The 56,025-nt window shown below is 62.7% G+C and carries 54 protein-coding genes and 2 tRNA genes (2 of these 56 running past the window's edge); 23 read left to right on the top strand and 33 right to left on the bottom strand.

The window, feature by feature from the left end:
• The 3 genes in view from IFT76_RS19225 to IFT76_RS19215 are tightly spaced (each overlapping or abutting the next) and all read right to left on the bottom strand, a layout consistent with a single transcriptional unit that may run on beyond the window.
• On the bottom strand, positions 1-84 hold the start of the coding sequence (locus IFT76_RS19225; RefSeq protein WP_122477383.1) for a PqiB family protein. Its footprint begins 1,599 nt before the window's first position; 84 of the gene's 1,683 nt are visible here — the first part of the coding sequence; its start codon is at positions 82-84; its stop codon lies beyond the left edge, outside the window.
• On the bottom strand, positions 77-691 hold the full coding sequence (locus IFT76_RS19220) for a paraquat-inducible protein A (RefSeq protein ID WP_192059842.1): 615 nt from the start codon (positions 689-691) through the stop codon (positions 77-79). Before IFT76_RS19220 ends, IFT76_RS19225 begins: the two co-directional genes overlap by 8 nt.
• A complete protein-coding gene (locus IFT76_RS19215) occupies positions 688-1,299 on the bottom strand; it encodes a paraquat-inducible protein A (RefSeq protein WP_192059840.1) in 612 nt (203 codons plus the stop codon). The genes IFT76_RS19220 and IFT76_RS19215 overlap by 4 nt, the downstream gene beginning before the upstream one ends.
• 282 nt (positions 1,300-1,581) lie before the next feature.
• Here IFT76_RS19215 and IFT76_RS19210 point away from each other — a divergent pair, with 282 nt between their 5' ends.
• Positions 1,582-2,778 (top strand): aminotransferase-like domain-containing protein, encoded by a 1,197-nt coding sequence (locus IFT76_RS19210; protein WP_192059838.1) that lies wholly within the window; start codon positions 1,582-1,584, stop codon positions 2,776-2,778.
• Positions 2,779-2,888: 110 nt separating this feature from the next.
• On the opposite strand, the gene IFT76_RS19205 is transcribed toward IFT76_RS19210, so the two are convergent.
• The 4 genes from IFT76_RS19205 to puuE all read right to left on the bottom strand — a co-directional run bounded on the left by IFT76_RS19205 (position 2,889) and on the right by puuE (position 5,972).
• Positions 2,889-3,392, bottom strand: coding sequence for an ureidoglycolate lyase (locus IFT76_RS19205; protein WP_192059836.1), 504 nt, complete (start codon positions 3,390-3,392; stop codon positions 2,889-2,891).
• Positions 3,393-3,465: 73 nt separating this feature from the next.
• On the bottom strand, positions 3,466-4,461 hold the full coding sequence (gene alc, locus IFT76_RS19200; protein ID WP_122477391.1) for an allantoicase: 996 nt from the start codon (positions 4,459-4,461) through the stop codon (positions 3,466-3,468).
• Positions 4,462-4,530: 69 nt separating this feature from the next.
• Entirely contained in the window at positions 4,531-5,046 is a 516-nt protein-coding gene (uraD, locus tag IFT76_RS19195) for a 2-oxo-4-hydroxy-4-carboxy-5-ureidoimidazoline decarboxylase (protein WP_192059835.1), read from the bottom strand.
• A complete protein-coding gene (gene puuE, locus IFT76_RS19190; RefSeq protein WP_192055561.1) occupies positions 5,043-5,972 on the bottom strand; it encodes an allantoinase PuuE in 930 nt (309 codons plus the stop codon). Before puuE ends, uraD begins: the two co-directional genes overlap by 4 nt.
• Before the next feature lie 328 nt (positions 5,973-6,300).
• On the opposite strand from puuE, the gene uraH reads away from it, so the two are divergent.
• Positions 6,301-6,654 (top strand): hydroxyisourate hydrolase, encoded by a 354-nt coding sequence (gene uraH, locus IFT76_RS19185; RefSeq protein WP_122477396.1) that lies wholly within the window; start codon positions 6,301-6,303, stop codon positions 6,652-6,654.
• A gap of 28 nt (positions 6,655-6,682) precedes the next feature.
• On the opposite strand, the gene ligD is transcribed toward uraH, so the two are convergent.
• The gene (ligD, locus tag IFT76_RS19180) at positions 6,683-9,271 is read right to left on the bottom strand and encodes a DNA ligase D (protein ID WP_192059833.1); all 2,589 of its coding nucleotides are present in this window, start codon (positions 9,269-9,271) and stop codon (positions 6,683-6,685) included.
• A gap of 33 nt (positions 9,272-9,304) precedes the next feature.
• Positions 9,305-11,452 (bottom strand): ergothioneine biosynthesis protein EgtB, encoded by a 2,148-nt coding sequence (gene egtB / locus IFT76_RS19175; protein WP_192059831.1) that lies wholly within the window; start codon positions 11,450-11,452, stop codon positions 9,305-9,307.
• 630 nt (positions 11,453-12,082) lie between these two features.
• On the opposite strand from egtB, the gene IFT76_RS19170 reads away from it, so the two are divergent.
• Positions 12,083-12,967 carry a LysR family transcriptional regulator gene (locus IFT76_RS19170; protein ID WP_122477402.1) on the top strand — a complete coding sequence of 295 codons (885 nt, stop codon included), beginning with the start codon at positions 12,083-12,085 and terminating at the stop codon, positions 12,965-12,967.
• A 206-nt stretch (positions 12,968-13,173) separates the two neighbouring features.
• Here the strand turns inward: IFT76_RS19170 and IFT76_RS19165 are convergent, their stop codons facing one another.
• From IFT76_RS19165 to mexE, 4 genes are all read right to left on the bottom strand, one after another.
• A complete protein-coding gene (locus tag IFT76_RS19165) occupies positions 13,174-13,743 on the bottom strand; it encodes a GNAT family N-acetyltransferase (RefSeq protein WP_192059829.1) in 570 nt (189 codons plus the stop codon).
• 146 nt (positions 13,744-13,889) lie between these two features.
• Positions 13,890-15,302 (bottom strand): efflux transporter outer membrane subunit, encoded by a 1,413-nt coding sequence (locus tag IFT76_RS19160; RefSeq protein ID WP_185793057.1) that lies wholly within the window; start codon positions 15,300-15,302, stop codon positions 13,890-13,892.
• Positions 15,299-18,478, bottom strand: coding sequence for an efflux RND transporter permease subunit (locus IFT76_RS19155; protein ID WP_122477407.1), 3,180 nt, complete (start codon positions 18,476-18,478; stop codon positions 15,299-15,301). Before IFT76_RS19155 ends, IFT76_RS19160 begins: the two co-directional genes overlap by 4 nt.
• A 12-nt stretch (positions 18,479-18,490) precedes the next feature.
• Positions 18,491-19,720, bottom strand: a complete 1,230-nt coding sequence (gene mexE, locus IFT76_RS19150; protein ID WP_192059827.1) for a multidrug efflux RND transporter periplasmic adaptor subunit MexE — start codon at positions 19,718-19,720, stop codon at positions 18,491-18,493.
• Positions 19,721-20,091: 371 nt separating this feature from the next.
• Between mexE and IFT76_RS19145 the strand changes: the two genes are divergently transcribed.
• Positions 20,092-21,648, top strand: coding sequence for a TerC family protein (locus tag IFT76_RS19145; protein ID WP_185793058.1), 1,557 nt, complete (start codon positions 20,092-20,094; stop codon positions 21,646-21,648).
• A 15-nt stretch (positions 21,649-21,663) separates the two neighbouring features.
• On the opposite strand, the gene rarD is transcribed toward IFT76_RS19145, so the two are convergent.
• From rarD to IFT76_RS19120, 5 genes are all read right to left on the bottom strand, one after another.
• Positions 21,664-22,548, bottom strand: coding sequence for an EamA family transporter RarD (rarD, locus tag IFT76_RS19140; RefSeq protein WP_192059825.1), 885 nt, complete (start codon positions 22,546-22,548; stop codon positions 21,664-21,666).
• 76 nt (positions 22,549-22,624) lie between these two features.
• Positions 22,625-24,160, bottom strand: a complete 1,536-nt coding sequence (locus IFT76_RS19135; protein WP_192059823.1) for an EAL domain-containing protein — start codon at positions 24,158-24,160, stop codon at positions 22,625-22,627.
• 87 nt (positions 24,161-24,247) lie between these two features.
• Positions 24,248-24,400: a hypothetical protein gene (locus IFT76_RS19130; protein ID WP_163007546.1), complete on the bottom strand. Its 153-nt coding sequence runs from the start codon at positions 24,398-24,400 to the stop codon at positions 24,248-24,250.
• Positions 24,401-24,502: 102 nt separating this feature from the next.
• Positions 24,503-25,618 carry a 3-deoxy-7-phosphoheptulonate synthase gene (locus tag IFT76_RS19125; protein WP_122477412.1) on the bottom strand — a complete coding sequence of 372 codons (1,116 nt, stop codon included), beginning with the start codon at positions 25,616-25,618 and terminating at the stop codon, positions 24,503-24,505.
• A 50-nt stretch (positions 25,619-25,668) separates the two neighbouring features.
• Positions 25,669-25,818 (bottom strand): hypothetical protein, encoded by a 150-nt coding sequence (locus tag IFT76_RS19120; protein WP_185793061.1) that lies wholly within the window; start codon positions 25,816-25,818, stop codon positions 25,669-25,671.
• A gap of 337 nt (positions 25,819-26,155) precedes the next feature.
• On the opposite strand from IFT76_RS19120, the gene IFT76_RS19115 reads away from it, so the two are divergent.
• Positions 26,156-26,599: a GNAT family N-acetyltransferase gene (locus IFT76_RS19115; RefSeq protein WP_192055543.1), complete on the top strand. Its 444-nt coding sequence runs from the start codon at positions 26,156-26,158 to the stop codon at positions 26,597-26,599.
• Between the two features lie 10 nt (positions 26,600-26,609).
• On the opposite strand, the gene IFT76_RS19110 is transcribed toward IFT76_RS19115, so the two are convergent.
• Positions 26,610-26,831, bottom strand: coding sequence for a DNA-binding protein (locus IFT76_RS19110; protein WP_122477415.1), 222 nt, complete (start codon positions 26,829-26,831; stop codon positions 26,610-26,612).
• Positions 26,832-26,912: 81 nt separating this feature from the next.
• On the opposite strand from IFT76_RS19110, the gene IFT76_RS19105 reads away from it, so the two are divergent.
• The 8 genes from IFT76_RS19105 (at position 26,913) to IFT76_RS19070 (ending at position 32,140) form a co-directional block, all read left to right on the top strand.
• On the top strand, positions 26,913-27,296 hold the full coding sequence (locus IFT76_RS19105) for a helix-turn-helix domain-containing protein (RefSeq protein WP_192055541.1): 384 nt from the start codon (positions 26,913-26,915) through the stop codon (positions 27,294-27,296).
• A gap of 112 nt (positions 27,297-27,408) precedes the next feature.
• On the top strand, positions 27,409-28,053 hold the full coding sequence (gacA, locus tag IFT76_RS19100; RefSeq protein ID WP_122477418.1) for a response regulator transcription factor GacA: 645 nt from the start codon (positions 27,409-27,411) through the stop codon (positions 28,051-28,053).
• 2 nt (positions 28,054-28,055) lie between these two features.
• Positions 28,056-29,879: an excinuclease ABC subunit UvrC gene (uvrC, locus tag IFT76_RS19095; RefSeq protein WP_122477420.1), complete on the top strand. Its 1,824-nt coding sequence runs from the start codon at positions 28,056-28,058 to the stop codon at positions 29,877-29,879.
• Between the two features lie 32 nt (positions 29,880-29,911).
• A complete protein-coding gene (gene pgsA / locus IFT76_RS19090; protein ID WP_122477422.1) occupies positions 29,912-30,472 on the top strand; it encodes a CDP-diacylglycerol--glycerol-3-phosphate 3-phosphatidyltransferase in 561 nt (186 codons plus the stop codon).
• 67 nt (positions 30,473-30,539) lie between these two features.
• Positions 30,540-30,615, top strand: a tRNA-Gly gene (locus tag IFT76_RS19085).
• Between the two features lie 38 nt (positions 30,616-30,653).
• A tRNA-Cys gene (locus IFT76_RS19080) sits at positions 30,654-30,727 on the top strand.
• 307 nt (positions 30,728-31,034) lie between these two features.
• Positions 31,035-31,874: an undecaprenyl-diphosphate phosphatase gene (locus IFT76_RS19075; RefSeq protein WP_342365585.1), complete on the top strand. Its 840-nt coding sequence runs from the start codon at positions 31,035-31,037 to the stop codon at positions 31,872-31,874.
• 83 nt (positions 31,875-31,957) lie between these two features.
• Entirely contained in the window at positions 31,958-32,140 is a 183-nt protein-coding gene (locus IFT76_RS19070) for a hypothetical protein (protein WP_122477426.1), read from the top strand.
• 45 nt (positions 32,141-32,185) lie between these two features.
• Here the strand turns inward: IFT76_RS19070 and IFT76_RS19065 are convergent, their stop codons facing one another.
• The 3 genes from IFT76_RS19065 to IFT76_RS19055 all read right to left on the bottom strand — a co-directional run bounded on the left by IFT76_RS19065 (position 32,186) and on the right by IFT76_RS19055 (position 36,169).
• Positions 32,186-34,615, bottom strand: coding sequence for a TonB-dependent siderophore receptor (locus IFT76_RS19065; RefSeq protein WP_446731110.1), 2,430 nt, complete (start codon positions 34,613-34,615; stop codon positions 32,186-32,188).
• Between the two features lie 85 nt (positions 34,616-34,700).
• The gene (locus IFT76_RS19060) at positions 34,701-35,657 is read right to left on the bottom strand and encodes a FecR domain-containing protein (RefSeq protein ID WP_192059819.1); all 957 of its coding nucleotides are present in this window, start codon (positions 35,655-35,657) and stop codon (positions 34,701-34,703) included.
• Positions 35,654-36,169 carry a sigma-70 family RNA polymerase sigma factor gene (locus IFT76_RS19055; RefSeq protein WP_192059817.1) on the bottom strand — a complete coding sequence of 172 codons (516 nt, stop codon included), beginning with the start codon at positions 36,167-36,169 and terminating at the stop codon, positions 35,654-35,656. Before IFT76_RS19055 ends, IFT76_RS19060 begins: the two co-directional genes overlap by 4 nt.
• Before the next feature lie 281 nt (positions 36,170-36,450).
• Between IFT76_RS19055 and IFT76_RS19050 the strand changes: the two genes are divergently transcribed.
• On the top strand, positions 36,451-37,671 hold the full coding sequence (locus tag IFT76_RS19050) for a GGDEF domain-containing protein (RefSeq protein WP_192059815.1): 1,221 nt from the start codon (positions 36,451-36,453) through the stop codon (positions 37,669-37,671).
• A 16-nt stretch (positions 37,672-37,687) separates the two neighbouring features.
• On the opposite strand, the gene IFT76_RS19045 is transcribed toward IFT76_RS19050, so the two are convergent.
• Both IFT76_RS19045 and IFT76_RS19040 read right to left on the bottom strand, forming a co-directional pair.
• The gene (locus tag IFT76_RS19045) at positions 37,688-37,930 is read right to left on the bottom strand and encodes a hypothetical protein (RefSeq protein WP_122477434.1); all 243 of its coding nucleotides are present in this window, start codon (positions 37,928-37,930) and stop codon (positions 37,688-37,690) included.
• 50 nt (positions 37,931-37,980) lie between these two features.
• A complete protein-coding gene (locus tag IFT76_RS19040) occupies positions 37,981-38,841 on the bottom strand; it encodes a DHH family phosphoesterase (protein WP_192059813.1) in 861 nt (286 codons plus the stop codon).
• 196 nt (positions 38,842-39,037) lie between these two features.
• Between IFT76_RS19040 and IFT76_RS19035 the strand changes: the two genes are divergently transcribed.
• On the top strand, positions 39,038-39,259 hold the full coding sequence (locus IFT76_RS19035) for a hypothetical protein (protein ID WP_122477437.1): 222 nt from the start codon (positions 39,038-39,040) through the stop codon (positions 39,257-39,259).
• A 55-nt stretch (positions 39,260-39,314) separates the two neighbouring features.
• Positions 39,315-40,160 (top strand): NAD-dependent protein deacetylase, encoded by an 846-nt coding sequence (locus tag IFT76_RS19030; RefSeq protein ID WP_192055532.1) that lies wholly within the window; start codon positions 39,315-39,317, stop codon positions 40,158-40,160.
• Here IFT76_RS19030 and IFT76_RS19025 read toward each other — a convergent pair.
• Positions 40,152-41,069, bottom strand: coding sequence for a ZIP family metal transporter (locus tag IFT76_RS19025; protein ID WP_185793125.1), 918 nt, complete (start codon positions 41,067-41,069; stop codon positions 40,152-40,154). The genes IFT76_RS19030 and IFT76_RS19025 overlap by 9 nt on opposite strands.
• 188 nt (positions 41,070-41,257) lie before the next feature.
• Here IFT76_RS19025 and IFT76_RS19020 point away from each other — a divergent pair, with 188 nt between their 5' ends.
• The 3 genes from IFT76_RS19020 (at position 41,258) to IFT76_RS19010 (ending at position 43,131) form a co-directional block, all read left to right on the top strand.
• Positions 41,258-41,794, top strand: a complete 537-nt coding sequence (locus tag IFT76_RS19020) for a DUF3455 domain-containing protein (RefSeq protein ID WP_185793126.1) — start codon at positions 41,258-41,260, stop codon at positions 41,792-41,794.
• A gap of 96 nt (positions 41,795-41,890) precedes the next feature.
• Positions 41,891-42,427, top strand: coding sequence for a sigma-70 family RNA polymerase sigma factor (locus IFT76_RS19015; RefSeq protein WP_192059810.1), 537 nt, complete (start codon positions 41,891-41,893; stop codon positions 42,425-42,427).
• A 26-nt stretch (positions 42,428-42,453) separates the two neighbouring features.
• The gene (locus tag IFT76_RS19010; RefSeq protein ID WP_192059809.1) at positions 42,454-43,131 is read left to right on the top strand and encodes an anti-sigma factor; all 678 of its coding nucleotides are present in this window, start codon (positions 42,454-42,456) and stop codon (positions 43,129-43,131) included.
• A 16-nt stretch (positions 43,132-43,147) separates the two neighbouring features.
• Here IFT76_RS19010 and IFT76_RS19005 read toward each other — a convergent pair whose 3' ends face one another.
• Together IFT76_RS19005 and IFT76_RS19000 are read right to left on the bottom strand one after the other, a co-directional pair.
• Positions 43,148-43,438 carry a YkgJ family cysteine cluster protein gene (locus IFT76_RS19005; protein ID WP_185794146.1) on the bottom strand — a complete coding sequence of 97 codons (291 nt, stop codon included), beginning with the start codon at positions 43,436-43,438 and terminating at the stop codon, positions 43,148-43,150.
• Between the two features lie 110 nt (positions 43,439-43,548).
• Positions 43,549-45,450, bottom strand: coding sequence for a DNA topoisomerase III (locus IFT76_RS19000; RefSeq protein ID WP_192059807.1), 1,902 nt, complete (start codon positions 45,448-45,450; stop codon positions 43,549-43,551).
• A 156-nt stretch (positions 45,451-45,606) separates the two neighbouring features.
• On the opposite strand from IFT76_RS19000, the gene IFT76_RS18995 reads away from it, so the two are divergent.
• Positions 45,607-47,973: a DNA polymerase II gene (locus IFT76_RS18995; RefSeq protein WP_192059805.1), complete on the top strand. Its 2,367-nt coding sequence runs from the start codon at positions 45,607-45,609 to the stop codon at positions 47,971-47,973.
• 2 nt (positions 47,974-47,975) lie between these two features.
• Here the strand turns inward: IFT76_RS18995 and IFT76_RS18990 are convergent, their stop codons facing one another.
• The 4 genes from IFT76_RS18990 to IFT76_RS18975 all read right to left on the bottom strand — a co-directional run bounded on the left by IFT76_RS18990 (position 47,976) and on the right by IFT76_RS18975 (position 51,748).
• Positions 47,976-48,494 (bottom strand): sigma factor-like helix-turn-helix DNA-binding protein, encoded by a 519-nt coding sequence (locus tag IFT76_RS18990; RefSeq protein ID WP_192059803.1) that lies wholly within the window; start codon positions 48,492-48,494, stop codon positions 47,976-47,978.
• 366 nt (positions 48,495-48,860) lie between these two features.
• Positions 48,861-49,328 (bottom strand): Lrp/AsnC family transcriptional regulator, encoded by a 468-nt coding sequence (locus IFT76_RS18985; protein ID WP_122477453.1) that lies wholly within the window; start codon positions 49,326-49,328, stop codon positions 48,861-48,863.
• Positions 49,329-49,439: 111 nt separating this feature from the next.
• A complete protein-coding gene (locus IFT76_RS18980; RefSeq protein ID WP_122477455.1) occupies positions 49,440-50,306 on the bottom strand; it encodes a pirin family protein in 867 nt (288 codons plus the stop codon).
• Between the two features lie 68 nt (positions 50,307-50,374).
• Positions 50,375-51,748 (bottom strand): aldehyde dehydrogenase family protein, encoded by a 1,374-nt coding sequence (locus IFT76_RS18975; protein ID WP_192059801.1) that lies wholly within the window; start codon positions 51,746-51,748, stop codon positions 50,375-50,377.
• A 100-nt stretch (positions 51,749-51,848) separates the two neighbouring features.
• Between IFT76_RS18975 and ptrR the strand changes: the two genes are divergently transcribed.
• Both ptrR and sthA read left to right on the top strand, forming a co-directional pair.
• Positions 51,849-52,760, top strand: coding sequence for a putrescine utilization regulator PtrR (gene ptrR / locus IFT76_RS18970; protein WP_192059799.1), 912 nt, complete (start codon positions 51,849-51,851; stop codon positions 52,758-52,760).
• 223 nt (positions 52,761-52,983) lie between these two features.
• On the top strand, positions 52,984-54,378 hold the full coding sequence (gene sthA, locus IFT76_RS18965) for a Si-specific NAD(P)(+) transhydrogenase (protein ID WP_049859964.1): 1,395 nt from the start codon (positions 52,984-52,986) through the stop codon (positions 54,376-54,378).
• A gap of 42 nt (positions 54,379-54,420) precedes the next feature.
• Here the strand turns inward: sthA and IFT76_RS18960 are convergent, their stop codons facing one another.
• Positions 54,421-55,143, bottom strand: coding sequence for a glycerophosphodiester phosphodiesterase family protein (locus IFT76_RS18960; RefSeq protein ID WP_122477461.1), 723 nt, complete (start codon positions 55,141-55,143; stop codon positions 54,421-54,423).
• 27 nt (positions 55,144-55,170) lie between these two features.
• The gene (locus tag IFT76_RS18955) at positions 55,171-55,758 is read right to left on the bottom strand and encodes a PilZ domain-containing protein (RefSeq protein ID WP_122477463.1); all 588 of its coding nucleotides are present in this window, start codon (positions 55,756-55,758) and stop codon (positions 55,171-55,173) included.
• A gap of 95 nt (positions 55,759-55,853) precedes the next feature.
• Here IFT76_RS18955 and IFT76_RS18950 point away from each other — a divergent pair, with 95 nt between their 5' ends.
• Positions 55,854-56,025, top strand: partial view of a lipoprotein-releasing ABC transporter permease subunit gene (locus IFT76_RS18950; protein WP_122477464.1) — the start only. It continues 1,079 nt past the right edge of the window; the window shows 172 of its 1,251 coding nt (coding positions 1-172); its start codon is at positions 55,854-55,856; the stop codon falls past the right edge of the window.

The raw sequence follows: 56,025 nt of genomic DNA, 5'->3' as shown, positions 1-56,025 counted from the left end.
CACCAGCGAGACATTGAAACGACGCGTCTTGACCGCCGGCGCAGCGGCAGGGGACGGGGGGGTGGAACCTGGACGATCAGACATCTTCAACCTCTACATCCCAGATGAGCCGGGGATCGAAACTCATGGCGGCAAGCATGGTGAGTACCACCACCAGACCGAAAAACACGATACCCAGCAACGGGTCGATGGAACTCAGCGAACGGAACTGCACCAGCGCGGCCACCAGCGCCACCACCAGCACGTCGAGCATCGACCAATAGCCGATCAACTCGATGAAGCGATACAGCCGGGCCCGCTCGCGCATGGCCCAGTGGCTCTTGCGCTGACAGGTTATCAGCAGCGTGCCCAGGATCATGAACTTCATGCAGGGCACCACCACGCTGGCGAAGAAGATCAGCACGGCGATGTCCCACGAGCCGCCGTGCCAGAACTCGATGACACCACTCATGATGGTGTTTTCGCTGGCATTGCCGAACATGTTGGTGCGCATCACCGGCAGCAGGTTGGCGGGGATGTACAGGATCAGGGCCGCGATCAGCAGCGCCCAGGTACGGGCAATGCTGTCGGGCTTGCGTGCGTGGACTGTGGAGTGGCAGCGCGGGCAGTGATGTTCACCTGTCTGGCAGATATGCCCACAGGTGTGGCACAGCACCAGGCCGACTTGTCGGGCGTAGACCGGCTCGCTCATCGCAGCTGTCCTTCCAGGTCATCCCAGAGCCGGCGGATGCCCTTGCCCGAAATCAGGATCAGCAGCACCGTGACCATGCCCAGCGCCCACAGGCCGACGCCAGGATGCACGTCGAGCATGCCGGCCAGCTTGATGATGGCGACCAGAATGCCCAACAGGCAGACTTCGAGCATGCTCCATGGGCGCAGGTGTTCCAGGGCTCGCATGCAGGTGCGAAAGCCGGGCGCGGCGCGTCCTGCAGTGGCGAACCCGAGCAACCAGCACAGCAGGCAGATCTGCAACAGCGGGGCGAGGATGATGGTCAGCCCGGTGACGGCGGCCATGGGCGTGATGCGCCCTTGGGCCAACGCCTCGACCGAAGCGAGCAGGGTGGCCTGGTTGCTCAGGCCTTCCATGCTGATACTGATCACCGGGAAGGCATTGGCCAGCAGGAACAGCATGGCTGCAGTCAAGGCGAGGGCGAACAGCGCCTGGATGCTCAGGCGATGGCCGCGTTCGAGCACCGCGCCACAGCGCGTGCATTCGGCTTTTTGACCATGGGCCAGCGTCACCGATTCGAACAGCGAATCACAATGTTCACAGATGATGCGGCGCGAAGACGTATTCATTCGACAATGGGCATGGGTGAAGGCCTGCGGACAAGGGCGCGCATTTCCCCAGATTCGACGCGACATGTCTAGTCCAGTGGCGCGGTGCCATGAGTATCTGAGTCATGATAGTGGTGTGCGTTCCGTCTGGCGATAGCCATGCGCGGCGGACCAGGGGCGAGCCGTGTTTTTCTCGCCTGCGCGTTGTCAGCACCAAATGGCATGACATCTGGAAATATCCTCGCTTGTGACGAGTATTCGCCCGCCTCGATACTTTCGGCACATCCGTCGTCGAGCATTGTCATGGCCCTGGACTACCGTTTCACCCCAGCCTTCGAAAACCCCACAGGCTCGGCCATACGCGAGCTGTTCAAGTACCTGTCGCTGCCGGGCATGATTTCCTTCGCCGGCGGCTATCCGGCCTCGACGTTCTTCGACCAGTCCGGCCTGCGTGACGCCGCAGAGCAGGCCATGCGCGAAACGCCCCTGGACTGCCTGCAATACGCCGCCACCGAAGGCCTGCCCGCTCTGCTCGAACAGCTGGCGGAGCTGATGCAGCGCCGCGGCGCCGCGGTGAAGACCGACGACATGGTGGTGACGACCGGCTCGCAGCAAGGCTTCGACTTGTTGCTCAAGGTGCTGCTGGTACCCGGCGCCACGGTGCTGGTGGAATGCCCGACCTATCCAGCAGCGCTGCAGGCGTTGCGCCTGGCCGGGGCGCAGGTGCTCAGCGCGGCGACCGATGCCGACGGCTTGGACACCGACGCGTTGGCGCAACAACTCGCCCAGCGTACGCCCGGCGATGTGGCCATGCTGTATTGCGTACCGACCTTCGCCAACCCTACCGGGGCCTGCCTGCCGTTGGCGCGACGCCTGGCACTATTGAAGTTGGCGGTCGCGCACGATTTTCTGCTGGTCGAAGACGATCCCTACGGTGCGTTGCGTTTCGCCGGTGAGGACGTGCCGTCGCTGCTGGCACTGAGTCGCCAGGTCGAGGGCGCCGAGGGCCGGGTGATCCATCTGTCCAGTCTGTCCAAGGTGCTGGCGCCAGGGCTGCGGGTAGGCTGGATGGTGGCACCTGCGGCGATCCGCCAGCGCTGCCTGGTGGCCAAGCAGACCGTGGACCTGTGCACCTCGCCCTGGGCGCAGCGCATCGCGGCCAACTACCTTGCGGCGGGGGCATTGGAGCGGGCTTTGCCGGCCCTGGCCGAGGGCTACCGGAAGAAATGCGAGCGGATGCTGGCAGGGCTGCAGCCGATGGCCGAATACCTGGAGGTCAGCCCGCCTGCTGGGGGAATGTTCGTCTGGGGCCGCTGCCGTCACGGGCTGGACGCCAAGGCGCTGCTGCCGCGCGCGATCGAGCAGAAGGTGCTGTTCGTGCCGGGCAGCGCGTTCTATGCCCACGACCCCGACCCAAGCAGCATTCGCCTGTCGTTCGCCGCGCCGGGGCTTGCCGATATCGACGAAGGCCTCAAGCGCCTGCGCCGCGCTTTCCTGTAGCAGCGGCGCAAGCCGCGTCACCGGCGCTGTGGCCTATCTGAAACAGCACGTAGACGCCGGACGCGGCTCGCGCCGCTGCTACAGAGGTGCCGAGCCATGCGTGGCAAGAATTACCGTAAGGGATCCAGGGACAATGAATCGCGCTCTTCGAAGAAGAACTCGTCGCAGTTATTGCCAGGGCCTTTACGGTCCACCACCAGGAAGTCATCGTCATCGGCCAAGGCCAATATCGGATGGTGCCAGACGCCCTGATGGTAGTTGATGCCCTGATGCCCATCGCTACGAAAAGCTCGCACTGCTTCACTGTGCGGCACCTCACCGGCCGGGGCCACCACGATGAGGAACGCCTTGCCCTGCAACGGGATGAACGCCTGGCTGCCCAGCGGGTGGCGTTCCAGCATGCGCACGGTCAGCGGCATCGGCAGGGCCTGGGCGCGAAAGATGCTGATCACGGCCTGATCCTGCGCAGTGCCAAGCTGCACGTCGGCCAGGCGATCGAAGCGTTGCGTGGAGCCGTTGTTGATCAGGAAGTGCGCGCTGCCCTGGGTTTCGATGACGTCGCCGAAAGGGGCGAATGCGGCTTTGCTCAGGGGTTCGATGGTCAATGTACGCATGAAGGGCCTCGTCGTTGATTAACGCTGCCTGGGTGGTCGATCCACCTGGGCAGCCGAGCGGATGCCGAGCCGGCTACCTGGCCAGGGTACCCAGTACGCGCAGGCGGCTCACGCCCCCGTCGGGGAACACGTTCAGGCGGATATGGGTGATCGGCCCCAGCGCCTTGATCTGTTCGGCGAAGCTGTGTTCCTGGTGCATCTGCAGTTTCTGGCTGGGCAGCAGCTCGCGCCAGAACAGGCTCTGGGTCTCGATCTGGCTGTCGGTGCCACCTTTGACGAATGCGCCCTGGATCGAGCAGCTGTCGGGGTAGTTGCCTTTGAAGTGCAAGGTGTCGACCACCACCTGCGTCACCACCCCGGCGTGACCCAGGGCCACGATGACCCAGTCATTGCCCGGCGTGCGTCGGCGTGCGGTTTCCCAGCCGTCACCCATGTTGACCCCGCGGCCGGGATTGAGCAGGTTGCTCATGCTGCCGTAGTGCTCGTCCGAACAGGCCAGCGCGCGTCCACCGTTGAGCGCGCTGGCAAGGTCCAATGGCTCTTCGTCGCTGACGCTCGACCAACTGCGAAAAGGGATGCCGTATACGCGCAGGCGCGCGACGCCGCCGTCCGGGTAGATGTTGAAGCGCAGATGGCTGAACGCGCTGTCGTTGTCGATGCTGTGGTAGTGATGGCTGTTGCCCTGCAGTTCCACCGCGCCAAGGATCTCGACCCACTGCGTCTGGTCATCGGGCTCGCCTTCGCTGATGAAGCACGCTTCCAGTGACGCCGAGGGAGGGAAGTTGCCGGTGAAGAACGAGGTGTCGATGTCCACACCCTTGATCGAGCCCGGCGCGCCCAGGCGGATCACCGCCGTGTCATGGCCTTCGAAGCGCTTGCGCCGCGATTCCCAGCCATCCATCCACTTGCCGTTGTCGTCGAACACGCCTTCCTTCCACACCGCCGGGGTGGGCTGGAACAGCCGGTTGACGTCGGCGAACCAATCATCGGTCACCGAAATGGCGCGGGTACCGAGGCGGGCATCCGCCAGGTTGACGTATTTCTGGAACGGTGCGGCGTAGGCTTTCATGAATGCGGGTCTGCCTTGAACGGTGGTGAGAGGAAAATCGCGGCGGGCGCGATGGCATGGCTGCAGCGGTTACAACGCTTGCAGACGAAACAGGGCGATCTTGTCGATTTCGCGCAATGCACAGCTGAATTCGTCTTCGGGAGAGTGGCCGATACGCGTCTCGAACGCCGCCAGGATCTGCTGCCGGTCGCTGCCCTTGACCGCCATGATGAACGGGAAGCCGAAGCGGGCACGATATGCATCGTTGAGCTCGGTGAAGCGCTGAAACTCCTCGGGGGTACATTGGCTGATGCCGGCACCGGCCTGCTCCTGGGTGCTGGCGGCGGTGAGCTGGCCCTGCACCGCAGCCTTGCCGGCCAGATCGGGGTGCGCATTGATCAATGCCATCAACCTGGCACGGTCGGCGTCGGCCACCACCTGGCTCATGCAGGCATGCACTGCCTCGATGTCGTTGCGGCGGTCCACCGGCAGGCGCTCGAAAGCCTGCTCGGCGATCCAGGGCGAGTGCTCGTAGATATCCCCGAACGCGGAGATGAAACCGGCGCGGCTTAGCCGTGAGGGTTGCAGGGTACGGAAGTGACTCATGGGCGAAGGCTGCCTGGGTAGGGGTGAACGGTCTGCCAGTGCCGGGCGATGTCCACGCGCCGTGCGCACCACACCTGCTCATGGCTTTGGACATAGTCAATGAAGCGCTTGAGCGATGCGAGGCGTCCGGGGCGGCCGATCAGGCGGCAGTGCAGGCCTACCGAGAGCATCTTCGGCGCGTCCGCGCCTTCGGCATACAGCACGTCGAAGGCGTCCTTGAGGTACTCGAAGAAGTCGTCGCCCTTGTTGAAACCCTGCACCTGGGTGAAACGCATGTCGTTGGTGTCCAGCGTGTAGGGGATCACCAGATGCCCATGGCGCGCATCGCTGCCCGGTTGCCAGTAGGGCAGGTCGTCGTCGTAGGCGTCGCTGTCGTAGAGAAAACCGCCTTCTTCCATGACCAGGCGCCGGGTATTGGGGCCGGTGCGACCGGTATACCAGCCCAGCGGTCGCTGGCCAGTGATATCGGTGAGGATGCGAATGGCTTCGCGCAGGTGCTCGCGCTCCTGCGCTTCATCGATGTTCTGGTAGTCGATCCAGCGATAGCCGTGGCTGCAGATTTCATGGCCATCGGCAACCATGGCCCGGATGGCCTCGGGGTGGCGCTGCGCCGCCATGGCCACGGCAAAGACCGTCAAGGGAATGCCGGCGTTGCGAAACAGCTTGAGCACGCGCCACACGCCGGCGCGGCTGCCGTACTCATAGAGCGATTCCATGCTCATGTTGCGCTGGCCCTGCAACGGCTGAGCCGCGACCATTTCCGACAGGAACGCCTCGGACTCGCTGTCGCCATGCAGCACGTTGCGTTCGCCGCCTTCTTCGTAGTTGAGCACGAACGACACTGCAAGGCGGGCGTGGCCCGGCCACTGCGGATGAGGGGGCGTGTCACCGTAGCCGATCAGGTCGCGGGGGTAGTCGGGGCTCACCGCAGGCTTCCTTCTGTGCGTGGCAGAACGGGCTCGACGACGCACCCGGGAAGGGCCCGCTTCGCGCTTGAATGGATTGTATACATCGGCATGGGCAATTTGTAAGCTCGCGTAACTGGCGGATAGATGGCTTCATCCTTGCAGAAGCACTTGCCCAGAGTCTTGCAAAAAACCTGCCCGGTCGGTCAGCAATAAGGATCTTCCGGCATTTTTGGTTCGGCTCCTTTGCAACGTGCCACGCGCCATGCCCCGTTTCGGCGCGAATAGTCCGTTCCCGCTCTACCACGGTGCGCGCTGAACGCACCCCTTCATCAGGTGAACATCGACCATGGGACGCTTGACCACACATGTATTGGACACCGCACATGGGTGCCCTGGTAACGCCATCCAAGTGCGCCTGTACCGGGTCGAGGGCGAGCAGCTGCAGCTGCTGGCAACGGCCGTGACCAATGCCGACGGGCGTTGCGACGTGCCGTTGCTCGAAGGCGAGCACTACCGTTCGGGCGTCTATCAGCTGCATTTTGCCGGAGGCGACTACTACCGTGCCCGTGGCACGCTCATGGCTGCGCCGGCTTTTCTCGACGAGATCGTGCTGCGCTTCGGCATCGACGCCACCCAGGCGCACTACCATGTGCCCCTGCTGCTTTCACCCTACAGCTACTCCACCTACCGCGGCAGCTGAGCGGCGTTGCTGCCGGGTGAGGGTGTGCTCAATCGAGCCCGAGCTTCTTGCGCATCGCAACGGTGATGCTCTGGCGGGTGGTGAAAAAATCCGCCCACGGATCGTCATCCATTTCTGCCAGGCGTTCGAGCACGCTGTCGATGTTCCAATGGTCGCCACCCTTGATATGTGCCACTTCGTCACGGGTGACCGGAACCGAAACCGGCAAGCCGTCACGCGCCCGTGCGGCGTAGGCGCAGGCCGTGGTCGCGCCGAGGCCATTGCGCAGGTAGTCGATGAAGATCTTTCCGACACGATTTTTCGGGCCGGACACGGCGCTGAAGCGCTCCGGCATCAGCCTGGCCATGTGCTCGACCACGGCGCGGCTGAACGCCTTGACCTCGTCCCAACCCAGCTTGCGGGTGATCGGCACCACCACGTGCATGCCTTTGCCGCCGCTGGTCTTGAGAAACGATGCGAGGCCCAGTTCGTCGAGCAGGGTCTGGGTCAATTGGGTGGCTTCGACCATGCTTTTCCAGGGCAGGGCTGGATCGGGGTCCAGGTCGAGCACGAACCGGTCCGGATGGTCGAAATCCTTGGTGGTCGCGTTCCAGGTGTGCAGCTCCAGCGTGCCCATCTGCACCGCGCCGAGCAGTGCCTGGCCGTCGTTGATGACCATGGCGGCCTGGCCTGCCTCTTTCTTGTCGAAGGTGACGATGTGCGGGATCGCCAGATGGCCTGCGTGCTTCTGGAAGAACAGTTCGCCGCCCACCCCGTCGGGCGCTCGTACCAGCGCCACCGGACGCTGCTTGAGGTGCGGCAGCAACCAGGGTGAAATGCGTCCGTAGTATTCTGCCAGTTGCATCTTGGTAGTACCGCTGGCGGCATCGATCACCCGTTCCGGGTGGGTGATGCGCACCTGACCGACCAGGTCTGCGTCGTCTGCCTGGGTAGCCGCCTTGCGAGGTGTCTTTTTCGGCTTCACGAGTCGAGGGGGGTCGCTGGCTTTCGCAGCCGGCTTGTCCGCAGTGATTTTCCTGGCGGGCTTGTCGGTGCGCAAACCATGGAAAACCGCATGGCGAACGGCACCGTCACGGGTCATTTCGGCATACGCCACTTCCGCCAGAAGCGTTGGCTGCAACCAGTGCACGCCACGTGCGTCGGCGCCCTTGGGCGGGTTGCCGAGCGCCGGCTCGTCGGTTTCCAGCGACTGCAGCTGCGCGTGCAGGCTTCGCAGCGTGGCTTCACTGAAGCCGGTGCCGACCTTGCCGGCAAAGCGCAACTCGCCGCTGTCGGCGTCATGCAGGCCCAGCAGCAAGGCGCCGAATGCGCTGCGGCTGCCCTTGGGCTCGGTGTAGCCGACGATAACGAACTCCTGGCGCCGCTTGCACTTGAGCTTGATCCAGTCACTGCTGCGCCGCGAGACATAAGGGCTGCCGACACGCTTGCCGATCAGCCCCTCCATGTTCATCTGGCACGCGCTGGCGAGCAGGGATTCGGCCGAGTCGGCAAAGTCGTCGGAGAATTTCAGGGCATCGTCCTCGTTGGCTTCCAGTACCTTCGCCAAGGCACTGCGGCGCTGCTCGACAGGCACTTCGCGCAGGTCCATGCCGTTGAGGTAAGGCATGTCGAACAGGTAGAAGACGATGTCGCCGCTGTGTTGCTCTTCGAAGGCATTCTGCAGAGCCTGGAAATCCGGCACGCCTTGTTCGTTGGTCACGACCACTTCACCGTCCAGCCAGGCCGACTGCAAGCCCAGGGCCGCAAGTGCCTTGGCCTGGCGCGGCATCCTGGCGGTCCAGTCGTGGCCGTTGCGCGTGAACAGGCGGACCTCGGCGTCTTCGATGCGCGCAACGATACGGTAACCGTCGAACTTGATCTCGTAGCGCCAGTCACCGTCCGGGGCGGTGTCCACCAAGGTCGCCAGCTCAGGCTTGAGGCTGGCCGGCAACGCAGCGGCGCGTGCGCCTTGCAGCTGCACACCTTTGCCAGTGGCCCGGGGTTTGGCTGCCGGCTTGGCCACGGATTTGTCGGACGTCTTGGTCGATACTTTGCTTTTGCGCTTGCGCGGGACGAGGGTGCGCTCGCTGAGGACGCTGTCGGGCTGGGCCTCCAGCACATCGTATTCGGCCAAGGGACGCGCGGCCTGGTCCTTGGACTTTATCAGGAACCACTGCTCACGCTTGCCAGGCATATGGGTTTTGACCAGGTTCCACGCGCCAGCCAGTTTCTCGCCCTGCAGCACGAACTTGAGCTTGCCCTTTTCATAGCCCTGGCGAGGGTCGCCCTCGGGGATCCAGGTGCCGCGGTCCCAGACGATCACGTCGCCGGCGCCGTAGTGCCCCTCGGGAATGTTGCCTTCGAAGCTGGCGTAATCCAGCGGGTGGTCTTCGACATGAACGGCCAGGCGTCGAGCCTTCGGGTCCAGCGACGGACCCTTGGGCACCGCCCAGCTTTTCAGGGTGCCATCGAGTTCCAGGCGAAAGTCATAGTGCAAGTGACTGGCGTCGTGCTTCTGGATGCAGAACTGCAGGGCCTGAGCGGCCTTGCCGCGCTTGCCGCTGCGTGCGCCGCCCGAAGGCTCCGGGGTGGCATCGAAGTCACGCTTGCGGTTGTACTCCTCCAATGCCTTGCTCATGGCGTTCCTCACTCATGATGCGCTGCAGCAGGATCAGCGCAGACAGAACAGCGCCACCTGCGGCGACTCACCGACCCATTGGTCGCTGACCTCCCAGCCGGCCGCGGCGGCCAGTTCGGTAAAGGATTGCACGGTGAACTTGTGCGAGTTCTCGGTGTGCAGCCGTTCCCCTGCCTTGAAGGCGAACGTGCGTCCCGCCACACGAACCTGTTGCGCCTTGCGGCTGACCAGGTGCATTTCGATCCGTTCGTAGTCGGGGTTCCATACCGCCAAATGGTCGAAGGCCTGTTCGTCGAAGTCGGCGTCGAGCTCGCGATTCATGCGCGTCAGCAGGTTTTTGTTGAAGCGTGCCGTAACCCCCGCAGCGTCATCGTAGGCAGCCTCCAGGGTGGCGATGTCCTTGACCATGTCGACCCCGATGATGAACCGCGCGTCGGGCCCCAGCAGCTCGCGGGCCGAACGCAGAAAACGCACGGCCTGCGGGCGGGTGAAGTTGCCCAGCGTCGAACCCGGGAAGAAGCCCACGCGCGGGTGGCCACGGGTTTCCTCCGGCAGGTGCAGGGCACGGGTGAAATCATCGACCAGCGGGGCGATGCGCAGGGCAGGGTAGCGCTGGCGCAGCTGGGCGCCGGCCCGTTCCAGCGCGTTGCTGCAGATATCGATCGGTACGTACAGGCCGATCTGCGGCACGGCATCCAGCAACAGACGTACCTTGTCGCAGGCACCGGCGCCGAATTCGACCAGCGCTGCATCTTCGGCGATCAGCGCAGCAAGCTGCGGCGCGATTTCGGTCAGCAGGGCAGTTTCCGCACGCGTTGGATAGTACTCGGGCAAGGTGCAGATGGCTTCGAACAGCTGCGAGCCTTGGGTATCGTAGAAATACTTGGGTGAAATAGACTTCTGTGGGGCTGACAGCCCGGTCACTGCATCGCGAGCGAACTCGTCGCTGCCATCGTTGCGGGCGCTGTACGGTGTCACGTCGCGCGCCAGGCGCAGGCTCGAGAACATCCAGCGGCAGGCCGGGCCGAAAAAGTTGCGATAGGTGGGGCGACTGTGGCCGACCGGGGTAATGCTGGCGCCGCCGCGCAGCACCATCTGGTTGATCATGAACTTGCCGTTGTATTCACCCACGGCGCTGACTGCCGGCTGAAAACCGGGGTAGGCGCTGTAGGCGCTCTGCGTCCATTGCCAGGCCACATCGTCGAGCTGCTGCAGTTGCCCGGTGCCGGCGGCAATTTCCCATTCCGCTTCGGTGGGCAGGCGTGCGTCGGCCCATTGGGCGAAGGCTGCCGCCTCGTAATAGCTGATGTGCACCACAGGGGCGTCGAGCTGCAGGGGTTGCAGTCCGCGCAGGCTCATCTCTTGCCAGTTGCCGGCGTTGTCCTGCTGCCAGTAGAACGGCGCATGCCAGCCTTCGCCCTGGACCGTCGCCCAGCCGTCTGCCAGCCACAGCCCCGCCTGGGTATAGCCACCGGCTTCGACGAATTCCAGCCACTCGCCGTTGGTGACCAGGCGATCGGCGATTTCGAATGCCTGGGCGAATACCTTGTGCCGCGGGCCTTCGTTGTCGAAGGCGAAGCCATCGCCCGCGTGACCGATCTCCACCAATCCGCCGGCATGCCCGACGAACCGGCCACGCTGGCCGGTTGCGTCGACGGGCCATGCCGGGTCGTAGGCAGGTTTGAGCGCCGACAGGCTGAACAAGTGCAGGATGTCCATCAGCAACAGCTCTTGATGCTGTTGCTCGTGGGACAGGCCCAGTTCGATCAGTGCGTAAATTTCCGGCGCAAGGTCGCCGCTCAACAGGTCTTGCATGTGCTGGTCGACATGGGCGCGGTAGGCGCGTACCCGGTCGAGCCCCGGACGGGTCATCAGGCCACGTTGTGGACGCGGCTGGCGCGGTCCGACGGCTTCGTAGTAGGAGTTGAAGAGGTAGCAGAAATCGGGATCGAAGGGCGTGTAGTGCGGCAGTTGCTCGGCCAGCAGAAACGTTTCGAAAAACCAGGTGGTATGCGCCAGGTGCCATTTGGCCGGACTCGCGTCGGGCATCGATTGTGCGCCCATGTCTTCGGCGCTGAGCGGGCTGGCCAGGTGTTCGCTGTGGCGACGCACCTGGTTGAAGCGTTGCAGCAGGTCGTGCAGGGGGATGACGGGCACGGCGTGCTGGGAAAGACTATTCATCAAGAGGCTGCTCCGACGGCTCCGTCGATGGCGACGATGGGAAACGGGCGCGGGAGCGTTTTTCTATCGCTTTCCGCACGAGCGCCGTTGAGCTTCAACGACGGGCTAAAGGGTGTGACTGTGCAACCCCCGGCAGGTTCGCCCGCTTATCGAAAACCCTTGGCCTGACGCATTGCGGCGCCTGCCGACGCGGCTTGCGCCGCTGCTACAGATGCTCGGACCGGCTCTGTGCGGCGCCTGTCGACGCGGCTCGCGCCGCTGCTACAGATGCTCGGACCGGCTCTGTGCGGCGCCTGTCGACGCGGCTCGCGCCGCTGCTACAGGTGCTCGGACCGGCTCTGTGCGGCGCCTGCCGACGCGGCTCGCGCCGCTGCTACAGGTGCTCGGACCGGCTCTGTGCGGCGCCTGTCGACGCGGCTCGCGCCGCTGCTACAGATGCTCGGACCGGCTCTGTGCGGCGCCTGCCGACGCGGCTCGCGCCGCTGCTACAGATGCTCGGGCCGGCTCTGTGCGGTGTTCCCGGATGCAGCTTGCGATCTCTGTAGCAGCGGCGCGAGCCGCGTCCGGGGGCACTGCGGTTGTTCAGGCCGGAAGGCTGTTCCACAATGCATTGTCAACCAAGGAGTGACGATGAACGCTTTCGAAGACATGCGGCTGTTCGTTCAGGTGCTGGAATCACGCAGCTTCACCGCCGCTGCCGAGCAGTTGGGGATTTCCAAGCAGTACATCAGTCGGCGCTTGATGCAGCTGGAAAACCGTCTCGGCGCGCGCTTGCTCAATCGCTCCACCCGACGCCTCGACGTGACCGCCCTGGGCCAGAGCTACTACGACTCGGCCGTGCGCCTGCTGGCAGAAGTGGAACAGGTCGAGCAGGGCATAGCCGGGCAGGCTGCCGAACCCCGTGGCGTCTTGCGCGTGAGTGCGCCGCTGTCGTTTGCAATGGCACAACTCAGCGCCCTGATGCCGCGATTTCTCCAGCGCTATCCCCAGGTGCAGGTCGAAATGGACCTCAGCGACCGCCCGGTCGACCTGCTCGGCGAGGGCTACGACCTCGTCCTGCGCATCGGCATGCTGGAAGACTCATCGCTGATCGCTCGGCGCATTGCCTCCATCGCACGCGTCTACTGTGCCAGCCCCGGCTACCTTGCTGAACGCGGCATCCCGGCCACCCCGCAAGAGCTGGCGGCCCACGACTGCTTGCCTTACGGTCACGCGCGGCAAGTACAGTGGCGTTTCCAGGTGGACGGCAAACCGTTGGTAATCGGCGTGGGCGGGCGTCTGCGTGCCAACAACGGCGAACTGCTCTGCGAGGCTGCCGTGGCCGGCATGGGGATCGCCTACCTGCCTCGGTTCATCGTCCAGCAGGCAATCACATCGGGACAGTTGCAGACCGTACTTGATGACTTCGTCACCGAGCCGCTAGCGTTGTCGGCGGTGTATCCGCAGCATCGACAGACATCGCGGCCGGTGCAGGTGTTGATCGAGTTCCTGCGCGAGCATCTGGGCAATCTCTGAGGCCCGCGTTGCACCTGTGCGCAGAATCAGACGTGGCTCAACGCGATACCGAATGAAACGACGATCATGCAGCACAGAGTCAGGTTGATATTCATCGGGACGAAATCCTTGGCGTGGTGAGGGGACCTATATTGCTGATCCCGCGCCCTGAAGAAAAATTCCGTTTTTCGATAGCCATCATCGACTTCCGTGATGCCGGTAACGGTTCAGCGCGTGCGCCGCGGCCGCGACACCACCGACTCGATGTTCTTGCGGCCGATCAACCGGGTCTGCGGCGCAGATTCCTCGGCCAGCCACTTGTACATCACCAGGCAATCCACCAGCCCCTGTTGCGCATGCCGATAAGCCCGCGGCAGGCGCCCCACGGTTTCGAACCCCAGCTTGTGCCACAGGGCCACTGCCACTTCGTTACTGGCTACCACCGAGTTGAACTGCATGGCCAGGAAACCACTGTCGCGTGCCACCTGCTGCGAGTGCTCGCACATCATTCGCGCCACACCACGGCCACGCGCCGCCTCGGTGACCATGTAGCCGCAGTTGCACACATGATTGCCAGGGCCTGCGGCATTGGCCTTGAGGTAGTAGCTGCCCAACAGCTGGCCTTGTTCATCCTCGGCAACGAAGGTATGCAGGGGCAGTTGCAGCCAGGTGTGCTCGGCGGCCTCGCGGGTCATGGCCGGATCGTAGGCGTAGGTCTGCTGGCCCTGGACCACCGCATTGAAGGTGGGCCAGAAACGTTCGAAATCGGAGGGGGTCATGGGGCGGATGGTGATCATGGGGCGCTCGCTGCGGATCGGGATCGGCCCACCGGAGGCAGTTGCCAGGCAGACATGCCCGACAGCGGCCCCCGAGGTGCCTGGATGGCGCCTATCCTACCATCGGCCGTCGTCGTTTTTCCCGCGCGACGGCGGCCGTTCCCGGGCTACCGGCGTGCCAGCGTGTCCGGCTGCCAGCCACCGCCCAGTGCCTTGTAGATCGCCACGATGCCGCGATACAGCTCGGTTTCGCCCTGGGCCTGGGCGTCTTCGGCGCTCAAGCGCTCGCGCTCGGCATCGAGCAGCACCAGGTAATCGGCCGTGCCTTCGCGGTACTGGATCGACGCCAGCGCCGCCGCGGCGCGGCTGGAATCGCTCTGGCGCATCAAGGCCTGCAGACGCTGCTGGCGCTTGCCGTAGTCACTGAAGGCGTTTTCCGATTCCTCCAGCGCCAGCAACACATCCTGCTCGTAGCTGGCCAGCGCGCCCTCTGCATCGGCGTTGGCTGCGCGAATCTGCGCGCGCACGCTGCCCAGGTCGAAAGCCGCCCAGGTGATGCTCGGCCCCAGGCCCCAGGCGTTGGCTGCCGACGAACCGATCTGCGAACCACGCGCTGCGGTGAACCCGAGGAAACCAGTGAGGGTGACCCGTGGGAACAGATCGGCGGTGGCCACGCCGATCTGTGCGGTGGCGGCTGCCAGTCGGCGTTCGGCACTGCGAATGTCCGGACGACGGCGCAGCAACTGGGTCGGATCACCGATCGGCAGCGCCTTGGCAATGGCCGGCAGCTGCGCCGGGCTCAGATCGACGCTGAGTTGATCGGGGCGCTGGCCGAGCAGGGTGGCGATGCGGTTGCGTGCCCGCACCTGCTCGGCCTGCAGCTGCGGCACGGTCGCTTCGACCGCGGCCAGGCGTGCATCGGCACGCACCACGTCCAGTTGATTGCCGACGCCGGCTTCCTCCAGGCTGCGGGTGATGCCGCGCGAATCCTGCTGGTTCTTCAGGTTGGCCAGGGCGATCTTCTCGCGCAATTGCGCGCCACGCAGTTGTCCGTAGGCATCCACCAGTTCCGCGATCAACGTGACCTGCAACTGCTGCAGGTTGGCCGCGGCTTCACCCTGCTGGGCGTCACTGACTTCCAACTGACGCTGGATGCGCCCGAACAAATCGACTTCCCAGGCCATGTCCAGGCCCAGGTCGTAGCGCTCGGTATTGACCCGGTCGTTGGTCTGGCCAGGTATCTGGCTCTTGCCGATCTCGCTGCTGGCGCGGCTGGTCACCACCGGGAAGCGATCGTTGGCCACGTCGTCGCGGATCGCCCGAGATGCCTTGAGGCGGGCGAAGGCCACGCGCAGCTCGCGGTTGCCCTGCAACGATTCGTTGACCAACCGATTGAGCGTCGGGTCGTCGAATTGCTGCCACCACACCGCATCGAACTGCTCGGCGCGGTAGTAACGAGCATCTTGCGCAGCCGCCACGGTCGCATCCAACGCCTGCGGCGCGCGGTAGTCAGGGCCCACCGCGCACGCGGCCAGGGCCATCACCAGCAGGCTGGGCAGAAGGGGTTTCAAGCGGTTCATGGTTGTACCTCAAGCTTGAGCGCGCGGTCCGCCTTGCGGGCCTGGCGACGCTCGACATGGCGACGGATCAGCACGAAGAACACCGGGGTCAGCAGCAGGCCGAAGAAAGTCACCCCCAGCATGCCGGAGAACACCGCCACGCCCATGGCATGGCGCATCTCGGCACCGGCGCCGGACGACAGCACCAACGGCACCACGCCCATGATGAAAGCGAACGAGGTCATCAGGATCGGCCGTAGCCGCAAGCGGCATGCCTCCAGCACGGCGGCCAGCGGGTCGAGGCCTTCCTCCTGCTTGTCCTTGGCGAATTCGACGATCAGGATCGCGTTCTTGCACGCCAGTCCGACCAGCACGATCAGGCCGATCTGGGTGAAGATATTGTTGTCGCTGCCCGCGATCATCACCCCGGCAATCGCCGAGAGCAGGGTCATGGGCACGATCAGGATCACCGCCAGCGGCAGGCTCCAGCTTTCGTACTGCGCCGCCAGCACCAGGAAGGCCAGCAGCACGCACAGCGGGAACACGAACAGGGCGGTGTTGCCTGCCAGAATCTGCTGGTAGGTCAGCTCGGTCCATTCGTAGGCCATGCCGTTGGGCAGTTCGTCCTTGAGCAGCTTCTCCACCGCCGCCTGGGCCTGGCCCGAACTGTAGCCGGGTGCAGCCGCGCCGTTGATTTCCGCCGTGACGAAGCCGTTGTAGTGCATCACGCGATCAGGCCCTGCGGTGTCGCTGACCTTGATGAACGTGGCCAGCGGGATCATCTCGCCGCGATCGTTGCGCACCTTGAGCTGGCCGATCTGCTCGGCCTCCAGGCGGAACTGCTGCTCGGCCTGGACGTTGACCTGATAGGTGCGCCCGAAGCGGTTGAAGTCGTTGGCGTACAGCGAGCCCAGGTACACCTGCAGGGTGTCGAAGATATCGCTGATGGCCACGCCATGGGTCTTGGCCTTCTCCCGATCGATCGAGGCATCCACCTGCGGCACGTTCACTGTGTAGCTGGTGAACAGCCCGGCCAGTTCCGGCACGCTGCGGCTCTTGGCGATGATGTTCTGGGTCTGCTTGTACAACTCGTCATAGCCCAGGTTGCCGCGATCCTGAACCTGCAGGCGGAAACCACCGATGGTGCCCAGGCCCATCACCGGCGGCGGTGGAAAGATCGCCATGTAGGCGTCCTGGATACCGGCGAACTTGCCGTTGAGCTCGGCGGCGATGGCGTTGGCCGACAGGCTGGCGTCCTTGCGCTGATCGAAGTCCTTGAGCGCGACGAACACGATGCCGTTGTTCGGGCTGTTGGTGAAGCCGTTGATCGACAGGCCGGGGAAGGCGATGGCGTTCTCTACGCCTGGCTGCTTCAAGGCGATGTCCGACATGCGCTTGATCACATCTTCGGTGCGGTCCAGGCTGGCGGCGTCCGGCAACTGCGCGAACGCCACCAGGTACTGCTTGTCCTGGGAAGGCACGAAACCGGTTGGGGTGTTGGCGAAACCGAACCAGGTCAGCACCATGAACCCTGCATACACCAGCATCGCGATACCGCTGCTGCGGATCACCCGCGCCACGGTGCCGACATAGCCATGGCTGGCCTTTTCGAAGAAGCGGTTGAACGGCCGGAACAGCCAGCCGCCGAGCAGTTTGTCGAGCAGCCGGGAGAAGCGGTCCTTGGGTGCGTCGTGTGCCCTGAGCAGCACGGCCGCCAGCGCCGGCGACAGGGTCAACGAGTTGAACGCCGAAATGACAGTGGAAATGGCGATGGTCAGGGCGAACTGCTTGTAGAACTGCCCGGTGAGCCCGGAGATGAACGCTGCCGGCACGAACACCGCACACAGCACCAGCGCAGTGGCGATGATCGGCCCGGTCACTTCGCGCATGGCCCGCTCGGTGGCGGCCACCGGTTCCAGCCCCAGCTCGATGTTGCGCTCGACGTTCTCCACCACCACGATGGCGTCGTCCACGACGATACCGATGGCCAGCACCAGTCCGAACAGCGACAACGCGTTGAGCGAAAAGCCGAACATGTGCATGACGGCGAAGGTGCCGATCAGCGACACCGGCACGGCCACCAGCGGAATGATCGAGGCGCGCCAGGTCTGCAGGAACAGGATCACCACCAGCACGACCAGGATCAGCGCTTCGAACAAGGTGTGTACCACCGCCTCGATCGAGCCGCGCACGAAGATGGTCGGGTCGTAGACGATGCTGTAGTCCATGCCTTCAGGGAACGACTGCTTGAGTTCGGCCATTTTCGCCCGAACCTGATTGGACACGTCGATGGCGTTGGAACCGGGGCGCTGGAAGATCGGCAGGGCCACCGCCGGTTGGTTGTTCAGCAGCGAGCGCAACGCGTATTGGCTGGAACCCAGCTCCACGCGGGCAATGTCCTTGAGCCGGGTGATTTCGCCGTCGTCGGCGGCGCGCACGACGATGTTCTCGAATTCTTCCTCGGTGACCAGGCGGCCTTGGGTGTTGACCGACATCTGGAAACTGGTGGCGTTGGGCGCAGGCGGCGCGCCCAGCTGGCCAGCGGCAACCTGACGGTTCTGCTCGCGAATGGCGGTGACCACGTCGGTGGCCGTCAGGTTGCGCGAAGCGGTCTTGTTCGGGTCAAGCCAGACCCGCAGCGAGTAGTCGCCCATGCCGAACAACTGCACGTCGCCAATGCCATTGAGCCTGGCCAGTTCGTCCTTGATGTTCAAGGTCGCGTAGTTGGACAGGTAGAGCATGTCGTAGCGCTGGTCGGGGGAGGTCAGGTGGACCACCATGGTCAAGTCCGGTGAGGCCTTGTCCACGGTAATGCCGATCCGCGTGACTTCTTCGGGCAGCTTGGGTTGGGTGCGCGTCACTCGGTTCTGCACCTGCACCTGGGCATTGTCCAGGTCGGTGCCCAACGCGAAGGTCAGGGTCAGGGTCAGCTTGCCGTCGGCGGTAGACTGCGAGGACATGTACAGCATGTTCTCGACACCGGTGATGGCTTGCTCGAGCGGCGCGGCCACGGTTTCACCGATGACCTTGGGGTTGGCGCCGGGGAAGCTGGCACGCACCACCACGGTCGGCGGGACCACTTCGGGGTACTCGCTGATCGGCAGCTGGAACAGCGAGATGGCGCCGGCGATCAGAATGATCAGCGACAGCACGGCGGCGAAGATCGGCCGCTTGATGAAGAATTGAGAGAAGTTCATCGCAGTGATCTCTTAACCGCGTGGAGTCGAAACGCTGGCAACCTTGACCGCAGCAGCGGGCGTGTTGCTGGCTTCAAGGGCATGGCGCTGTTCGGCCAGGGCGGCGAGGGTGGCAGGGCTGGCCATCTGGGCGACTTCGGGATCGACCTGGGAACCGGGACGAACCCGCTGCAGGCCATTGATGACGATGCGCTCATCCTTGCTCAGGCCACTGCGCACGATGCGCAGGCCCTCCAGCTTGGGGCCCAACTCGATGCTGCGGTAGGCGGCCTTGTTGTCCTGGTCCATCACCAGCACGAACTTCTTGCCCAGGTCGGTGCCCACCGCTTCGTCCTTGATCAGCACTGCCGAATAGGTGGCGCTGCCCACTAGTTTCAGCCGTGCGTACAGGCCGGGGGTGAAGCTGCCGTCCTTGTTGTCGAACACGGCGCGACCGCGGATGGTGCCGGTCTTGGGATTGACCTGGTTGTCGACGAAATTCATGTGCCCCAGGTGCGGGTTGCCCGCCTCGTTGGACAGCCCCAGATACACCGGGGTGGTCTGGCCGCGCTGGCCCTGGCGGGCGAGCTGGGTGTACTTGAGGTACACGCGCTCGTCGGCATCAAAGTAGGCATACACCTTGTCGGTAGAGACCACGCTGGTCAGCGGCGTCACGTCGGCGCTGACGATGTTGCCTGCGGTTATTTCAGCACGGCTGACGCGCCCGGAAATCGGCGCCGTGACGCGGGTGAAGCTCAGGTTCAGCCGGGCCAGGTCGAGCTGTGCCTGGATGCCGGCGAGCGCGGCGCGCGACTCTTGCGCCGCGGTGGCACGGGTCTCGGCCAGCTCGGCGGAAATGGCGTTGCTCGCCTGCAGGCGCTGTCCACGCTGCGCTTCGTTGTCGCTGCGTGCGGAGCTGGCACGGGCCTGTTGAAGTTGCGCTTCCAGGCGCCGCACTTCGGCCTGGAAAGGCCGCGGATCAATCTGGAACAGCAGGTCGCCCTTGTTCACCAGGGCGCCCTCGGTGAAGGCTACCTGGTCAATCTGGCCCGACACGCGTGGGCGAATCTCGACGGTTTCCGGTGCTTCCAGGCGCCCGGTGAACTCGTCCCATTCATTGACCGGCTGTTCCAGCACCTGGGCCACGGTAACCTTGGGTGCAGCAGGCGCCTGAGCGACATCGGGTGTTTTTCCGCAAGCGGCGATGACCATCAGCGCAAGGGCCGCCAACGGAAAACGCAACGGAGTGAGTGACTGGTGCATGTGCAGATCCGCCAAGTGAAGTAAGGGAGCATCAACGATGGGCGGATCATGCGGCGCAGACGGGACAATCGACGAATCGAATGGTTCGAAGGTAACTATCATTGCGAATGATGAACATCACTGGAAGTGCTTGATTTTCCGGAAAAATACAAAGCTAGCTAACGATTTTTACAGGCCAGCACCTGACGGCAGGGCAAAGCCCCAAGGCACAGCCGTACAAGCCTTGAAATACTTTCCCGCTGTAGGAATCAGTACGCCGGGCGGTAGGATCAGACTCCGAAACTACTAAAGATCTCTATGAATCCCGTCACGGAACCTCCCAGTCCCGCGCTTCATGCAACATCCTCCTTCTGCCTGATGAGTGCCCTTCCATGGAATGGCTAGCCGACCCCACGGCCTGGCTAGGCCTGGCGACCCTGATCGTCCTGGAACTGGTATTGGGCATCGACAATCTGGTATTCATCGCGATTCTCGCCGACAAGCTGCCCCCGCATCAGCGTGACCGCGCGCGGGTGATCGGCCTGTCGCTGGCGTTGATCATGCGCCTGGGCCTGCTGGCCAGCATTTCCTGGATGGTGACGCTGACCGAGCCGCTGTTCGAGGTGTTCGGCAAATCGTTCTCCGGGCGCGACCTGATCATGCTGTTCGGCGGTATCTTCCTGCTGTTCAAGGCGACCATGGAGTTGCATGAAAGGCTCGAAGGCCATGTCGCGCAGCGGGCTGGCGTCAAGACCTACGCCCTGTTCTGGCCAATCGTCGCGCAGATCGTCGTGCTGGACGCTGTGTTCTCCCTGGATGCGGTGATCACCGCCGTGGGCATGGTGGACGAATTGTCGATCATGATGATCGCGGTGATCTTCTCCATCGGCCTGATGATCATCGCAAGCAAGCCGTTGACGCGCTTCGTCAACAGCCACCCGACCGTGATCATGCTGTGCCTGGGCTTCCTGATGATGATCGGCTTCGCCCTGACCGCCGAAGGCCTGGGCTTCCACATCCCCAAGGGTTATCTGTACGCCGCGATCGGTTTCTCGATTCTCATCGAGGTGTTCAACCAGATCGCTCGGGCACGGCGCAAGCACAAGCATCAGGACCGGCCAATGCGCGAGCGTACCGCCCACGCCGTGCTGCGCCTGCTGGGTGGCCGGCGTCCGGCCAGCGAAGCCATGGACGAGGAAATCGAAGACCTGGTGGGCCAGGAGCAGAGCGAAGCGCTGTTCGATCGACGTGAGCGGGTGATGATTAGCGGGGTGTTGAACCTGGCTGAAAAACCCATCCGCAGCATCATGACCGTGCGTGCCCAGGTCGATTGCCTGGACCTGGGTGCGTCGCGCGAAGTCACCGAGCAGACCTTGATGCAGTCGTCCTACTCACGCCTGCCATTGATTGCACAAGGCCAGGTGGACGAGCCTCTGGGTTTCGTGCACAAGAAGGAGTTGCTCAAGCAACTGCTGGCGGGCGACGCACCGGACCTGGCCAGCCTGGCGCGCCAGCCGATCAACCTGCTCGAAACCTTCAGCATTCTCAACGCCCTGGAGCAGATGCGTGCGCAGTCCACGCACATTGCCTTCGTGGTCAACGAGTTCGGTGGCTTCATCGGCATTCTGACCATGACCGACATTCTCGAGTCGATTGCCGGCGAGTTGCCCGACGCCAGCGAAGTGCAGGCCCCCGATATCGTCGAGCAGGAGGAGGGCTATCGCGTGAGTGCAGCGTTGGACCTCAAGCAGCTGCAGACGCGCATCGGCTTCGATGCGGCGCCCACCAATGACTATCAGACCCTGGCGGGCATGGTCATGAGCCTGCTCGATCGTTTGCCCAAGCAAGGCGACACGCTGCAATGGGAACAGTGGAGCCTGACCGTGCTGACGGTGGAGGAGCGCCGGGTCAAGCAAGTCCTCCTGCGCAAGCAAGCCCTGCAGGTGTAGCGAAACCGCGCGCAATCACACTGCGCGACGCGAGCGCGCCAGATGCTTGGCGCCCTCGAACATCAGCACCAGCACCGCCAGCCAGATCGGCAAGTAGGTCAGCCACTGGTCTGGCGCGATGCTCTCGCCCAGCAACAAGGCCACACCCACCAACAGCACCGGCTCGACGTAGCTGAGCAGCCCGAACAGGCTGAACGGCAGCAGGCGGCTGGCCATTACGTAGCAGATCAATGCCGATGCACTGATGACGCCAAGAATCGGTATCAGTGCGTACAGCAGCGGTCGCGCCTCCATGTCTGCCGGCGACAGCTGGCCTTGCACGATGAACAGCAGCGCGGCCGGCAGCATCAGGCACATGTCCGTCCACAAACCGCCCAGGTGATCATTGCCGCACGCGCGACGCAACACGAAATACACCGGATAGCCGGCAGCCACGAGCAACGTTTCCCAGGCGAAGCTGCCGTGCTGGAACAGCTCGTGGCCTACACCGCAGGCGGCGCAGAGCACCGCCAGCTTCTGCAGGTGCGAGAGCTGTTCGCCGTACACCAGCCGTCCGGTCAGGACCATGGTCAGCGGCAGCAGGAAATAGCCCATCGACACTTCCAGGCTGCGCCCGTGCAGCGGCGCCCAAAGGAACAGCCACAGCTGCACACCCATCAGCGCCGAGGTGCCCATCGAGCCGAGCAGCAGCATCGGACGCTGGGCAATGTTGCGCCACACCCTGGCGACCAGATGCAGATCGGCACTGAACCACATGAACAGGGTCACGCATGGCAAGGTCAGCAGCATGCGCCAGCCAAACATCTCTTCGCCGCTCAGAGGGGCCAGCAGCGAAGTATAGAAATACATCACGGCGAACAGAATGGACGCTGTGACGGACGTGATGATGCCTTTGGACACGGGAGCCTCGAAGCGCGAAAAACCTGACTGAGCCGACAATGATCTCAGCCAGACGGACAAGCTACAACCACTGCTTTCAGAGACGGCGCAAGGCGTGCGCGAAATCCGCCAGCGGCATTGGCTTGGCAAACAGATAACCCTGCAGATATTTCACGTGGCGTGCGGCGAGGTAAGCGCGTTGTTCGTCGGTTTCCACGCCTTCGGCAACCACTTGCAGTTCGAGTTTGGCCGACAGCTCGATGATGCTGTCCAGCACATGCCGCGAAAGCGTATTGACGCCGATCATGGCCACGAAGCTCTGGTCGATCTTGAGGAAGTCGACCTGGAACTGCTGCAGGTAGCTCAGGCTGGACTGCCCGGTGCCGAAGTCGTCGATGGCGATGCTCACGCCCAACCCGCGCAGCCGTTCGAACAGCGCGTGAATCTGCGCGCAGGGCTGGATCAGCTCGCGTTCGGTCAATTCCAGGGTCAAGGCGATCCGGTCTTTCGGAAACGCGTCGAGGAACGCCTTGCAGTCATCGAACAACGCTGAATCCAGGCAATGCTGGGCGGTGATGTTGATGCCGACATGAAAGCCGTGCGGCAGCTGATCCAGGCAGGTGCCCAGTTGCTGCGCGGTGCGCTTCATCAGCAGCCGGGTCATCGGTACGATCAGCCCGCAGTCCTCGGCGTAGGGAATGAACAGGTCGGGGCGGACCAGGCCTTCGCGAGGATGTTGCCAGCGCATGAGCACTTCGGCGCCCGCCCAGCGGCCGTCCTCGCTGAACACCACCGGCTGGAAGAAGGGCACGAACTCCTCGGCGTCCAATGCACGCTGCAGCTCCTGATAGCGCGAGCCGGAACGACTCATCACCCACCGGCAGAGCAGGCCGACCACCGCCGAGATGAGCAATAGCAGGCCGAACATGCCGGCGTACTGTTCGCGTATCAACGTCCAGCGCGCCCCTTGCGGGCTACCACTGACCACGCTGAACGGGTAGCGTGCGGACTGCAGCCGTGTTTGCGCGCCTGTGGCAGGCAGCGGCGCGCCCTGATGGACCTCGCCGCTGGCTTCGATCCAGCTGCGCCCGACGTGCAGGGTGATCGAATGGGTCGAGCCCATCATGCGCAAGGCGTTGGCCAGGTGGTAACCGTCGACGGTGCTGAGCGCGCTGGCCTGGCCACGGACGGCGCGGTAGATCAACAAGCCGCGGTCGGGCGTCACCGAATTGCCGGGCAGCAGCCACAGCTGCCCATCGACGTAATCGAGCGGATTCACATTTTCGCTCACTGCGCCCGACAGAGAGCTGCAATAAAGTGTGTCGCCCTGGATCAGATTCACCGAACGCACAAAGGGCCGCCGGGTCACTTGGTCCAGCAGCGCCGGTTGCACCTGCGCGCAGGGTTGTCCGGACAGGGGCAGAACGGCATCCGCCGCTGCCGCGACGTTATCGAGGATGAGTTCGAATTGCTCGACCGCCAACTGGCTGGTGCGCGCCGCTGCAAGCTGCAGCGAACGACCGGCTTCCCAGGTCAGCATGACCGCACCACTGGCCAGTGGTATTGCGGCCGCCAGCCAAGGCAACAGCAGGCGTGAAAATTTGCGTTTGGAGGCGGCAAGTGTCAGCGGCATGCTGGCGACAGTCCTTGTGCGCAGGAGATGCGAGCGGGAAAGCCGCCATCATTTCATGAAAGCGCCTGCGGGGGCAGGCGCCGACGCTTATTTATCCTTGGACTGATCGGGCTTCTGCATCTGTACCGAGGAAGGGGTGCCGTCGTTGTTGCCTTTGGTGGTGCTCTTGTCGGCGCTGTCGAAGCAGCCTTGCAGCAGTGCCAGACACAGCACCAGACCGGCGCACGGGATGAGTTTCATGATGATCTCCGATGTTCAGAACGTGCAGCTTGGACTCGACCCTGTCCAATTGGTTGCCTGCGCCGACCCGGATCCGGATCGGCGCACGGGCGCGTGGGGGAATCAAACCTCGGCAGCGCCGCGCAGGCGCTCGGCACCTTGGCGCAGCAGTCGCTCGGTGGCGGCCCAGCCCAGGCAACCGTCGGTGACCGACACGCCGTAGCGCATGTGCCCGCTGATCGGCTGGCTGCCTTCCTGCAAATGGCTTTCCAGCATGACCGCCACCAATGACCGGTCACCGTCCAGGCGCTGCTGCAGCACGTCGTCGAACACCGCTGGCTGGCGCAATGGGTCCTTGCCACTGTTGGCATGGCTGCAGTCGACCATGATGCGCGCCTTCACACCCGCTTTGGCCAGATCGTTGTGCACCTGGGCAATGCTCTGCCGGTCATGGTTGGGCCCCCGGTGCCCCCCGCGCAACACCAGGTGAGTGTCGGGATTGCCAGTGGTGTCGATCATGGCCGGGTGCCCTTGCGGATCGATGCCGAAATGGCGATGGGCATGGGCCGCACTGCGCATGGCATCGCACGCGACGGCAACGCCGCCGTCGGTACCATTCTTGAAGCCGACCGGGATCCCCAGGCCGCTGGCCAGTTCGCGGTGGATCTGCGATTCCGTGGTGCGTGCACCGATCGCCACCCAGCTCAACAGGTCGTCGAAGTACCCTGAGGCCATGGGTTGCAATACTTCGCTCGCCAGTGGCAGGCCCAGGCGCAGCATTTCCCGCATCAGGTCGCGGCACAGGGTCAGGCCGCCCGCCATGTCGTCGGTGCCGTCCAGGTAAGGATCGTATGCCAGGCCTTTCCAGCCCACGGTAGTGCGTGGTTTCTCCACGTAGGCGCGCATCACCAGCAGCATCTCGCCCTCTAACTCCTGCGCCAACTGGCTCAGGTTGCGTGCGTACTCCAGCGCGGACTTCGGATCGTGCAGGGAGCAGGGGCCCACTACGACCAGCAGGCGTGGGTCACGGCCTTCGAGAATGGCGCGGATGGCTTGGCGATGGGCTTGGACCTGGGTGCCCAGGTGATCGGCGAGGGGCAACTGCTGCTTGAGCGCGAAATGCGTAGGCAGACGGTGAGTTGCCGGCGTGTTGGCGGCGTCTTTTGCTGCGGTTGGACCTGCGGCTGTGCGAGTCTGGACAGCAGGGGTGTGGTGCAGAGTGGTCAGGCTGTTGTTCATGGTCTGGGTCCTGGACAGCGGCGGGGGGATTGCCCGCATGCGCTGCCCTGTCAAGGTGTTCGACAAAGTGCCGGGGAGTCTGGACTGCGGGTCATGCCACCCATCAACGACCGGTCGGAGGCGGCAGGCTGGCCCGAACGGAGGTTGCTAAATCGCCAGAGGTTGCGGATGTCGAAACGGTAATAAGTGAAGTTGTTCATGAAGCGTTCCTCGATTTCGTGGCGAAAGTGCCGAAAAAAACATGAAGCCCTGAAAAGCAAAAACCCCCAGTCGGGAGGCCGACTGGGGGTTGAGAATTCTCTGTCGGCGACCCCTGTGAAATGGGCGCCGATATGGGTATCAGGCGCGCCAGTGGCTAAACCAATACCCAAAATAAACGTTTGCCGGTGCACGGACAGCCGTCATCGCTGCGCAGGTCGCAGGCAAGGATGCAGGGCTGAAGGTGTTGTGCGACATTGATAGTCTCCGGTGGATGGCTGGAGCTTACTTCAGCCATGGCGAAGGATTCAAGCTCATTCTTGACGTGGGGAGGATGCAATGACTTTGTACCTGCGGGCGGCTGTCGATCAGGATCTGCGTTTCGCCCGAGACCTTACTCGGCGAGCGATGCTGCCTTACTACGGCCGTCACGATCTGTTGTGGCTGGACGAGGGTTTCGATCAGGCCTGGCATTGGCGCGACAACCGATTGATCTGTCGCGACGCCGTGCCGCTGGGCTACATCAGTCTGTCCAGGGATGCCCATGCACTGTTCATCCGCGAGGTGCATCTGTTGCCGGTGCATCGTGGTCAGGGCGTGGGCCACTGGGTGCTCGAGCAGGTGATGCAGCAAGCACGTAGTGAACGCTTGCCGCGGGTGCGTCTGATGGTGTTCAAGGACAACCCCGCGCAGCGGCTCTATGGCCGCCACGGTTTCGAGGTGGTGGGGGAGCAGGACAGTTTCCTGCGCATGGAGTACGTGCTGCCCAGCCCCGCCCGTTGACCATGTGCGGTCAGCGCTGGCCGTTCTCCAGTGCAGCGCTGATGGTGCCCAGTTTCATGCCCAGCAATACGGCGACCCGGTGCGCCTCGCCACGCCGCCCCTTCTTGCGTCCTGCCAACACCTGATAGGTGGTGGCAGGGTCCACGCCGTGCTCGCGCGCAAACTCTTGTACCGATTTCCCTTGCTGATCGAGCCAGGCTCTGGCTTGTGCGGCAGTCCGTATACCATGCATAGTTCAAGTCCGTTTTAGAGGGTTCAAAGTAGTTTTATTTCGCACCGTTTCGGGTGTTTCGATAAAGGATTATACATTCAAATGACTGGAATCGGTCCCCGACTAAGGGAAGAGCGCGAGCGTTTGGAGCTCACGCAACGAGAGTTTGGCCAGGTGGGTGGTGTCGAACCCAATGCGCAGGGCAAATACGAAAACGGCGAAAGATCACCACGGGCCGATTACTTGGCTGCCGTTTCGACGATAGGCGTCGACGTTCTCTACGTCGTGCTGGGCCGCCGGACGCCATTGGCCGAGCAGGCTCTCAGCGGCCGAGAAGAAAAAGTCCTAGAGACATATCGGACGCTTCCTACTTCCGGCCAAGCCGTCTTGAGCAATCTGGCCAGCAGCCTGGCCGAGATGGCGGCGAACTATTCAACGCGCAGTACGGTCCAGAAAAAAACACGGGCGAGAAATACCCCGGACTGATCTTCCGCACCGACGCCCCACGCCATATTCATGACGCTTTGAGCTAGGTCCGAGGCGGCAATGTTTGGTAATGTGGCAGCATTCCCCGAGACCACTATTACGAGGTGTCCGTTTGATTCGGGTTCTAGTAGTCGACGATCACGACCTGGTCCGTACCGGTATTACCCGCATGCTGGCCGATATCGACGACCTGCAGGTCGTGGGACAGGCAGAGTCGGGCGAGGGGGCGTTGCAGTATGCTCGCGATCTCAAGCCGGACGTGGTGCTGATGGACGTCAAGATGCCCGGTATCGGTGGTCTCGAGGCGACTCGCAAATTGCTGCGCAGCCATCCCGACATAAAGGTGGTGGCCGTCACTGTCTGCGAGGAAGACCCATTTCCGACGCGCCTGCTGCAAGCCGGTGCCGCCGGTTACCTGACCAAGGGGGCAGGGCTGGCCGAAATGGTCCAGGCGATTCGCCTGGTGTTCGCCGGCCAGCGTTACATCAGTCCGCAGATTGCCCAGCAATTGGCCCTCAAGTCGTTCCAGCCGCAGACCAGTAATTCGCCGTTCGATCTGCTGTCCGAACGGGAAATCCAGATTGCCCTGATGATCGTCGGCTGCCAGAAAGTCCAGATCATCTCAGACAAGCTGTGCCTGTCGCCAAAAACGGTCAACACCTACCGCTACCGGATCTTCGAGAAGCTCTCCGTGACCAGCGATGTGGAATTGACCCTGCTGGCGGTGCGGCATGGCATGGTAGACACCAACCTTTGACCATGACTGCTGCATTCGATCCCAGTGCCTTTCTTGCCACCTGCAGCGGACGTCCGGGCGTGTACCGGATGTTCGACGACGCCATGCGCCTGCTTTACGTGGGCAAGGCCAAGAACCTCAAGAAACGCCTGGCGAGCTATTTTCGAAAAACCGGCCAGGCGCCCAAGACCGCTGCCCTGGTGGGCAAGATCCAGCAGATCGAAACCACCATCACGGCCAACGAAACCGAGGCGTTGCTGCTCGAGCAGACCCTGATCAAGGAGTGGCGGCCGCCCTATAACATCCTGCTGCGCGATGACAAATCCTATCCGTACGTGTTTCTTTCCGACGGCGAGTTTCCGCGACTGAGCATCCATCGCGGCGCCAAGAAGGCCAAGGGTCGCTACTTTGGTCCCTATCCGAGCGCAGGCGCCATTCGCGAGAGCTTGAGCCTGTTGCAGAAGACCTTCTTCGTTCGCCAGTGCGAGGACAGCTACTTCAGAAACCGCACGCGCCCGTGCCTGCAACACCAGATCAAGCGCTGCAAGGCGCCGTGCGTGAGGCTCGTGGAGGCGCCTGAATATGCCGAGGACGTGCGCCATTCGGTGATGTTCCTGGAAGGGCGCAGCAACCAGTTGACCAACGAGCTTTCTGCCAGCATGGAGAAGGCGGCGATGGACCTGCAGTTCGAAGAGGCCGCGCAACTGCGCGACCAGATCGGCCTGCTGCGGCGCGTCCAGGACCAGCAGAGCATGGAAGGCGGCAGCGGCGACGTCGACGTCATCGCTGCCTTCGTCAACCCGGGCGGCGCGTGCGTACACCTGATCACCGTGCGCAGCGGCCGGGTGCTGGGCAGCAAGAATTTCTTCCCGCAGGTGGGTATCGAAGAAGAAGTCGCCGAAGTCATGTCGGCGTTTCTCTCGCAATACTACCTGGGCAGCTCCGAGCGCGACTTGCCGAGCGAGTTGATCGTCAACGTCATTCCCGAAGACCACGAAGCGTTGCTCGATGCCCTCGATACTTTGCGTGGCCGTGAATTGAGCCTCAGCCATCGCGTGCGCGGCACCCGCGCACGCTGGCAGCAGCTGGCCGTGACCAACGCCGAGCAGGCGCTGGGTGCACGGCTCGCCAATCGCCAGCACGTGGCCGCGCGGTTCGACGCGCTGGCCGAGGTGCTGAACCTGGACGAGCCACCGCAGCGGCTGGAATGCTACGACATCAGTCACTCCAGCGGCGAAGCCACCGTGGCGTCGTGCGTGGTGTTCGGGCCCGAAGGGCCGATCAAGTCGGATTACCGCCGCTACAACATCGAAGGCGTCACCGCAGGCGATGACTATGCGGCCATGCACCAGGCCCTGATGCGCCGCTTCAGCAAGATCAAGGCAGGAGAGGGCAAGCTGCCCGACGTGCTGCTGGTGGACGGCGGCAAGGGCCAGTTGAACATGGCCCGTGAAGTGCTGAACGAACTGGCCATTCCCGACCTCATCCTGCTCGGCGTGGCCAAGGGCACGACCCGCAAGGCCGGCTTCGAAACGCTGTATCTGAACGACGTCGCCCACGAATTCACCCTCAAGGGCGACTCGCCGGCGCTGCACCTGATCCAGCAGATTCGTGACGAAGCCCACCGTTTTGCGATTACCGGTCACCGCGCGCGACGTGGCAAGACACGTCGCACCTCGACCCTGGAAGGGGTTGCAGGCGTGGGCCCCAAGCGTCGCCGCGAGTTGCTCAAGCATTTCGGCGGGCTGCAGGAAATCGCCCGCGCCAGCGTCGAGGAAATCGCCAAGGCACCGGGAATCAGTAAAAAGCTGGCAGAGTCGATTTATGCAAACCTGCACAGCGAGTAGAATGCCATCTCACCTTGCAGCCAGTTGTGCCGATGAATATCCCTAACTTGCTTACCGTACTGCGCGTCCTGCTGATACCGTTCTTCATATTGCTGTTCTATCTGCCCTACCATTGGAGCTACATGGCAGCCAGCACCGTGTTCGCTATAGCGGCGGCAACCGACTGGCTGGACGGCTACCTGGCCCGCCGTTGGGAGCAGAGCACACCATTCGGTGCGTTCCTCGATCCGGTGGCCGACAAGCTCATGGTGGCGGTGGCCCTGGTGCTGCTGGTGCAGGAACATGCCAACTTCTGGCTGACCCTGCCGGCGGCGATCATCATCGGTCGCGAAATCGTCGTCTCCGCGCTGCGCGAATGGATGGCCGAGATCGGCGCACGTGCCCAGGTCGCAGTGTCCAACATGGGCAAATGGAAGACCGCCGCGCAGATGCTGGCTTTGGTCATCCTGCTGGCCAACCCCAAGGCGGCCACCTTCTGGGTCATCCTGGGCTACGCCCTTTTGCTGGTCGCTGCCGCACTGACCTTGTGGTCCATGCTGCAATACCTGCGCGCCGCCTGGCCGCACTTGCGCATCACGGCCGAGAAGAAATAAAACTATTTTTGAATCAAGGGCTTGACGGGTGTCGCCGATTAGATAGAATGGCGCCCGTCAACACGATGCGGGAATAGCTCAGTTGGTAGAGCACGACCTTGCCAAGGTCGGGGTCGCGAGTTCGAGTCTCGTTTCCCGCTCCAGTTTGTTTGCGTGCAGCAGTTTCTTGCTTCACGTTTGGGGCCGAGTAGCAAAGTGGTTATGCTGCGGATTGCAAATCCGCCTACGCCGGTTCGATTCCGACCTCGGCCTCCATCATCGAGAACCCCGCAGATTAACGTCTGCGGGGTTTTTCTTTGGGCGGTCGAAAAGGCATGTGTTCCAGAACTTCTGGGGATGTGTTCAAGGACCATTCTTCGACAGCTCCACGATTGCGTTGACTCGTCGGTAGATCTTCTTGGCGATTTCGCGCGGCTGAGACATAGCCTCAAGCATCGAATTCAAATCATTGCTGGCGCTCAAGAATCTTTATCCGATCCAGCGGTCAGTTACTCCCGACGTATCCTGTGTGTTGCCATTTACGGCAGCCCGACTGATAAAACTAATTGGGAGCTGCTGAGGCGTGAGTGAATTAAGTATCTGGCTGGAAGCCATTATTCTGGGGTTGGTCCAGGGACTGACCGAATTCTTGCCGGTATCCTCCAGCGCGCACTTGCGCATCATCGGGCCATTGTTACCCTCTGGCGGTGACCCAGGCGCTGCGTTCACTGCCATTACCCAGCTGGGTACCGAAGCAGCAGTGCTGCTGTACTTTCGCAAGGATATCCTGCGCATTGCCATGGCTTGGATCAAGTCGCTGGCTGACGCCTCTTACCGCAGCCATCCGCACGCCAGAATGGGCTGGCTGATCATCATCGGCACCTTGCCGATCTCGATCCTTGGACTGCTGTTCAAGGACTATATCGAAGGAAGCCTGCGCAATCTTTACCTCACGGCAACCATGCTCATCGTGTTCGCGCTGATCTTGGCCGCAGCGGATAAAATGGGGCGCAAGGAGCGCAAGCTCGATCAACTGACCTGGACCCATGGCCTGGTTTTCGGCTTTGCTCAGGCGCTGGCCCTGATTCCGGGCGTATCACGCTCAGGCGGCACCATCACCGCCGGGCTGATAATGGGCTACACGCGTGAGGCTGCAGCGCGTTATTCATTCCTGCTGGCGGTGCCGGCGGTGATCGCATCGGGCTTCTACCAGCTGTACCGCAACTGGGGTGAATCCAGCACTTTCTCCGGCGGCCCAACATTGCTGGCAACGATCATTGCGTTCGTCGTCGGCTACGGGGTGATCGTGGTCTTCCTGAAATTGGTTTCGACCAAGAGCTACATGCCATTTGTGTACTACCGCATCGCGCTTGGCCTGGGCGTCATCGGGCTTCTGAGCGTGGGCACGCTCAGCGCTGTGTGACTTGTTGCGGCGCGCAGGATGCGCCCTCGCTTCAAGCTGGCAAAGCTATGTGCTTCAATGGAAAGAAATCAGGAGGATCCGTTATGGGCAAGAATGCCAACAAGCCTTTCTACATCGCCGCTGTCCCTTTGCTTGCAGTCGGTTGCGTCTTTGCCGCGCTTGGCGCATCGGGTCAGGAAGCGTTCGGATGGACAGCAATCGGGCTGCTCGTGCCCGGCATCGTCATGCTGATCACAGGCGCCATGCGTAGGCGTCGAGCTGCCTGACAGTTCATCGGACAGCCCGTGCAGTCAGAACGGCGTGGGCTGTCGTCAGAAGTCCCATCGGGTGGTGATCATCACGTTCCTGGGCTCGCCATAGACGGCCGAGTTATAGAAGCCGATGTTGGTGTAGTAGTACTTGTCGAACAGGTTGTTGAGGTTGACCGTGGTCGATAACGTCGGGGTGATCTGGTACTTGGCCATGAGGTCCACCACCCAGTATTGCTTCTGGGCGAAGGTTTCGTAGGTATCGCGCGGCGAATTCCAGATCTCTTGCCACGCCTTGCTCTGCCAGCGTCCACCGCCGCCCACTGTCCACTGGTCGAGCGTACCGGGCAGATTGTAGGTAGTGAACAAGGTGAACTGGTTTTCCGGCTCGAACGTCGAGATTTTCACGCCGCTGTCGTCGCGTACCACTTTATGGGTAAAACCGGCCTGCATCTGCCAACCTTGCGCCAGCTCCCCGGAGACTTCGAGTTCAAAGCCCTTGGTTTGCGCATCGGTACCCTTGAACGCGTAGTTGGAAGGCGTTGGGGTGAGGTTGTTGTAGTCGTCATCGGGCACTGACCGATTGCTTTCCTTGACTTGAAAGTAGGCCAGGCTGGCATTCAGCCGGCCTTCGAAAAACTCGCCCTTGATGCCCACTTCGTAGTTCTCGCCTTCATCGGGCTCGAGCAACTTGCGGTTTCGATCCAGGTTGTAGGAATCCTGTGCAATGAAGATGTCGGTGTAGCTGGCATACACCGACAACTGCTCGTTCAGGTCGTAGACCGTGCCGGCATAGGGGATCAGCCGGCCGCTTTCGCGATAGGTGTCGGTATTGCCTGTCACGGTGTAGTTGACCAGGCGCCCGCCGAGAATGAAATGCAGATCGTCGGTCGCGTTCAAGCGCGTGGTCAGGTAGACGCCGGTCTGCCGAACGACATCGTCGCTGATCTGCTGCGCGGTACCCCAGGCCGGTTTGTCGACGTTGCCGTGCCAGTTGAAGAAGTCGAGCTGGTTGCCGTTGGGATAGGTCACGTCCCAGAAGCCCTTGCCATCCCAATGCGCCTTGCTGATCGAACCGCCGAGTACCACCTCGTGTTCGCGGCCCAGGAGCTGGAAAGGACCGCTGACATAGGCATCGGCTGAATCGCTGCTGGTTTCGCCACGGTAGCGCTGGCCATTGAGCCGGGCCGTGCCGTCGACGGCTGGGGTATCGCCCTGGATCGAGCCCAGTTGTGCGTCATAGCCGTTGATCTTGTGGTCCAGTTGCAACTTGGTTACCCAACCATCACCGAACTGGTGCTCCAGCGTCGCGAATACCGTGCGCGTGTATTGCTTCCAGCTGCTCCAGTCGGCTGCGTTGCTGAAGGAGCGCTTGACGTCGTTGCGCTCGCCGGCGGCGTTGAGCAAAGGAAAACTGCCAGACCAGGTCGAGCCGCGCGGATCATTGTTCTGGTAGTCGCCGCCCATGGTCAGCAACGTGTCCGGGGAAAGATCGAACTCCAGAATGCCGTAGTACACCTCGGCCTGGCTGCCGTAGCGGTCCATGAAGGAATTCTTGTCCTGATAGGCCGCCACGGCACGCCCGCGTACGTTGCCGGTCGACGTCAGCGATCCGCTGACGTCGACTTCGCTGCGGTAGTTGTCCCATGAGCCTGCGCCCAGGCTCAGATGCCCCTGGAAATCGGTGGTGGGCTTCTTGCGGATCAGGTTGATCGTGGCACCCAGCGAGCCTGCACCCACAAGCAGGCCGGGTGACCCCTTGAGCACTTCGATGCGGTCGTAGACCGCCATGTCGCTGAGCGAGTTACCGGCCGAATAGCCGACATTGCGTACCGCAGATGGAATGCCATCGTACTGAAAGTTGTTGATCGAGAAACCGCGAGCGTAGTAGTTGGAGCGATCACTGTCATAGGCCGAGACGGTAATGCCTGGGGTGTGCCGCATCACGTCGTCGACATTGTCCAGCGCGAAGTCATCCATGTGCTGACGGGTGACGACGGTGACCGACTGCGGTGTCTGCCTGGGGCTCAGTACCAGCCGGGTGGCCGTGGCGATCAGGCCGGGTGTGTAGGAGCCGGTGCCTTCGGTGATATTGCCCAGTTGGTTGCCGGTGATCTGGGTGGGCGCCAGGTCGAGCCCGACACCGGCGGTCGTCAGGGCAATCAGGACGAAACCATCGCCCTGTTTCACGGCGCCGATTCCGCTGGCGCCCAGCAGCTCATCCAAGGCCTGGTCGGTACTGAATCGACCGTGCAATCCTGGGCTGCGCTTGCTGTCCAGCAGTTGCGGATCGAACACGATGGTCACACCGGTGCTGCGGCTGAGCTCGGTCAGGGCGCTGTCCAGGCTGCCCGGCTGGATATCGATCTGTTGCAGGTCGGCTGCCTGCACCGCAGAGGCGGCGATACCGGCAAGGCTCCAGCAGATCACGGCAGGAAAGACGGTTCGACCTAACAGGTGAGGGTGGAGGCGAGGCGAGGGGCGCTGGGTCACTTTGAGGATCTCGAACGGATTGAGTGAGGCATTCACTGAGCTATGCCGTCCCAGACTCGAAATCCCATCACTGCACCACGGTTTTTCACGCAGCCGAGCCGACGTGGGACCAATAGCGAGTAATCGTTCGTACGTGCAGGCCATGGGCGCGGGCGATCAGCGCCACCGACTGATCGGGGTGCAAGGTACTGAAGTTACCGCTGACCGGCAGCGCGGCAATGCGTTGTTCCCAGTTCAGGTAACCGGCCCGGTAGCGTGACAGCTCGCCGAGCATCTGAGCCAATGGCAGGTTTCGAACGATCAGCATGCCGTTGCGCCAGGCACCGTGGTCGGGGGCAGGCCCGGGTGTGCGCCGCAGCGCTGAGTGACTGACGAGCCACTGCTCTCCTGCGTGCATCTCGAGCGCTGCGTGCCCGGCACTCGCCTCCAGCTTGACGGTGCCCTCGGCGATTGTCAGGCACGTGCGGTCCCCGAACAGCCTGGCTTCGAAGCGTGCATGAAGCGCATCCACCCGGCAGTGCGGCGTTGTCAGCTGCAGGGGCAGACCACTGCCGGCTGTTGTCACACCCAGCTCGCCGCGCAACAGGGTGACGCGTTGCACGCCTTCGAGGTCGGCTTTCACCGCGCTGTCGGTGTTGAGTTCGAGCAAGGTGCCACTGGGAAGTGTCCAGCGACGGAATTCCCCCGTGCGGGTGCTGTAGTCGGCGAGCAGGCGTTGCCAGGGCCCGTACCGTTGGGTGCCACAGCCAATCGCGGCGGTGCCTGAACCCAGCACCAGCAGCTTGAGCAGTTGCCGCCGCTGCAGGCGTCCGGTGGGGAGTCGGTTCAGGGCGCTCATCGCGGCACTGGCGGGCAGCCGCGCAAAGGGCTCATTCAGGCCTTGCAGGCGTTGCCAGGCCAGGGCATGCCGGGCATCGGCCGCCAGCCAGTGCTGGAAGGCGTCGCAGGTTGCCGCGTCGGCTGTGTTGAAGCTGATCTTGAGCGACCAGTCGATGGCCGCGTCGAGTATCTGCGGCGACACCAGGGTACATGGCGTGCTCACTGCGTTTCCTGCGCGAAGGTTGCGGTGTAGCAAGCGCGCAGTGCCTGGGCGAGGTAACGCTCCACGCTTGGCACGGATACCCCAAGCTCCCTGGCGATGGCGGGACACTTCAATCCTTCGAGCTGGGCGAGCAGGAAAGCCCGGCGCACGATGGGGCGCAGGCTGTCCAGCAGGCAGTCGATGGCCACCAGCGCCTCGATCACCAGAAGTCCCGTTTCAGGAGAGGGGGCCTGTTCGCAGGGCAGTTCCGCCAGCGTTTCCAGCCAGGCCCTTTCGATATCCCGACGCCGCCACAGGTCGATGACCAGACCCCGGGCCACCGTTCGCAGGTAGGCACGCGGCTGCTCCATGGTTTGCACGGTACGACGCTGTAGCAAGCGCACGAAGGTATCCTGCGCCAGGTCGGCGGCGTCGGCGGTATTGCGCAATCGGCCATACAACCACGCCCGGAGCCAGGAATGGTGATCCTGATAGAGTCTTTCCAAGCCTGGGCCGGTGTGCGAAAAGTGCATGCAGGATCTCGTGGAGCATCAGATGATAAAGTCTCGCATTATCATCTGATGACCCGCAGTTTGAAACCTGCGATTTGAATCTTCGGCTCTTCGCCGGCACATCCAGGAAAACTGATCCCTGACCAGAACAGCGGACGCAGTGAAAGACCGCACACGCCCGACCGCTGGTGCAACCCGACGACCGTTCATTCCATTGGCGCCAAACTAATGCCCCACAATAATGGCACTAAGATATCATGGGGTAGTCTAGTAAAATTCTGAATCATATTTTCCGGTGCCCCATGCAAGCCGTTCAAGCTCAACCGGCTCATTCCCCCGAACCGCACACCATGGCACTGGTCGAAGAGGCCATCGCAAGCGGCGTGGGTGGTCTGACGTTCGACCGTGAACTGGAGCGTCGCTACGAGGCCGATACCCAGCGCCAGCGCCTGCAGTTCCTGACGTCCACCGGTATCTGCGGTGCAGTGATCTACAACCTGTTCCTGATCAGCGACTGGTTGGCCCTCGAAGATGTGTTCGCCTATGTGGCTGTAGGGCGCCTGCTGCTGATCACCCCAATGATCATTGCCATCCTGCTGCTGGCCCAACGCCTGACCTCGCGTCGAGCGCTGGAGACGGTGTCGGCGCTGGCCACGGTATTGTCCTCGTTGATGCCGCTGGTGGTGATGATCTACAGCGACAGTCCCTATCGCCTGCACTATCAGTTAGGCATGCTGTTGCTGATGGTGTATTGCACGATGATTCAACAGTTACCGTTTCGCTTCGCGGTGGCTGCCATGGCCAGCATGCTCGGCATCCAGTTGCTGACCACTCACATCGCGGGATTCATGGACCCGGTGACGTGGCGCGCCAATGCCTTCTTGTACGGCTCAACGGTGGTGCTGTTGCTGATGGCTTCGTATTTCCTCGAGCGTGCGAGCCGACTCAGCTATCTGTTTGCCTTGCGCGGGCGCCTGCTGGAAGTGCAACTGACCGAAATGGCCCGCACCGACCCACTGACTCAACTGTTCAACCGTCGGCACCAGGGCGATGTCACCGCCCAGCTGTGGCAGGCAGCAGGGACCGAAGCGACCTGCGTGACGGCGATCCTCATCGACATCGATCACTTCAAGCTCTACAACGACAGCTATGGCCACCTGCAAGGGGACAGCTGTCTCAAGCAGGTCAGTGCAACCATCAAGGAGTTGTCCCGGCAATCCAATGCCATGCCGTTCCGTTTCGGTGGCGAGGAGATGCTGGTGTTGCTGGTGGGGGCCGATAGCCAGCAGGCCAGGCAGTTGGGGCAGGACCTGTGCACGGCGGTCGCGGACCTGGGGCTTGCCCATCCCGCTCTGGGCGCCGGGGCACGCGTGACCATCAGCGTGGGAATAGCGATGGGCATCGCGCCCTACGTCACGGCGCACAACCTGATAGGTGCTGCCGACAAGGCCCTGTATGCCGCCAAGAACGCCGGGCGCAACTGCCTGCGGCAGGCTCCTTTCGAAGGCAGCGCGGCGGCTTGAACGGCAACCTGAACGGTCACTTCTGCAACGCCTGCAGGCGTGCCTCCTTGGCGTCGTCGAAAATCATGTACAGCGCCTCGATATCGGCCGGCTTGAGTTTGCGCGACTGTTCGAGTCCCAGGATCAGGGCAATTTCAAGCGCGCCTTCGCGCTCTACATCCGCTTTGGTGCTGGCGGCATTCAACGCGCGGACCAGGCCATTGACCGAGCCTCGTACGTCCTTGGGCAGTTTCAGTAGATCCAGTCGTTCCTGCGGCATGTGACGCTCTCCAGCAAAATAGGGGTTGTCGGTGGTCATTCCACCTGCGCCTAGCGCGTCAATTCGTGGCCGTACGGTACGCGGAAGCCCGACGCATTGCGATGACCGCCACCGCCGAACTGTTTGGCGACTTCCGACACGTCCATGCCTTCATCGGTGCTGCGCAACGAAAACGAGCGACCCTTGGGGCCATCCGAGTAGCACGCGGCAAACGGCTCGCCCTGGGTCATGATGTTGCCGGCATCGCTGGCGAACAGTGAGGGTATGTTGGCCACCGGCACGTCGTGACCGCCGATCGACATTCGCCGCGCGGTGGCGCGCAGCAGATCGGCCACGGTTTTCTGTCGCTGCCGTTCGATCGCAATGCCGTCCGCCAACAGCGTCTCGACGGGCGCAGCCAGCAGCGCATCCCACACGGCAAACTCCTGCGGATAACTGAACAGATTGGACAGCACTTCGCGCGTGCCCGGCAGGTTGAACCGCCACAAGTCGCGGTCCTCGATATGGTCGATCAGGGCAGGGCGCGGCTGGCCGGCGAAGAAGTAGTCCCAGGCCAGGCCAGCACCCGAGCGGCTCATGTCGAACAGCGCATGCACGTTGCCGCCTTCTGCCTGTTCACCAAAGGCTGCGGCCGGCGGCACCTGGAGCAGGTCGGCCTGGGCGGTCTTGTGGTGATCGAGCACGAGGATCGAAAGGGCTTGGGCGGCCATCGCCATGAGCGTCTGGTAATCGTAGGCGAAGTCGACGATGAACACATGCCTGCCGGTGACATCGGGTGGCGGCTGGCCGTGTCCTGCGGCATGAAATTCGACATCGGGCCCGAGCGCCTTGCGCACTACCCAGGCTGCGCCGAAGCCGTCGGCACAGTTTCCGTGGTAGATGCAAAGCGCGGTTGTAGGGGCTGCGATCATGTAAGGCTCCGGAAATCGACGGGTATTGCAGGCGGGCATTCTAAGCGATTGCGGGGCCCCGCGCGTGATTGCCAGCGCCGAACCGTTCAAGGTCCGGCGACCGTCCATCGCCACAGCGAAGTATTTCGCCGGCCCCGGCAGTCATTGTCATTTCAAGCAGTGCATTTCACATGGGCACTTTATCGTGGAAAAAAATATGTCGATTTCAACGTCCAGTCCGGATCAGCGTCACCATGCGATGCAGGCGTTGCTCGAGGAATTTTCGTTGCGCGGGGTCGACATGCAAGCGGTTGCCGAAGCGGCGAAGCTCAGGCTGCTGGGTAGCCCGCAGTTGTGCCTGCTGCCTGCCGACTATCGCGTCCAGTGCGCCAAGGCGGTTGACGAGCTGATGGACCAGGCTACCCCCTCGCAATCCTGAACCTGCGCTTTTGCTCGGCCGTGTGGCCTCCCGCTAACTCGAGGTAATTGCAGCCATGGTCGAACTCGCCGATGACCTTTACCAGCAGATGGCGCAGGCGCCTTATCTGGTACTGACCGGGGCAGGCATCAGCACCGCGTCCGGCATTCCCGATTATCGCGATAGCGACGGGGTCAGGCGGGGCAGCGCACCGATCATGCATCAGGATTTCATCGCCAGCCCCGCCACGCGCAAGCGCTACTGGGCCCGGGCGATGGTGGGCTGGCGTGGTGTGCACCAGGCCACGCCCAACCCGGCCCACCAGGCGCTGGCAGCACTGCAGGGGCAGGGCCTGATCAGCGGGGTGATCACCCAGAATGTCGACGGGCTGCACGATGTGGCTGGCAGCCGCAACGTGGTCGAACTCCATGGCAACCTGCACCGAGTGGTCTGTCTGGATTGCGGCATGCGACTGCGGCGCGACGATGTGCAGTTGCTGCTCGAAGAGCAGAATCCTTACCTGCAGGACGTGCATGCGGTACTCGCGCCTGATGGTGATGCACAACTGGCAGCGCGCTTTCTCGAGGCATTCCGCATGCCCCATTGTCCTTGCTGTGGCAGCGATCTGCTCAAGCCTGACGTGGTGTTCTTTGGCGGAGGCGTCGAACCGGAGCAGGCTCGGGCCGCGTGGAAGGCAGTGGAAGCGGCGCCTGGCATGCTGATCGTCGGCACATCACTGATGGCCTATTCGAGCTTTCGCCTGTGTCAGGAGATGTCTCGCCAAGGCAAACGCCTGCTGGCGATCAACATGGGCCGCACTCGCGCCGATGGACTGCTCAGCATCAAGGTCACGCAGCCGTGCGAGCAGGTTCTGCCCCAGATAGCGCAAAGGCTGGTCCAGGGCAGCCAGTCGTCAACCTAACGCGGTATCCATGAACATCATTACCGCGAACCCCAGCATCAGGCCCAGCGTTGCCGGTGTCTGGTGACCATTGCGGTGGGTCTCCGGAATCACTTCGTGAGACACCACGAAAATCATGGCGCCTGCAGCCAGTCCCATGCTGATCGGGTAGGACAACGCGAAGCCGCTCGACAGTCCGAGGCCAACCATCGCGCCCAGCGGTTCCATCAGACCGGAGCCCATCGCCACCAAGGCAGCCTTGCCCGCGCTGAGTCCCGTCGCCCGCAATGACATGGCCACCGCCAGGCCTTCGGGAATGTCCTGCAACAGAATCGCGCTGGTCAGCGGAATGCCGACTGCAAGGTTGCCGTCGGACAGGCTGACACCGATGGCCATGCCTTCAGGCAGGTTGTGCAGAGTGATGGCCAACACGAACAGCCACACCCGGTGGATTCGTTCGGAATTGGGGCCGTGCCTGCCGGCGTTTTCATGTTCGTGGGGAATGACCTTGTCCAGTGCCAGCATCAAGCCCACGCCAAGCCCCAGGCCGAGGATCACCACCAAGGCGGCGACCGCAGAGCTGTCGGTGTGGGTATTGGCGGCTGCCAGGCCTGGCAGCAACAGCGAGAAGGTGCTCGCTGCCAGCATCATGCCGCCAGCAAAGCCGAGCATCACATCCTGTACTTTGGAGGATATTTCCCTGAGTGCCAGGGCGATCAATGCGCCCAGGGCAGTCGCTGCAAAGCCACCGGTGCCGCCCAGCAGTGCATACCAGGCATGTTGACGGTCGGCGTGCAGCAGAGCATTGACGATGCTCCATACCACCACCACCGCACTGACGGCCAGAAGCAGGCCGGTGAGGGTCCATAACCAGGGTTTGTCGCGAAAACGCTGTGGCCAGCTGTCGTTGGTGGCGGTGTTGGAAGGCATAGGTCTCTCTGGAAATTGCTGCGGGCTTAAGCATGGACCCGAATAAGCGACAGGGGTTGCGCTGCATGTGAATGGGCGTTGTAGGAAAAATCTTTTTTTAACTGCATCCAAATGCCCCGCTGATGAGTAGTACCTACAGCAGCTACACAAGGCGCTGCCGGTTCGATCACTCTTATGGAGCTTACGACATGAACAGCACACACCGTTTCTGCCTGGCCAACGTCCTCTTTGCCGCCACCTTCGCCCTGGCCACCACTGCCCACGCGCAGATGGATCTGCCAGCTCCGGTTCAGGTTCCGGCTGGCAACAAGGTCGCGATGGAAACCGTCGGCATGGGCGAAATCACTTATGAATGCCGTGACAAGGCCAATGCCGCTGGCCAGACAGAGTGGACGTTCGTTGGTCCCAAGGCCGTTCTCAATGATCGCTCCGGCAAGCAAGTAGGCACCTATTTCGGTCCGCCCGCCACCTGGCAGTCGGCAGACGGCTCCAAGGTGACCGGCACTCAGGTTGCTGTCGCACCGGCCGGTGACGGCAATCTGCCTTACCAGTTGGTCAAAGCCAACCCGGTCGAAGGCAAGGGCGCCATGCAGGGCGTGACCTACATCCAGCGCACCGCACTCAAGGGCGGCGTTGCCCCGACCAGCGCGTGTACCACCGCGCAGAAGGGTCAGAAAGAAATCGTCAAATACCAGGCCGACTACATTTTCTGGTCCGCCAAGTAAAAGTCGTATAGACACGGCGCGCGGAACGGCAAGTCCGCGCGCCTGGTCTACACTGCCGAGCGAGCTTCATTCTCCCACTTGCCATGGCGGTCTTTCTTGTCCTTGCCGGAAAATCCATTCGATTACGAAGTTGCCCTGCAAAACTGTGCCCGTGGCGATCGCCAGGCACTGCACGGCTTGTATCAGCGCGAAGGCGGGCGCCTGTTGGCCGTGGCTCTGCGCATTGTCGGCGATCGAGCGTTGGCCGAAGATGTCGTCCACGATGCGTTCCTGCGGATCTGGACGCAAGCCGCCAGTTTCGACGCGCAGCGAGGTTCGGCGCGGGGGTGGATGTTCACCATCACCCGGCACCTTGCGCTCAACCACATTCGCAGCAACGCGCGGTTGCGCGGGCTGAACGAGGACGATCTGCAGTCGTTGTTCACCGACGAAGCCGCAGATGAGGCACTGGGCAGTGCGCGGATCGACGGGTGCCTGGAGCAACTGGAGCCGCAGCGACGCCAGTGCCTGTACCACGCTTATCTGGATGGCTACACCCATGCCGAGATCGCCCAGCGGCTGGAAACGCCGCTGGGCACGGTCAAGGCGTGGATCAAGCGCAGCCTGGCATCACTGCGTGAGTGCATGGGATGAGCGAACGAAGCGAGACGGTAGAGCCCATGAATACTGAAGAACTGGCCAGCGAGTATGTGCTGGGAACGCTCGATGCAGAGCGGCGGGCAGAAGTCGAACGGCGATTGCCCACTGACCTGGAACTGCGCGCGGCGGTCGATGCATGGGAAGCGCGCCTGTTGCCACTGGCTGAACGCGTCACGCCTGTGCAGACGCCGGCGACGCTGTGGCCACGGATCCAGCGCAGCCTCGACAGCGCAGGCGCGCAGCCCATCCCGATCTGGTGGAATCGCCTGGGTGTCTGGCGCGGGTTGGCGGGCGCCGGGCTGGCGGCAACGCTGGTGCTGGGCGCGTTGTTGTTCAACGTTCGCGCGCCGGTGCCGGGTCCAGCCTATGTCGTCGTGCTCATCGCGCCTCAGGACAAGGCGCCAGGTTGGGTGGTGCAGGCCAGTGACTCGAGGGAGGTCCAGCTGATTCCGTTGAACGATACGGCGGTGCCGGCGGACCGCGCCCTGCAGTTCTGGACCAAGGCCGACAGCTGGCAAGGTCCTGTCTCGCTGGGTCTGGTGGAACCGGGGCAGAGCGTACACGTAGCCCTGGACAAGCTTCCGCCGCTGGAGAACAACCAGTTGTTCGAGCTGACCCTGGAGCCCAAGTCAGGCTCGACGACGGGCAGGCCAACCGGCCCCATCCAGTTCATCGGTCGTGCGGTCAAGGTGATATGACCCGGAACCGGGCTGCCTAAGGGCGCATGCGCTCTTCTTGGCAGTCCGGCCCGCCCATGTCGAACTCGCGACAGATCAACGGGCGATTCAGGTAGATACTGCAGCTCATGGAGCGTCGGTCCAATGCGGCACACCATCCATCGTCCAGGCGCGACATGGTTTCCGAACCCCATTCGTCCACTTCAATGAAGCGCTCCGGTACGCCGGTGTCGGTGATCAGCATGACTTCCAGGCGACAGCACTTGGCGGCGCAGCGGTCACAGCTGATGGAGGAGTCGATGTCGCTGGTTACAGCGATGTCATGCAGCGCAATCAAGGGTAGTGCCTGGCAGGAAATGATCGGCGCAGCGTACCGTTAGTTGCGCCGTTTCACAAAGCAAGCCGTGCACCTTCAGGCTTAAGGCGACGGATTGCAGGTCAGGCTGCCTTTGAAGACTTGCGCTTGCGCTTGTTTTTCCACGGCGTCGCGCCTTTTGGCGCAGGACCGCTGATGACCATGCGCAACCCGGCGCAACGCTCCACCAGCTTGCTCATCCAGGCCGATTGTTTGGCGACGAAGGTTTCCAGCGACATCTCACCGCTCTGCACCATGTCCAGCGCTTGCTCCCAGATGGCAGTGGTGCCCGGGTCGGCGATGGCTCGAGGTACCGCGTCGATCAGACTGAAGGCGGCGGGTGCCGCCGCCAGTGCCTTGCCCTGCTTGGTCAGGTAGCCGCGATCCAGCAGGCCCTGGATGATGCCGGCGCGGGTGGCCTCGGTGCCGATCCCGGTGGTGTCCTTGAGTTTCTGCTTCAGGCGCGGGTCTTCGACCAGCTTGGCGACGTTTTTCATCGCCTTGATCAAATCACCTTCCGTGAAGGGTTTCGGGGGTTGGGTCCACAGGTCCTTGAGCTTCACGTCGCGTACCACGCAGCGCTGGCCCTCGATCAGCCGCGGCAATGGCTGCGGAGCCGGCGCTTCGCGACCCTTGGCAGCGCCGAGCGCCTGCGGTATGGCGCGCTTCCAGCCGGGTTCGACCACCTGCTTGCCGACCGCGCGCAACGCCTGACCGCTGCAGTCGAAGTCGGCCTGGGTGCGGTCGTATTCGTGATTGGGCAGAAACTGCGCCAGGTAGCGGGCGCGGATCAGGGTATAAACCGCGCGGTACTTGCCCTGCAGTTTGTCGAACGTAGCGGCGACGGTAGTTGGAATGATGCCGTGGTGTGCGCCGACCTTGGCGTCGTTCCAGGCGCGTGAGCGCCGCTGCGCATCGAGGTGGGGGAGCAACGCTGCCAGCCCGGGGTCGGCGCGGCCCAGGGCTGCAATGATCGCCCTGGCATCACCGTGCTGGCTGACCGGCAGGTAGCCGCAGTCGCTGCGTGGATAGGTGATGACCTTGTGGGTTTCATACAGTGCCTGCGCCACGTCCAGGGTTTCCTGTGCCCCCAGCCCGAGCTTTTTCGAGCAGACCTCCTGCAAGGTGCCCAGGTCGAAGGGCAGGGGGGCGGCCTCCTTGACGCGCTCGGTACGCAGTTTGCGCAGCGTTGCGTGGCTTGCCTGGCTGAGCGCTGCAGCGGCCTGCTGCGCCAGCGCCTGGTTGAGGCAGCGTCCTTGATCGTCGCAACTGTCCGCTGGCGGTATCCACTGCGCCGTGAACTCGGTCTGTTCGCCGAGCAGTTGCACATCGATGGCCCAATAGGCGGCGGGGACGAAATCGGCGATGCTTCGGTCGCGGTCCACCACCAGGCGCAGGGTCGGGGTTTGTACCCGCCCCACGGGCAACACGCCCTGGTACCCCGCCTGACGGCCGAGCAGGGTGAACAGCCGGCTCATGTTCATGCCGATCAACCAGTCGGCCCGCGAGCGCCCCAGGGCGCTGTGATACAGGGAGAACGTCTCGGCGCCCGGCTTGAGAGCCGCTAGCGCCTTGCGAATCGAGGCGTCGTCCAGGGCCGACAGCCACAGCCGCTGCACCGGACCGCGGTAGCGACAGTGATCGACGAGCTCGCGGGCGATCATTTCGCCTTCGCGGTCGGCGTCCGTTGCGATCACCAGCGCCTGGGCTTCACTCAACAAGCGCTTGACCGCCTTGAACTGGCTGGCCGTCTTGCGTTTCACCTGCATTTTCCATTGCTGCGGAATGATCGGCAGATCGGCCAGCACCCAGCGCTTGTAGCGCGCGTCGTAGGCGTCGGGCGGCGCGGTTTCCAGCAGGTGCCCGATGCACCAGGTCACCGTGACGGCATTGCCGATCCAACAGCCATCACCGCGGCGCGTGGCGCCCAGCACCTTGGCGATGTCTTTTGCCTGGGAAGGTTTTTCGCAGAGAAACAGCCGCATAGGTACCTTGATGAAGAAGCCGTGCAGAGCCGTAGCATGCCAGACGTATCAAGACAGGCAAGCTTTATGTGTATGGATGTACAGTTTATGATGTTGCCTCGTATGAGCTCGGCCTGCAGTCGCCGCGCCTAATTTCCTCGTTAAAGGCCCGCCGCCGTGACCCCACAACAGGGTTTCATCCTGACGCGACATTGGCGCGACACCGCCGAAGGCACCCAGGTCGAACTGTGGCTGGCGACCGATGCCGGGCCGCGGCTGGTACGTCTGCCGCTCCAGCCTTCGGTCGCCTTCCTGCCCACACTGCAGCAGGAACACGCGCGGCGTCTGCTCGAAGGCGAGGCCGGTGTGGAGCTCAAACCGCTGGCGCTGCGCGATTTCGACCAGCAACCTGTCTCAGGCCTGTATTGCCGGCAGTACGGCCAGTTGCAACGTCTGGAAACCATGCTCAGGCAAGCCGGCATAGCAGTGTACGAGGCTGACATTCGTCCGCCGGAGCGCTACCTGATGGAGCGCTTCATTACGGCAGCCGTGGTCTTCGATGGCCACTTGCGGGCCGATGGCCAATACCACGAGGCCAGGCTCAAGCCGGCGTCGGCCTACCGTCCACAGCTACGGCTGGCGTCGCTGGACATAGAAACCACCGCCCAGGGTGAGTTGTACTGCATCGGCATCGAAGGCTGTGGCCAACGTGATGTGTTCATGTTGGGACCGCCCAATGGCGATGCGCGCACGCTGGATTTTGCCCTGCATTACCGGCAGAGCCGGGTGGAACTGCTGCAAAGCCTGAATGCCTGGTTCGCCGAACACGACCCGGACGTGATCATCGGCTGGAACGTCGTGCAGTTCGACTTGCGCGTCCTGCACGAACACGCCAGACGCCTCAATGTACCCCTGTTGCTGGGCCGCGGTGGCGCAGAGATGACCTGGCGCGAACACGGCAGTGGCGGCGACCACTATTTCGCCGGCGCGCCGGGCCGGCTGATCATCGACGGGGTCGAAGCGCTGCGTTCGGCGACCTGGACCTTTCCCTCGTTCAGTCTCGAAAACGTATCGCGGACGCTGTTGGGCGAGGGCAAGGACATTTCCACGCCGTACCAGCGCATGGACGAAATAAACCGCATGTTCGCCGGGGACAAACCGGCCCTGGCGCGCTACAACATCAAGGATTGCGTGCTGGTCACGCGGATCTTCGCCAAGACGCAACTGCTCACCTTCCTGCTCGAACGCGCCAGCGTCACCGGCTTGCCAGCGGACCGCAGCGGTGGCTCGATCGCCGCCTTCACCCATCTGTATCTGCCGGCGATGCATCGCCAGGGGTTCGTAGCGCCCAATATCGGCCAACGCCCACCCGAGGCCAGCCCAGGCGGTTTCGTCATGGAGTCACGGCCCGGCCTGTACGAGTCGGTGCTGGTGCTGGACTACAAGAGCCTGTATCCATCGATCATTCGCACGTTCCTGATCGACCCGGTAGGTCTGGCGGAAGGTCTGGCCAACCCAGACGATCAACACTCGGTTCCAGGCTTTCGCGGCGCGCGCTTTTCACGTACGCGGCATTGCCTGCCCGCCATTGTCGCCAGCGTCTGGAAGGGGCGCGAGACGGCCAAGGCGCAGGGCAACGCGCCGCTGTCGCAGGCGCTGAAGATCATCATGAACGCGTTCTACGGTGTTCTGGGGTCCAGTGGCTGTCGCTTTTTCGACACACGCCTGGCGTCGTCGATCACCCTGCGCGGCCACGAGATCATGCGCCGTACCCGCGAGCTGATCGAGGCACGCGGTTACCAGGTGATCTACGGCGACACCGACTCCACGTTCGTCTGGCTCAACAGCGCCCACGACGAAGTCGAGGCCAGCCGCGTCGGCAAGGAGCTGGTGGCCGAGGTCAACCTTTGGTGGGGGCAGCATCTTCAGCGTGAATATGGACTGAACAGCGCTTTGGAACTGCAGTTCGAAACCCATTTTCGGCGGTTCCTGATGCCGACCATCCGGAATGCGGAAGAAGGCAGCAAGAAGCGCTATGCAGGATTGGTCAGACGCGCCGACGGCCAGGACGAGATGGTCTACAAAGGACTGGAAAGCGTTCGCACCGATTGGTCGCCGCTGGCCCGTGAGTTCCAGAAGTCGCTGTACTCGAGAATTTTCCACTATCAGGGTTATCAGTCGTATGTTCGCGATTACGTGAAACGAACCCTGGCAGGTGAGCTGGACGATTTGCTGGTCTACCGCAAGCGACTGCGCAGGCCCTTGCACGACTATCAGCGTAACGTGCCGCCTCACGTTCGAGCGGCGCGCATCGCCGATGAACACAACCGCTCTACGGGGCGGCCCCTGCAGTATCAGCGCGGCGGCTGGATCAGCTACGTCATGACGGTGGCGGGGCCCGAACCTCTGGAAGTACGAGATTCAGCCATTGACTACGACCATTACCTGACCCGGCAGCTGCAACCCATTGCCGATGCGATCCTGCCGTTCGTCGACGACGACTTCAACACGCTGATCGGTGGCCAGCTTGGTCTGTTCCAGTAGGCTCAGAGGCTCTGGCTGATGAGCCCCATGGCCAGCGCCATGGCCAGGCCTGCTGTCACCCAGCCCCGCAGCCCCAGCCCCTGGCGTGCCTTGTGGTGCCAGCGGTCGTGGCCCAGCAGCGTGGCTGGCGCGAGCAGCTGGCGCCATTGCAGCTCGGTGGCATGGAAAGCGGACGGATGAGCGCCGTCGCTGTCCAGCCAGCGCCGGAAGTCGATGCGCTCGCTGGCGGTGGTCAATGGGCTTTGCAGCTTGACGTACCAGTGGATGGCCATGTTCTGGCCGGCAAGGAGAGGTGTACAGCAGGCACGCAGCGCGGCCTGCATCCTGGCTTCGACGTCGCCGACTGTCGTATGCAAGCGCTGGGCGATGTCCAGGTAGGGAAGTTCGTCGAGGCGGCTGTAGAGCAGGACTTGTCGAGTCCGCCTTGGCAGATCCAGCAATTGTCGATGAAGACGGTCCGGGTGTGGCTGGTCGTGAATGAGGTCTGACAGATCATGCGAGGGCGTGAGCAGCGGGGTCATCGGTGACACCTCCATTTGCGCGAAACCTGGTCATCTGTAGAGAGAAAGCGAGTTCGGACTTCCGTTTTCCGATGTTCTTTTGATATCATGCGCGCCATCTTTGCAGTGGCGCCTTCAAGTCGGTGAAGTTAGAAACCGACGGCGTGCAACGCTCTTCATTAGCCTGAAGATCCAAAAAAAAGACCCGGCAAAAAGCCGGGTCAAAAACCGTGATTAGCCTGATGAGGAGATAATCTGAAGGTCCGACCTAAGGCCCTTCGGATTATCCAACCGATCTCTCGACCGGTTGAGCTCAATAATAATCGTTATCATTTGCATGTCAAATGATTTGTCTGTGGTTTCCTGTTTTTCTTGTGCGCCCATCCCTCACTCCAGCGGCAGCTCGGTGGTCCGCTTGACTTCGCTCATGGCGATATTCGAGTAGGCTTCCTGCACATGGGGCTTCTGCAGCAGATGGTCGCGTAAAAACCGCTCGTAACTGGCAATGTCCTTGGCCACCACCTTGAGCATGAAATCCATGCCGCCCGCCATCGTGTAGCACTCGAGCACCTGCGGGTAGCCGATGATGGCTTCCTCGAATTCGGTCAGGTGCCGTCTGCCGTGCCCCGACAGCTTGATGCTGACGAAAATGGTCATGCTCAGACCGAGTTTTTTCGGGTTGAGCAGGGCAACCTTGCGTTCGATCAGCCCTTCTTCCTGCATGCGGTGGATGCGTCGCCAGCAGGGTGACTGGGACAGCTCCACACGTTCGGCGACCTGGGCCGCCGAGAGGTCCGCGTCGTGCTGGAGCAGGCGCAGGATGCGCCGATCGATCGGGCTGAGGCTGGTTTGCATGAATGAGTCCGGTTCTTGTGGTTATCGGGTCGACTTCATGCAGAGTATGGCTCGTTTCCGACGTTCTGCTCCAGTTACCGTCCCTGATTCACTCAATGCAGCGCGGCGCACTCAGCTTGCGATATGACCGAACTTGCCCGCCTGATAATCGGCAAACGCCTGCTGGATTTCCTCGCGAGTATTCATCACGAACGGACCGTAGCTGGCCACTGGTTCGCCCAGTGGCGCGCCATGGCCATAGAGCAGCGTGGCTGGGCCGGTGGCTTCGACCGTTACCCTGTCGTGCGTCTCGTCAAGTTCGACCAGGTGATGGCATTGCAGCGGGGTCCCGGCGATCTCGGCCTCGCCGTCGACCACGTAGAGAAAGACGTTTTCCCCCAGCGGTGCCGGCAGCGAGAGGCGGGCGCCGGCTTGCAGGTGTACGGTCATCAGGCATAGGCCGGTGAGGGACTCGATAGGCCCGCGCGTGGCGCCATGCCCATCGGACACATACTCGCCGGAAATCAGGCGGACCTCGGCCAGGGGCTCGGTGATCGTGGCGATGTCCGCGCCTTGCAGGCCGACATAGGCCGGGGGTGTCATTTTCAAACGCCCTGGCAGGTTGACCCACAGCTGGAGGATCTCCAGCGGGCCGCCTTCGCGCTTGAACGACTGCGGCGACAACTCGGCATGCACCAGCCCGGAACCCGCCGTCATCCACTGCACGCCGCCGGCACCGATGATGCTTTCATGGCCGCCGCTGTCCAGGTGCGACAGCTCGCCCTTGAGGATGAACGTGACCGTCTCGAAGCCACGATGGGGATGCGGCCCGAACGGCAGCCCCTGGTTGTTGGGGGGGTAGGTCTGCGGACCGTGGTGATTGAGAAACAGGAACGGATCGAGCTGCTCGATGCCGGGGCCAGGCAGCGGGCGACGGGTGATCAGGTCACCGATGTCGTCGCGCTGCGCGGGAAACTGCTGGAGGACGGTTCGGGTCATGGGGCCTCGGGGTGCGGAGAGTCACTGCGGTGCATGACTATGCCGCACAAGCCCGTTGCCTGAACAGCTCAGCGGCGATCCAGCCAGACCGTCTGCGCGTTGCAGAACTCGCGCAAACCGAAGTGCGACAGCTCGCGTCCGAAGCCGCTTTTCTTGATGCCACCGAAGCCCACGCGGGCATCCGAGGCACCGTAGCCGTTGATGAAGATCGCACCGGTTTCCAAGCGCTCGGTGAAATATTCGATCATCTCCACATCCCCGGTCCACACCGTTGCCGACAGCCCGAAATCACTGTCGTTGGCCAGTGCCAGCGCGTGGTTCGCATCGCGCGCCTCGACGATGGAGGCCACGGGGCCGAACAGCTCCTGATCGAAGGCGGTCATGCCCGGCTGCACGTTGGCAAGCACGGTGGGCGCGTAATAATTGCCGTCGCCGACCAGCTTGTGTCCGCCCAGCAGCAACTGGGCGCCTTGCTCGATGGAAGCCTGTACCTGGCCATCCAGCTCGTCGCGCAGATCGAAGCGAGCCATGGGGCCGATATAGGTGTCGTCGAGCTGCGGGTCGCCGACCTTGAGGGCGCGCGTTGCGGCCACGAAGCGTTCGGTGAAGTCCGGCAGGATGCTCGACTCGACGATCAGGCGCTTGGCGGCGGCGCAGACTTGGCCGGTGTTCTGGAAGCGGCCGAGCAGGGCAGCGTTGACCGCTTCGTCCAGGTCGGCATCGGCCAGAACGATGAACGGGTCGCAGCCGCCCAGTTCCAGTACGCACTTCTTCAGCGCCGCACCGGCTTGTGCGGCAATTGCCGAGCCTGCACCGACGCTGCCGGTCACGGTCACGGCAGCCACCCTCGGGTCGGCAATGGCCCGCGATACACCAGCGGGCTCGACGTTGAGCACAGCGAACAGGCCTTGGGGCAGGCCCGCCTGGTCGAACGCCTCACGCAGCAGTGTGGCGCTGCCCATCACGTTCGGCGCGTGCTTGAGCAAATAGCCATTGCCGGCCAGGATCACCGGAATGGCGCCGCGCAAGACTTGCCAAAGCGGGAAATTCCACGGCATCACCGCCAGCACCGGGCCCAACGGACGGTATTCGATGCGGGCTTTCTGGCCGGGCACCTGGGTGGCCTCGGCGGCGAGCATCGCCGGGCCGTGTTCGGCGTACCACTGGCACAGTCCGGCGCACTTCTCGACTTCGGCGCGCGCCTGGGTGATGGGCTTGCCCATCTCCCGAGTGATCATCTGCGCCAGCGGCTCGCTCATTTCGCGTAGCACGTCTGCCATGCGCGCGATGACTGCGGCGCGCTCACCAAGCGCGACGTAGCGCCATTGTTCGAAAGCAGCGAAATTGTCGGCCACTGTCTGCTCGAGCTGCGCCTCGCTGTCGAACGGGTAGCGTTGCAGCTCGGCGCCGGTGGCGGGATTCATGGAAATGGCATGGGTCATGGCGTTTACCTGTCGAAGGAATATGTAAGCCACGATACGGGCATGGTTAAATCATGAAAACTGAATAATAATAATCGAAACCATCTCGTTTGGAGAATGTATGGACCTCACTCAACTGGAGCTGTTTCGCGCGGTGGCCGAAGAGGGCAGCATTGCCGCCGCCGCTCAGCGGGTGCATCGAGTGCCTTCCAACCTCACGACGCGGATCAAGCAACTGGAGAGCGAGCTGGGGGTCGATCTGTTCATCCGCGAAAAACTGCGCTTGCGCCTGTCGCCCAATGGCTGGAGTTTTCTCGACTACACGCGACGCATCCTCGATCTGGTCGAGGAAGCGCGCCAGGCAGTGTCGGGTACCGAGCCGCAGGGCTCGTTCGCACTGGGCTCGCTGGAAAGCACGGCAGCCGTGCGCATCCCACCGTTGCTCGCGGCGTACCATCATCGTTATCCCAAGGTCGAGCTGGACCTGTCCACCGGACCGTCGGGCGACATGCTCGACAGCGTGCTCGGAGGGCGGCTGGCCGCTGCCTTTGTCGACGGCCCGCTGCGTCATCCGCTGCTCGATGGGCGCGTGGTGTACGACGAAGAAATGGTCCTGGTCAGCGCGCGCGGTCACGCGCCTGTGTCCCGGGCCCAGGACGTCAATGGCGAAACCATCTACGCTTTTCGCGCCAACTGCTCCTACCGTCGGCACTTCGAGAACTGGTTCGTCGCCGACGGCGCGGCGCCCGGCAAGATCTTCGAAATGGAGTCCTATCACGGCATGCTCGCCTGCGTCAGTGCCGGCGCCGGCCTGGCCTTGATGCCGCGCAGCATGCTGGAAAGCATGCCCGGCAGCAGCAACGTCAGTGTCTGGACCCTGGCCGAAGAGTTTCGCTGGCTGCACACCTGGCTGATCTGGCGCCGTGGCGCAGGTTCGCCCAACCTGGCGGCGATGCTCGAACTGCTCGACGACAGCGTCCCGCAGACCTCTGCGGCCTCCAGGGCTTCGGCATCTGGCACTGCGCTGACCTAGTCATTCACAGGGGCGGGGATTTTCGACGGTCGCAGGGTGGCGAAATGTCGCAGGCAAACGTTGACGTTGTCGGCCACGGAAAATAGGCTACGCGCCGACCCAGGGCAAATGTTCGCGGTGCCTGTGCATGCTATAGAATGCACCGCATGTTTTTCGATGCCTGATGAGGGCACGCCAGCCGTTGGCGCCGTCGTGGCGCGCGGCCAGATTTGAAGGAGTACGCATGGCTGTCTACAACTACGACGTAGTGGTGCTGGGTTCCGGCCCCGCCGGAGAAGGGGCGGCAATGAACGCCGCCAAGGCCGGGCGCAAGGTGGCCATGGTCGACAGTCGGCGCCAGGTCGGCGGCAACTGCACCCACCTGGGTACCATTCCTTCCAAGGCCCTGCGCCATTCGGTCAAGCAGATCATCCAGTTCAATACCAACCCGATGTTCCGTGCCATTGGCGAACCGCGCTGGTTCTCGTTCCCGGACGTGCTCAAGAGCGCCGAGCGGGTGATCGCCAAACAGGTGGCTTCGCGCACCAGCTACTACGCGCGCAACCGCGTCGACGTGTTCTTCGGCACCGGCAGTTTCTCCGACGAGCAGACGGTCGAAGTGATCTGCGCCAATGGTGCGCAAGAGAAGCTCATCGCCAAGAGCGTCATCATTGCTACCGGTTCGCGGCCTTACCGGCCCGCCGACATCGACTTCAGCCATTCGCGCATCTACGACAGCGATACCGTGCTGAGCATCACCCATACCCCGCGCAAATTGATCATCTACGGCGCCGGCGTCATCGGTTGCGAGTACGCGTCGATTTTCAGCGGCCTGGGCGTGCTGGTCGAGTTGATCGACAACCGCGAGCAGTTGCTCAGCTTCCTCGACGCGGAAATTTCCCAAGGCTTGAGCTATCACTTCAGCAACAACAACGTGATGGTCAGGCACAACGAGGAATACGAGAAAGTCGAAGGCCTCGAGAACGGCGTCGTGCTGCACCTCAAGTCCGGCAAGAAGATCAAGGCCGATGCCTTGCTCTGGTGCAACGGCCGTACCGGCAACACCGACCGCCTGGGCCTGGAAAACATTGGTATCAAGGTCAATGGCCGCGGCCAGATCAGCGTCGACGAGGCCTACCGCACCTCGGTGCCGACGATCTATGGGGCAGGCGATGTGATCGGCTGGCCGAGCCTGGCCAGTGCTGCCCACGACCAGGGCCGCTCGGCAGCCGGCAGTGTGGTCGACAACGGCAGCTGGCGCTTCGTCAATGACGTGCCGACCGGGATCTATACCATTCCCGAGATCAGTTCGATCGGCAAGAACGAGCACGAACTGACCCAGGCCAAGGTGCCATACGAGGTGGGCAAGGCATTCTTCAAGGGCATGGCCCGCGCGCAGATTTCCGGCGAGCCGGTGGGCATGCTGAAGATCCTCTTCCATCGCGAAACCCTGCAGGTACTGGGCGTGCATTGCTTCGGCGACCAGGCCTCGGAAATCGTGCACATCGGCCAGGCGATCATGAACCAGCCCGGCGAACTCAATACCCTGAAGTACTTCGTCAACACCACCTTCAACTACCCGACCATGGCCGAAGCCTATCGGGTTGCAGCCTACGACGGCCTCAACCGGCTTTTTTGAGCGGCTCCGGCCGGTGGCCTGAGCCGGCCGGGGAGACCGATTTCAGCGATTCTCGAGGGTGGCGCTGGCCAAACCGGGAAAGTCTGTAATTAGGCTGTCCACGCCGAAGTCGGCGAGCCTGCGCATCAGTGCAGGCTCGTTGACCGTCCATACCGACACATGCAGACCCTGGCGCTGGGCCTTGAGCAGGCGCTCGGGTGTGCACAGCGTCCAGTTCAAGGCGAGCATCTCGCAGCCGTAGCCCTGGGCGACCTTGATCGGGTCCAGCCAGGCGTATTCGGCCACCAGACCGCGGGCGACGTCCGGGGTCAACTCCAAAGCGGCGCGCAGCACTTCCCGTGAGCTGGAGGTAATGGTGATCTTGTCCAGCAGATTCATGCGCTGTGCCAGTTCGCGGATTGCCAGCACAGTGCTGGCGGCGCGCGTGCGCGATGCGCTTTTCACTTCCAGTTGCCAGTGCTCGAAGGCGCATTGCTCGAACAGTTCCTCGAGGCGTGGAATGGGGCAGGGCGACACCCATCCCGGCCCACCCTTGCGCGCGTCGTAGCGGGTCAGCGCCTGGGCGTCGTGCTCGACGACCTTACCGCCACGGCCAGTGGTGCGCTTGAGGGTCGGGTCATGGATGACCATCAGCTCGCCGTCCCTGGACAGATGCAGATCCAGCTCGCACCGGCGCACACCGTGTTCCAGGCATTGCTTGAAGCTTGCGAGAGTGTTTTCCGGGGCTTCGCCCTTGGCACCGCGATGGCCATAGATAAGCGTCACGTTCGCTCCTTGAATGAGAGTAGTGGATCAATCGGTGGTCGCGTCTTGCCGCTCGCGCGCCTGACGTCGTTGAACCTGCTGCTTGTGCAGAATGTAACGGGCGAGCAGCTGACGCTGGGCATCGCTGATGTCGACGAACTGGGTGCCGATCTCGAACTGGTCGTTACCCACTGCGATGCAGTTGGTGACGCTTGCCTTGAGCGATAGCCCTAGCGCCTGGGGCATCAGCGCGATCCGCAACGCCAGGCGCGTATTTTCCTCCATCGGCTGTTGCTGGAAGAACGCCAGGCCGCCCTCGGACAGCACCACTGGCCGAGCCTCGCCGATACGCTCGACTAGCGTCTGCGCAACCACTTGGCCAAGCAGGTCGATACGCTTGTTCTGGGCCTTGAGCACGGCTTCCACGGCACGGTCGGCTTCGCCGAGCTGGCGCAGCAGATGCTGGGTTTCGAACTCGGCCAGGTGCATTTCGCCAAGCAGGTCGAACAGCGGCGACGCATCCTGCAACATGTCTTCACCCGCCGTCTCGCTGGCCGGGAGTATGGTGATTTCCAGTGCGATGCGGTCATCGATGCGATAGTATTCGCGGCGATCTTCTTCATCTGATGTCGACATGACGAACCCAGGGTAGAGGCGATGGTCCGAGTGTAAAGCTGCTCGTCACGCCCTGCCAGCAGGACGTCTCCTCTTTCACCCGAACAAGCCCCGACATGTTCAGACCTCTTTTCGTTTTCATTGGCGCGCGTTACACCCGTGCCAAGCGGCGCAATCATTTCGTGTCGTTCATCTCCCTCACCTCGATGATCGGACTCGCCCTGGGCGTGGTCGTGATGATCGTGGTGCTGTCGGTGATGAACGGCTTCGATCACGAGATGCGCACCC

Source organism: Pseudomonas sp. CFBP 13727 (genome assembly GCF_014841915.1).
GTDB classification, from domain to species: domain Bacteria; phylum Pseudomonadota; class Gammaproteobacteria; order Pseudomonadales; family Pseudomonadaceae; genus Aquipseudomonas; species Aquipseudomonas baltica.
Note: the sequence above shows the minus strand (reverse complement) of the source record. Positions and strands in the feature narration are given on the sequence as shown.

Excerpts from the sequence above, each read along its gene's own strand:
- IFT76_RS19220 (WP_192059842.1), bottom strand. The coding sequence starts at position 691 with ATGAGCGAGCCGGTCTACGCCCGACAAGTCGGCCTGGTGCTGTGCCAC.
- IFT76_RS19215 (WP_192059840.1), bottom strand. The coding sequence starts at position 1,299 with ATGAATACGTCTTCGCGCCGCATCATCTGTGAACATTGTGATTCGCTG.
- IFT76_RS19210 (WP_192059838.1), top strand. The coding sequence starts at position 1,582 with ATGGCCCTGGACTACCGTTTCACCCCAGCCTTCGAAAACCCCACAGGC.
- IFT76_RS19205 (WP_192059836.1), bottom strand. The coding sequence starts at position 3,392 with ATGCGTACATTGACCATCGAACCCCTGAGCAAAGCCGCATTCGCCCCT.
- alc (WP_122477391.1), bottom strand. The coding sequence starts at position 4,461 with ATGAAAGCCTACGCCGCACCGTTCCAGAAATACGTCAACCTGGCGGAT.
- uraD (WP_192059835.1), bottom strand. The coding sequence starts at position 5,046 with ATGAGTCACTTCCGTACCCTGCAACCCTCACGGCTAAGCCGCGCCGGT.
- uraH (WP_122477396.1), top strand. The coding sequence starts at position 6,301 with ATGGGACGCTTGACCACACATGTATTGGACACCGCACATGGGTGCCCT.
- ligD (WP_192059833.1), bottom strand. The coding sequence starts at position 9,271 with ATGAGCAAGGCATTGGAGGAGTACAACCGCAAGCGTGACTTCGATGCC.
- egtB (WP_192059831.1), bottom strand. The coding sequence starts at position 11,452 with ATGAATAGTCTTTCCCAGCACGCCGTGCCCGTCATCCCCCTGCACGAC.
- IFT76_RS19170 (WP_122477402.1), top strand. The coding sequence starts at position 12,083 with ATGAACGCTTTCGAAGACATGCGGCTGTTCGTTCAGGTGCTGGAATCA.
- IFT76_RS19165 (WP_192059829.1), bottom strand. The coding sequence starts at position 13,743 with ATGATCACCATCCGCCCCATGACCCCCTCCGATTTCGAACGTTTCTGG.
- IFT76_RS19160 (WP_185793057.1), bottom strand. The coding sequence starts at position 15,302 with ATGAACCGCTTGAAACCCCTTCTGCCCAGCCTGCTGGTGATGGCCCTG.
- IFT76_RS19155 (WP_122477407.1), bottom strand. The coding sequence starts at position 18,478 with ATGAACTTCTCTCAATTCTTCATCAAGCGGCCGATCTTCGCCGCCGTG.
- mexE (WP_192059827.1), bottom strand. The coding sequence starts at position 19,720 with ATGCACCAGTCACTCACTCCGTTGCGTTTTCCGTTGGCGGCCCTTGCG.
- IFT76_RS19145 (WP_185793058.1), top strand. The coding sequence starts at position 20,092 with ATGGAATGGCTAGCCGACCCCACGGCCTGGCTAGGCCTGGCGACCCTG.
- IFT76_RS19135 (WP_192059823.1), bottom strand. The coding sequence starts at position 24,160 with ATGCCGCTGACACTTGCCGCCTCCAAACGCAAATTTTCACGCCTGCTG.
- IFT76_RS19130 (WP_163007546.1), bottom strand. The coding sequence starts at position 24,400 with ATGAAACTCATCCCGTGCGCCGGTCTGGTGCTGTGTCTGGCACTGCTG.
- IFT76_RS19125 (WP_122477412.1), bottom strand. The coding sequence starts at position 25,618 with ATGAACAACAGCCTGACCACTCTGCACCACACCCCTGCTGTCCAGACT.
- IFT76_RS19120 (WP_185793061.1), bottom strand. The coding sequence starts at position 25,818 with ATGAACAACTTCACTTATTACCGTTTCGACATCCGCAACCTCTGGCGA.
- IFT76_RS19115 (WP_192055543.1), top strand. The coding sequence starts at position 26,156 with ATGACTTTGTACCTGCGGGCGGCTGTCGATCAGGATCTGCGTTTCGCC.
- IFT76_RS19110 (WP_122477415.1), bottom strand. The coding sequence starts at position 26,831 with ATGCATGGTATACGGACTGCCGCACAAGCCAGAGCCTGGCTCGATCAG.
- IFT76_RS19105 (WP_192055541.1), top strand. The coding sequence starts at position 26,913 with ATGACTGGAATCGGTCCCCGACTAAGGGAAGAGCGCGAGCGTTTGGAG.
- uvrC (WP_122477420.1), top strand. The coding sequence starts at position 28,056 with ATGACTGCTGCATTCGATCCCAGTGCCTTTCTTGCCACCTGCAGCGGA.
- pgsA (WP_122477422.1), top strand. The coding sequence starts at position 29,912 with ATGAATATCCCTAACTTGCTTACCGTACTGCGCGTCCTGCTGATACCG.
- IFT76_RS19070 (WP_122477426.1), top strand. The coding sequence starts at position 31,958 with ATGGGCAAGAATGCCAACAAGCCTTTCTACATCGCCGCTGTCCCTTTG.
- IFT76_RS19055 (WP_192059817.1), bottom strand. The coding sequence starts at position 36,169 with ATGCACTTTTCGCACACCGGCCCAGGCTTGGAAAGACTCTATCAGGAT.
- IFT76_RS19050 (WP_192059815.1), top strand. The coding sequence starts at position 36,451 with ATGCAAGCCGTTCAAGCTCAACCGGCTCATTCCCCCGAACCGCACACC.
- IFT76_RS19045 (WP_122477434.1), bottom strand. The coding sequence starts at position 37,930 with ATGCCGCAGGAACGACTGGATCTACTGAAACTGCCCAAGGACGTACGA.
- IFT76_RS19040 (WP_192059813.1), bottom strand. The coding sequence starts at position 38,841 with ATGATCGCAGCCCCTACAACCGCGCTTTGCATCTACCACGGAAACTGT.
- IFT76_RS19035 (WP_122477437.1), top strand. The coding sequence starts at position 39,038 with ATGTCGATTTCAACGTCCAGTCCGGATCAGCGTCACCATGCGATGCAG.
- IFT76_RS19030 (WP_192055532.1), top strand. The coding sequence starts at position 39,315 with ATGGTCGAACTCGCCGATGACCTTTACCAGCAGATGGCGCAGGCGCCT.
- IFT76_RS19025 (WP_185793125.1), bottom strand. The coding sequence starts at position 41,069 with ATGCCTTCCAACACCGCCACCAACGACAGCTGGCCACAGCGTTTTCGC.
- IFT76_RS19020 (WP_185793126.1), top strand. The coding sequence starts at position 41,258 with ATGAACAGCACACACCGTTTCTGCCTGGCCAACGTCCTCTTTGCCGCC.
- IFT76_RS19010 (WP_192059809.1), top strand. The coding sequence starts at position 42,454 with ATGAATACTGAAGAACTGGCCAGCGAGTATGTGCTGGGAACGCTCGAT.
- IFT76_RS19000 (WP_192059807.1), bottom strand. The coding sequence starts at position 45,450 with ATGCGGCTGTTTCTCTGCGAAAAACCTTCCCAGGCAAAAGACATCGCC.
- IFT76_RS18990 (WP_192059803.1), bottom strand. The coding sequence starts at position 48,494 with ATGACCCCGCTGCTCACGCCCTCGCATGATCTGTCAGACCTCATTCAC.
- IFT76_RS18985 (WP_122477453.1), bottom strand. The coding sequence starts at position 49,328 with ATGCAAACCAGCCTCAGCCCGATCGATCGGCGCATCCTGCGCCTGCTC.
- IFT76_RS18980 (WP_122477455.1), bottom strand. The coding sequence starts at position 50,306 with ATGACCCGAACCGTCCTCCAGCAGTTTCCCGCGCAGCGCGACGACATC.
- IFT76_RS18975 (WP_192059801.1), bottom strand. The coding sequence starts at position 51,748 with ATGACCCATGCCATTTCCATGAATCCCGCCACCGGCGCCGAGCTGCAA.
- ptrR (WP_192059799.1), top strand. The coding sequence starts at position 51,849 with ATGGACCTCACTCAACTGGAGCTGTTTCGCGCGGTGGCCGAAGAGGGC.
- sthA (WP_049859964.1), top strand. The coding sequence starts at position 52,984 with ATGGCTGTCTACAACTACGACGTAGTGGTGCTGGGTTCCGGCCCCGCC.
- IFT76_RS18955 (WP_122477463.1), bottom strand. The coding sequence starts at position 55,758 with ATGTCGACATCAGATGAAGAAGATCGCCGCGAATACTATCGCATCGAT.